The organism is Gordonia sp. CPCC 206044 (assembly GCF_048537895.1).
Classification (GTDB): Bacteria; Actinomycetota; Actinomycetes; order Mycobacteriales; family Mycobacteriaceae; genus Gordonia.
Map to the genome: position 1 here is coordinate 1 of NZ_JBCLVL010000016.1, position 57,671 is coordinate 57,671.

Here is a 57,671-nt window from a genome sequence, read left to right on the forward strand (position 1 = left end):
CGCGTATCGAGATCTGGTGCCGGAGCGTTGGTCTCGATACGGTGCCTCGGCTGGCGCCTCGGCTCCTACTCGACCGGCAAGTGGGGCGCCTCGGCGCCTACTCGACCGGCGGTGGAGTCAGCCCCGTATGCGCTGATCGAGTAGCGTCCGAGCGCTAGCGTGGCCGCGTATCGAGATCTGTTGCCGGAACGCAGGTCTCGATACGGTTCCTCGGCTGGCGCCTCGGCTCCTACTCGACCGGCAAGTGGGGCGCCTCGGCTCCTACTCGACCGGCGGTGGGGTGAGCCGTGTGTCTGTTGATATGTTCACCTCGCGGCCACGTTCCGCAGAGGCGCGGCAGAAGGTCACCGGACGCTCGGACCACTCAACTAAGGTAGGTCGCTCCGACCCACCAGCCGACGCCTGCGAGCGTGGCCGCGATCAGCAAGACCAGGAGAATCCAGGCAAGCGCACGTCCGGCGGACTGCTGCGGCCCGATCGGGTCGTCGGCGGCGACGGCGGTGTTGCGCGGGGGGAGAGCCGGTGCGCCCACGTCGACCGGTGTCGGGGTGGCCGGACCGGGCCGGGACTGCACGCGGGTCTGGTGGTGGGTGGGCGGTCCGTCGGGTCGCGGGACCGGACCGCCGCGCAGTCGGGCCATCGTGTCCCGTTCGGCCGACCGGCGCGGTGCCGGAACGGTGAACGGTGGTAGGTCGAGATCGTCGGCGGCGGCCAGCAAGGCCCCGCGCATGTCGAATCCGTCGCGATAACGGTCGGCCGGGTTGCGCTCGGTCGCGCGCAGGACGATCTCGTCGAACTCCTCGGGTACGCCGTCGACCACGTCGCCGGGTGCCGGCACATCGTAACTGAGGCGCTGATACGCCAGCGCCAACGGTGTGTCGCCGTGGAAAGGTGTTCGGCCGGTGAGGAGTTCGAACATCATCACGCCCATCGAGTAGACGTCGCTGCGCGCGTCGGCGTCGCCGGCGTCGACCTGTTCGGGAGACAGGTAGGCCGCCGTACCGAGGATCACACTGGCCGACGTCACCCCGGCCTCGGCGACGGCGCGGACGAGCCCGAAATCGGCGACCTTCACTTCGCCGTCGTCGGAGATGAGCACGTTCTCGGGCTTCACGTCCCGATGCACGAGCCCCGCCGCGTGTGCGGTCCCGAGCCCACCGAGCACCGGGTCGGCGACCGCGGTGACCGCATGCGGTGGCATCGGACCGCGCTCCCGCAGCAACTCGCGCAGACTGCCACCCTGGACGAGTTCCATCACCAAGAACGCCACGCCGTCGTCGATGCCCTGGTCGTATACCGCGACGAGTCCGGGGTGCTTGAGCCCGGCGACGGCACGTGCCTCGAACTCGAAGCGGCGCAGAAACAGCGGATCACCGCTGTAACGGGCGTCCATGACCTTGATGGCCACCGCCCGCCCGAGTCGCAGGTCCAGGCCGAGATAGACCGCGGACATGCCGCCGCGCGCGATCGGTGCATCGATCCGATAGCGGTCCTCCAGGGTGGAACCCAGCAGGGTGTCGGCGGGCGGTCTCACGACGCCGAATCTACCGGCAGCGACCGCGAGGTCGGGGGATCGACTCGGGTGCTGGTCGTCGCCGCGCCGTCCTGGGGACAACCGGAGTGCGTCGCCCGCCCGAGCCGGTATTCTCGGCGACGTGGGTTCCTTACCGCTGTCGCATGTCGCTCTGCCAGCCGACCTCGAGACCTTGACCACCGACGAGGCCGCCGATCGCCTGGGGGTGTCGTCGAGCCGTGTCCGCACCCTGATCCGCGACAACCAGTTGTTGGCGGTGTCCCGTGACGGACAACCGGCCATCCCGGCCCTTTTCTTCGACGATCTGGGGATCGCCAAACACCTCATCGGGCTCGTCGCCGTCCTGCTCGACGGTGGTTACACCCGTGACGAGGCGCTCACGTGGTTGTTCACCATGCAGGACGACCTCGGGATGTATCCGGCCGCGGCATTGCACACCCATTCGGCGCGGGAGGTCATCCGTCGAGCGCAGGCCCAGGCCTTCTGACACACACGGCCTGCGCCGCCAGGACGACCCGTCGTCGGGGCCCGACCACCGCGCGGTGGTCCATCACCTGATAGCCGTCGTCCTCGATCTCGGTGAGGATGCCCGCGTACATCGCCGCCGCCGAGAGGATCGCGGGACGAGACCGGTTGGGCAGCATCATGATCGACGGCCATGCGCGGCGGTACTGATCCCGGTTGACCGCGATCATGTGGGCCAGCGCGCGGCGCAGCCGATCGCTCGCGCGACGGTCACGACGGCAGCGGACCAGATGGTCCTCGTCGACGCCGAATGCGGCGAGTTCGTCGGTGGGGAGGTAGATCCGGTCACGGTCGAGATCCTCGGCCACATCGCGCAAGAAGTTGGTGAGCTGGAATGCCTCGCCCAGTAGCTGTGCTCCCGCCGCGAGGTCGTCGCGGCCGTCGGGCACGCCGAGGAGCGGCAACAATTGCACCCCGATCACCGCGGCCGAACCATGGGTGTACTCGGAGAGTTCGGCCCAATTGCGGTACCGGTTGCGAAACAGCGGGCCACCGGGGACATCCATCCGCATCGAGCGGAGGAACGCCCCGAACGTCTCGGTGGGGATGTCGAATCGATCGACCGTGTCGTGCAGCGCGGCCAGCACCGCGGTGAGGTCGTCCCCGGTATCCGGGCGTGGGAGGCGCGGGACGACATCGTCGTCGAGTTCCTGCCACAGTGCGGCCTCGATCCGATCGATCTGTCGTGCCGCGCCGCCTGCGTCATCGTCGTCGGGCAGATCGACGAGATCGTCGACGAGGCGGGCGAAGCCGTACAGGGCGAACACCGCCCGCCGTCGGGGGCGGGGCAGCAGGCAGGTCGCCGCGAAGTACGTCCGGCCGTGGGTGGCGGTCAGATCTCGGGCCACGCGGTAGCCGCGTGCCACTCGATCCTCAGCCATCCGGCACACCCCGGAACCAGTCGACGACGCGGCGAGATCGCAGCGGATCCCGATACAGCAGCGACACGGCGGCGAGCGCCGACAGAGCGGCCGCCAGCAGGGTCTCGGGCAGCTTGTAGAACAAGATCGAGTCGTCGGGCTGGAAGACGATCAACATGAACGTGGAGACCCCCACCACCGCGGCACACACGCGCGGGCCGAGCGTGAACGCTCCCGCGAGGCACAGCACCCACGTGTAGTACCACGGCAGCGTGGAGGGCTCGAGCACGAGAACCGCGAGCATCGCCCACACCATGCCTGCCATCGCTCGTCGTTCGTCGCGGCGATGCGTCCACCACAGGGCGACCAGCACGATCGCGAGCACCACCGAGCCGACCGCACGTGTCACGGTCAGTACCGGCTGCAGATTGAGCGCGGTGAACGGTGCGGCCACCAGCGTCACCAGATGCCCGGCCAGCGTCGGGAGGGTGAACCAGTTGATGATGCGGTCGGCCCAGCCGAGCCCGGTCAGCCAGCCCAGGCCCAATCCCAGTGCCGCGGTGCAGACGGCGAAGACGGCGACGGTGATCCCGACGACGGCGGCGAACACACCCACGACGTCACGAGGGCGAACTGGGCGTCGATCGCGGATGTGCGACAACCAGATCCACACCACGAACGGGATCGCGATGCCCGCGGTGACCTTGATCGAGACGGCCAGGCCGAGTGTCAGCAGCCCGGCGGTGTGGCGACCGCTGACGACCAGCGTGACCCCACTGACCAGCACGCCCATCATCAGCAGTTCGACGTGGCTGCCCGCGACCAGATGGATGAGCACCATCGGGTTGGCCACCGCGAGCCACAGCCCGGCCTGTCCGGACGCCGAAAAATGCTTGGCCAGCCGGGGAATGGCCCAGAGCGCCAACAACAATCCCGGCAGCAGCACCAGCCGGACCGCATACACCCCCGCGATGGGGTTCTCGCCGGTGACGGCGACCACCGCGCGTGTCAGACCGACAAACAGAGGGCCGTACGGGGCCGTTGTCGACGCCCACACCTGCGCCATGCTGTCCACCAGCGGACCGGGGTGATGGGCCGGGCCGTCGGCGTAGGGGTCGAACCCGGCCGCGAACACCGCGCCCTGCCCGAGATAGGCGTACACATCGCGGCTGTACACCGGAACGGCGAGTGCCAACGGCGCCGCCCAGGCGAGGATGCCGTAGCGCAGGAGGCGCACCGACGGTTCCGCGTCAGGGTCGTGCGTTCGCGGTGCACCGACCCCGATGACCCGTCCGAGGCGCACCCACGCGATCACCATGATCGCGACACCCAGCCAGAACACGGTGCCGAACAACGTTTTTCCGTGCCCATAGGTGATCGCCGACAACCCGAGATCCTGGGCGACGGTGTTGTTGCGGGCGATGTCGCCGACACCGAAGCTCCCGACGCACACCAGCGCGGCGCCGATGGTGCCGAGGACGATCTCGGCCATCCCGGGCCGGGTCGTGCTCATCGCCCGATCCTACGGTGGACACGACCCGACGCCAGGGCCTCGGCGACACGTGCCGCGGCGAGTCGTCCCGACACCAGCACCGGCGGGATGCCGACACCGGGGATCGTCGCCGAGCCCGCGACGAAGAGGTTCGACAGTCCCGGCCAACGGTTGGGCGTCCGTAACGGTCCGGTCTGACCGATGGTGTGGGCCGCGCCGAACGGGGTGCCGTCGGGCAGACCCCCTGCCGCCCAGGTGCCCGGATGATCCACCCGCAGTACCCGCAACCCGTCGATGCCGTGATAGCCGCGACCCGCGAGGGTGTGCAGGCATTCGGCCATGTACCCGTCGGTCAGGGCTGTCCAGGGCAGATCTGCCACAGCAAGATTGGGACACGGTGCCAGGATCGAGATCACCTCGCGCGAACCCGGTGTCGGGTCGGTGAACTCGGGCCGGGTGATCAGGAACGACGGATCGCGCATTGGCCGGCCGGGGAAGCGGGTGAGATCGTCGAAGGTCTCCGCCCAGGCCGCGCCGAAGTCGACGGTGTGGTGGTGGCCGGGCCAGGTCTGCGACACCGCACGGTCGATGACCCCGTGGATGACGAAGGCACTCGGTGAATGTCGGACCCGTCGACCGCCTCGGCGAGAGCCCAGCAGACCGGAGACGGTGGCGATCGGCGTGGCGGCGATCACCGCGTCGGCGGGCAGCACCTCACCGTCGGCGAGTGTGACCCCGGTGACGGTGTGACCGTCCCGGTGGATCGCGGCCGCCCGCGTGGACAGTGCGACGGTGGCGCCCGCCGCGCCCAGTGCATCGATCATCACCGTGCCGATCCGGCCCATCCCGCCGAGCGGATACGAGACGCCAAGACCGATGTCCATGTGGGCGATGACGCCGTAGATCGCCGCCGCGCGGTGCGGTGGTACACCGGCGTAGAGCGACTGGAAGGTGAAAACCCGTTGTAGGCGCTCGTCTTTCACATGGCGGGCCACCGCGGGCGTGAGCCGTCGGGTTGCGCCCATCGCGATCAGCTCCGCGGTCGCGCGCAGGGTGCGGCGATTGAGCAGATCGGTGGGCCGGGCGAAGTTGTGGTCGATGAACCGGTCGAACTCGGCGGCGTGGAGCCGGGCGAGCCAGTCGGTGAGATCGCGGACACCGCGTCCGGCCTCGGCGCCGAAGCCGGCGGTCACAGCGGACACGAGCTGTTCGGTTCCGCGCGCCACCGTGAGGTCGGTGCCGTCGGCGAAACGTGCGACGTACGACGGATCGACATCGACGAGCCGCAGTCGCTGCCGGGTCTCGACGGGCGGCACGCCGAGTGCGGTCAGTGCGTCGTCGATCAGTTCGGGCATGGTGAGAACCGTTGCGCCGGTGTCGAACCGGTATGCCTCACCGGTGTCCGGGTCGGTCAGCGTCTCGGTGCGGACCAGACCGCCGGGAGCGCCTGCGGCGTCGATCACGGTCACGTCGTGTCCGGCGCCGGTCAGTGTCGCCGCCGCCGACAGTCCGGACAGTCCCGCGCCGATGACCACCACCCGTGCGGGACGCGACGTCCTGGTGGTGTTCACGTCGTGCGGTGCGCGATGCGCCGGGCGAAGGCGGTCAGTTCGTCGCGCACCGGTTCGGTGAGATCCGCGCGGCGCAGGGTCGTCAGTGCCGAATCGAGGAGTGCGGAGATCTGCTGTTCGATTTCCCCGACGGCGCCGACCTGGGTCAGGATCTCTCGGGCCGTGCGCAATTCGTCGTCGCTCAGGGGACGTCCGATGCTCTCGCGGAGTCGCTGTGCCGAAGCGTCGTCGTGCTCGGCGGCGCGGGCCAGACCTTCGGCCACCAGCGCGGTCCGTTTGCCCGCGACGAGGTCGTCACCGGACGGCTTGCCGGTGCGTTCGGGATCGCCGAAGACGCCGAGCAGATCGTCGCGGAGTTGGAATGCGATACCCAGGTCGTGGCCGACCGAGCGCAGGTCGTCCACGAGCCCCGCGGGTGCACCCGCCAGCGTGGCACCCAGCTCCAGGGGACGAGCCACCGTGTAGGCGGCCGTCTTGAATTGCATGACGCGGTAGGCGGATTCGATCGACTCGTCGCCGGATGCCTCGTTGACGATGTCGAGGTACTGGCCGCCGAGGACCTCGGTGCGCATCGACGCCCACACACCGCCCACCGGTGCCGGCAACGGGCGTGGCGGTGGCGTGTGTGCGGAGTCGGATCCCGGCCGATGACCGTGCACCATGTCGTCTGCCCAGGCCAACGCGAGGTCGCCGACCAGGATCGCCGCCGCCGTCCCGTGATGCCCGGGGTCGCCTGCCCAACCGTCGTCGCGGTGGCGGTGCTCGAAGATCCGGTGCACCGTGGCCCGTCCACGCCGGGTGTCGGAACGATCGATGATGTCGTCGTGGACGAGGGCGCACGCCTGCACCAGCTCCAGCGACGCGGCCACCCGCAACGCGTCTGCCGCATCGGGCGCGTCGGTGTCGTCGGTGGCCACCGTCCGATCGGCCGACGACGACCCGGCCAGCCATCCCGCGTAGGCGAACGACGGACGCACGCGCTTGCCGCCCTGCAGCACGAACTCACGCAGCACCTCGGCGGCGGCCCCCACCCGCGCGTCGATGCGGGCGGCCGCGGGGACGGCGTCGTCGAAGAACGCTGCGAGAGCGGACTCGACGGCGGCGGGAACCGCGTCCAGGGTGGCGGGGATGGGCAGCGCGGAGGTCATCCTGCCAGGCTAACGAGGGCCGCGACGGCGCCGACGGCTGCGGTGGGTGTGATCCGTACACTGTCAAGGTGACCTCATCTCCAACCCCGGCTCCGTCGATCGTCGACCGACTGTCCGCGCCGCATCGCGGCCCGGTGCCGTTCTCGGTCGAGTTCTTCCCGCCCAAGGACGCCGAGGCCGAGGCCAGACTCTGGCGAGCGGTCCGGACCTTCGAGCGTCTGGGACCCGCCTTCGTCTCGATGACCTACGGTGCGGGCGGTACCACCCGTGACCGCACCGTCCGCATCACCGGTGAACTGGCCGCGCAGACGACGCTGTTGCCAGTGGCGCACCTGACCGCCGTCAACCACAGCATCGACGAACTGCGTGCGCTCGTCGGTGCCTACGCCGACCAGGGGATCACCAACCTCCTCGCGCTGCGCGGTGATCCGCCCGGAAATCCGCTCGGCGAGTGGGTCAAGCATCCCGACGGCGTCGAGTACGCGGAGGAACTGGTCCGGCTGATCGGTGAGCTCGGCGACTTCCACACCGGGGTCGCGTCGTTCCCGGAGGGGCACCATCGTGCACCCGACCTGGACCACGACACCCGCGCACTGGTCAACAAGTTGCGCGCCGGTGCGGAGTACTCAATCACCCAGATGTTCTTCGACGTCGAGCATTTCCTGCGGTTGCGTGATCGCCTGGTCGCCGCCGATCCCGAGCAGGGCGCCAAGCCGCTCATCCCGGGCATCATGCCGGTCACGTCGCTCGCCTCGGTGCGACGGCAGGCCGAACTGTCCGGGTCGGTGATCCCCGACGACGTGCAGGCCCGGTTCGCGGCCGCGGCCGGTGACGGCCCGGAAGAGGATCGTGCCGCCGTCCGCGCGGTGGGTATCGACTTCGCCACCGAGTCGGCCGAACGGCTGATCGCCGAGGGCGTGCCGTGTCTGCACTTCTGCAGTCTCAACTTCGCCAAGGCGACCACCGAGGTGCTCGAACGCCTCGGCCTGGACGTGGGATCGGTGGTGCCGGCGACGGCGTCTTCCTGAGTCCGTCGCCGCGGCACTCAGTGGGGCGTGCCTGCCCCGGTCGTCGGATTGCCCGATGTCGGGGCGTCGTCGCGACCGGCGGTGGTGTCCCGGCTGGGCCGTGGGCGACCCGGCCGGGGACCGCGATCACGCGCCGCCCAGGCCAGTAGACCCACGGCCAGCACGGTGACGACGCACACGAGCGCGAGGAACCACGACCAACTGCTCACCGCGGCGGTGGCGGGATCCGGGTAGGTCGCGTCGGCGGTGAAGTCGGCGGGCTTGCGTGGTTCGGGCGTCCACCGGACGGTGTTCTCGCCGATCTGTTCGCCCGAGGTTGCGGTGACCGGGCCGTCGAAGGTGACGGTGAACTGGACGTAGTCGCGTTCGGTGAGGCCGCTCAGGTCGGCCGAGCCGCGGAAGCGCACGACGCCGCCGCTGCGGGCCGACGCGAGGTCCATGCTCATCGCGGACTCGCCGAAGGACTCGGCCACGATGGTGCCGAGCTGATTGAACTGCCCAGCGGTCAGATCCGAGAACACCGCGCGCGTACCCACCCGGGCCGCTGCCGCACCACCGCTTGTTGCGGTGCTCGGTGCCCCGTTGCCCGGGGTGCTCGACGCGGCGCCGCTGCGATCCGGTTGTCCGGGTGTGGCACTCGCGCTCGGGGAGGCGGACTCGGCGGCCGGGTCGTAGTGGTACTCGCTCAGACTGATCCGCGAGGCCATCGACTCGGGGACGTCGGGTTTGGGCACGCCGCTCGGGTTGTCCGGCGAGGTCGCCACGATGACCGATCCGGAATAGCGGTCACCGACGGTCGTCGAGCGCTCCAGGCATCCCGAGAGCAGCGGAACGGCGCCCACGATGGAGACCAGCATCAACATCGCGGACCACCGGTGCCGTGAACGAGGCGCACGGGCCGAGCGCGGGAATCGGGTCGAGCGGGATGACGGACGCACGTTGGACATCGTGCCAGACACCGCACGGTGACCGGGGCCGACGCACCAGGATCGCGACGGACGGGTCGCCGTTCAGCCGCGGAGCGCGAGGTGCGCGGCGATGCGTCCGCTCGCACCCGTCACACCGCCGCCCGGATGGGTGGACGCGCCGGCCAGCAGGAGCCCGTCGGCACCGGGGACCCGATGTCCGGACAGATCGGGGTGTGGCCGCCAGAAGAACATCTGATCGATGCTCATCTCCACGTGCATGATGTTTCCGCCCAGCAGGCCGAGTTCGGTGGCCAGGTCGTCGGGCGTCTGCACGTGGCTGTGCTCGATGTGATCGCTGAAGCCGGGGGCGTGCCGGTCGAGTTCGGCGCGGATCGCCGCTGCCGCATCCGCTCCGGCGTGCGCCCAGGTCCGGCCACCGGAGAGACGGTACGGATGCCACTGCGCCCACACGTTGACCAGGTGGCGGTCGGTCGGCGCCAGGGTAGGGTCGATCGCCGAATAGCTCATGGCGACACACGCCGGCCGGTCCGGCAGCTCGCCGACCGCGGCCGCCGCACGGGCCCGGCGCAGCTGCGCGCGGTCGGTCACGAGCAGCCCCAGCGCCGAATGCACGCCGTGGGCGGGCAGATCCGACGGCAGGTCACGGTAGGCGGGCAGGGCGTCGGTGCCCAGACGTACGGCCATGCCGATGCCATCGCCGATCACGATGTGTGAACGCCAGCGGTCGAGCGTGGTCCGGTCGTGCCCACCGGCCTCGAGCAGCCCCAGGGTCGTGACGACATGGCATGCCGCGATGACGGTGGTGGCGCAGTGCCCTTCGTCGCCGCTGCGCACGCGCCAGTGGTCGCCGCAGCGGGTGATCGCGGTGGCCGGGCGATCAACCAGCACCTCGCCGCCGTCGCTCGCGATCCGACTCAGCAACGCCGCGGTGAGGGCGCCGCTGCCGCCGACCGCGCGACCGGGCGGGATGTCGTGCTGGAGGGCGGCGAAGCCGACCATGGGCGCGGTCCCGGGCGCATCCATGGCAGGTCCGGACTGTGCTCCGAACCAGGCCAGCGCTGCCTTGAGCGGTTCGGCCTCGAACCAGCGGTCGAGCAGGGCGTCGCCCGAGGACATCAGGTCCTGGGTGAGCGACAACATCGAGCCCGTGCGCCTGCCGATCGGGCCGGTCCGGGCGGTCTCGGCGGTGTGTGTGAGCCCGGTGAACGCGGTGGCGAAGCGCCCGGGTGTGGCGGGTGCGTAGAAGGCACGCATCACCGCCTGCGCCCGCGGTCGCCACACGCCGACGAATCGCCGATAGGCCTCGGCGTCCGCACTGCCGACGGCCCGTTCGATCGACGCACAGGTGGCATCGAGGTCGGTGCGGAAGACAATGGGTGCGGTGTCGTCGGTGGCCGGGCTGAACGCCCACGGGTCGCAGTCGAGGTAGCGCAGTCCGTGGTCGGCGAGTGCGAGTTCATCGGGGATCGGGGAGTGGCGGATCATCAGATGTGCCGACGACCCTCGGTCCACCCGGTAACCGGGAAAGCGTTCGACGGTCGAGACGGCGCCACCTGGTATCGCGTCACGCTCGAGGACTCGGACCGATCGCCCGGCGCGGGCCAGGTACGCGGCTGCGACCAGTCCGTTGTGACCGGCTCCGACGACGACGGCGTCGAGCATCTACGCCGGCCCGGGGCGATCGGGGAGCGGCAGCGGACGGCCGAGGAAGGCGAACGGGCGTGGATCGCCGGTGAACGTGAAGTGGCGCAACACGTCGGAGAATCCCAGCCGTCGGTAGAGCGCCCAGGCCCGGTTGTCCTCGGCGGGGATCTCCGGAGTGGACAGCAGCACCTTGCTCTCGGGACGCTCGGCGAGCAGTCTCCCGAGCAGCCATTGCCCGATGCCTCGTCCCTGCACCGACGGGTGCACGTGCAGTTCGGTGAGCTCGAAGTAGTCGCTGGTGATCTCGTCGACGACGCGGCGGGGGGTACCGGCCTGACGCAGTCCGGTTCGCAGCTGCTGGTTCCACCACTGGTCGCGGTCGCCGCGGTAGCCGTAGGCGATGCCGACGAGCAGTTCGTCGTCGCCGATCGCGACCGGCCGCGACAGGCGTCGACTCGCGACGTGCGGGGCCCGCGCCTGTGTCGCAGAGACCGCCGCGATGGCGCCGACGGCCCGCCATCCGGGCCTGCCGATGTGCTCGCGCCACAATGCGGCGCGGTGCACCTCGGTGCCGCGCGGGTAGTTCATCGCGGTCACGTAGACGTCGAGTGCGGGTTCGAGCCACACCCGGGCATCCTGTCCGGTCAGCTCGACGAGGCGGATCGTCAACGAACGCTGTCCTCTCGTCGTCGCGGATGGGCCTGCGCCCGGTCCGGCCTGTCCGGTTCTGTTCGGCCCGGTTCGGTTCTGCCCGGTTGATGTCACCCGTTCGGCTCCGCGTCGGATTTCGTCTTGAAGGTGTCCGACGCGCTAGCTATATTGAATATGTCGAACGGGTGTTCGATGAATCGGCCTCCGCAAGCTGTTCGTCCCCACCCCGACGACATCGACGCCGGCCCGACGGTAGACGAGGGAAGCGTTTGCTGTCGGGCCGGTGTTGTACTAATCGGCTGTCAGATACAAGGCCAGGTAGATCGGGGAGGTGGGAGATGGTCAGGACGCACTCGACGTCGCGGACTGCTCCGGAGGTCGATCCGGTGGTGGTGCGCCGTAGTCGTGACCTGCTCGACCGCGCACACATCCTGTTCGACAACGCCGACGGTGTCGATGATCCCGCCGAGCGGTTCCGTCAGTACTACCTGACCGCATTGCGCGGTGCGGGCGCCGCGTTGGAGATCCACGAGCCCTCCAATCGGCCCGTTCGTCGGAGGCATTCGCGGAGCGCCTGGAATCGCCTGCCCGTGGTGGTCCCCGAGCTGGCCCCGCATGCGGAGTATTTCGCGGCACGGTCGCGCATTCGCCTCGACATCGAGTCCGGACTCGTACGAACGATGGACGGGCGGACCGTGGCGCAGATGCGGCGCCGCGTCATCGAACTCCTCGATGCCGTCGAAGACGTCCTGATCGCGTACGAGCAAGGGCGCCTCGCACACCAGAACGTGCGACCCGACCGGACCGCATGAAAGGCCATTCTGGACGCAACCTCGGGTAATGGTGGTCGCCGGATGAATCACCTCGTATCATGAGATTTGAGCCGTCAACAGCGGCGCAACGGCGTCGACAGTGCGCAACGATCAGCAGGGGTCGTGTGGGGTCGGGTCGGTGGAGTTGTGAGTTAGGAGGGTCGGTGCCTCTTTCGGAGCACGAGCAGCGCATGCTCGAACAGATCGAGAACGCTCTGTATGCCGAAGACCCGAAGTTCGCGTCGAGTGTGAAGCGTCGCCGCCTCGGGAGGTCGAGTGGCCGGCGTCGTCTGCAGGCGATCGCGATCTTCGTCGTGGGTCTGGTCCTCCTCGTCGGTGGACTCATCGTCGACGTCCGTGTGGGCGGGTTCCCGATCATCAGTCTGATCGGTTTCCTGGTCATGTTCGGGGCGGGTCTTCTCGCCCTGTGGGGCGGTGGCACCGGGTCGTCATCCGGACCGTCCGACCGTGGACACGGTCGTGGTGGCAAGGAGTCCCGCGCAGGTGCCCCCAAGCGCAGGTTCTCCGAGCGCATGGAGGAACGTTTCAACCGTCGCTTCGAGCAGGAGTGAACGGGCCGGGCCACGCGCCCGGATCGCAGGCTTGACCAAGGCCGCACACCGATATGGTGTGCGGCCTTTTTCGTGCGCGCATCCGCCGATTCCGGCCTCGACGCGCCGCCGGGGGCGCCTGCCCCACCTTCCACCACCGCCGTCCCCACAACGCCCCACCCGGATCCCCCACAGCGCCCCACCCCGGCCATTTGCGGCAGCTCACCAGGCACTTTGATCACTTGAGAGCTCAGAGGCAACACTTGAGATGCCTGTGCGACGCGCCGGACGAAGAAATCTCCCCCTGTCATTTGTTGTCGTGACCTGCGGATTTCAGTTCGTGTGGAGCGCCGGTGGGGTGTTGGGGGTGGAAAGTGGTGGAAAGTGGGGTACTGTGGCAGCACTGGGTGAGACGGACCGGACGTCGAACCCAGTAGGGCAGGAGGTGTCGACATGTCCGTGCGATTTGTCGGTACCTACACGCCCAAGCTGGACGACAAAGGGCGGCTCACGTTGCCCGCCAAGTTTCGTGACGCGTTGGCAGGAGGGGTGATGGTCACACGAGGCCAGGACCGCAGCCTGTCGGTGTATCGGGCCGAGGAGTTCGATGCGATCGCCGAGCGGACGATGGCGGCATCGCGGAACGATCCCGAGGCGCGGGCCTTTCAGCGCGTGCTCTTCGCGAGCACCGATGAACAGCGGCCCGACGGACAGGGTCGCATCACCCTGTCGGCCGACCACCGGAACTACGCGGGCCTGTCCAAGGAGTGCGTGGTGATCGGCGGTTTCGACCACCTCGAGATCTGGGACGCAGCGGCCTGGAGCGAGTACTCGTCCGAGCACGAGGAGGGCTTCTCCACCGCGGGCTCGGCGGCACTGGACTCGTTGCTCTAGCGATCGATGTCCCGACGGAGAGATCAACAGGGGTTCGGGTGGGTCGAGGCCTCGGCCCGGTGTGACCCTGGCGTACTTCCCCAACGCCAGGTGCACGCTCGGGCCGGGACCCCGCCTCATCCGAGAACGGTCCCAGGAGAAGGTCGGTGAACGCAGATCACGAGGAGTCCGACGCGGCCCCGTCCGCCGGTAGGCGGTCGGGAGAGTTCGGTCACGTGCCCGTGATGGCGGCCCGGATGACCGAACTCCTCGGTCCGGCTCTGGCAGCCGGGACACACACGGCCGCACCGGTTCTCGTCGATGCGACGCTCGGGGCCGGAGGTCACTCCGAACTGTTCCTCAACACGTTTCCGCAGGTGCGGGTCATCGGTATCGACCGCGACCGCACCGCACTCGACATCGCAGGGCAACGCCTCGCATCGTTCGGCGATCGGATCATCCTCCGGCAGGCGCGATTCGACGAGATCGGCGACGTCCTCGACGATCTCGGCGTCATCACCATCGATGCCGCGCTTTTCGACCTCGGGGTGTCGTCGATGCAAATCGACCGACCCGATCGTGGTTTCGCGTATGCCGTCGACGCTCCGCTGGACATGCGGATGAACGCCGACGAACCTCTCACCGCGGCAGATGTTCTCAACACCTACTCGCACGGTGAGCTGGCTCGCATCCTGTCCGAGTACGGCGAGGAGAGATTCGCGGGCAAGATCGCGTCGGCGGTGTTGCGCGAACGTGCGCGGGAACCGTTCACCACCAGCGCACGACTGGTGGAGTTGCTGTACGCCACCATCCCGGCCGCGACCCGGCGCACCGGTGGGCATCCGGCGAAGCGGACTTTCCAGGCGCTGCGGATCGAGGTCAATCACGAACTCGACGCGCTGCGTCGTGCCATTCCGGCAGCGTTGGCCGCGTTGCGCGTCGGCGGGCGTGTGGCGGTGATGAGCTACCAGTCGCTGGAGGACCGGATCATCAAGCGGGAGTTCGCCACTCGCGTGACCGACACCACACCCGCCGGCCTGCCGGTCGAACTGCCCGACGCGGCACCCGATTTCCGTCTGGTGACGCGGGGTGCCGAACGTCCGGACGACCGGGAACTCTCCGACAATCCGCGCTCCGCCCCCGTGCGGGTGCGGGTGATCGAACGCGTCGACGAGAAGGATCGCTCATGACCCTGTTGCAGGACATCGACATCGACGAAGCTGCCGCCGGGACTCCGACGGCGCCCCAACGTACGCGTTCACGCGCCGCGCAGCGGGCGATCGATCGGCGACGCAAGCGACTCGAGCGCGACGAGCGCGTGTCCGGCCGGATGGCGCAGCGCGAGACGGTCCGCGCCACGCGCAGCGCATCTGCCGCGGCCCGATCGGATTCGCTGCGCGACCGGATCACCCGGATCCCGTTCGTGGTCCCCGTCATCGCGCTGTTGGTCATCGGTTTGGGACTCAGCCTGCTGCTGTCCACAAAGGCTGCGGCCGATTCGTACCGCCTGGGCATCGCGCGTCAGGAGAACCAGACGCTGCTCGACCGGCGTGACTCGCTGAAGCAGACCTACGAATCGGGTAACTCGGCGCCCGAATTGTCCGACAAGGCCGCCAAACTCGGCATGATCCCGGCCAAGAACCCGGCACGCATGGTGGTCGGCGACAACGGGCGTCCGCGGGTGGTCGGCGATCCGGAGCCCGCCGAGGGCAAGGCGCTGCGCACCATCAACCCGCCCACCGGACCGGATCCGGTGGACGAGATCGATCCGAAGAAGGTCGACGACTCGGAGGGGCTCCCGGGCACTGCCGCGGAATCGACACCGGCGCAACCATCTTCGGCGCCGGGTGCGGCCACCGCACCTGCCACACCTGCCACACCTGCCGCACCCACTGCTCCGGCGGCCCCGACCGCCGGCGCCGCGGCTCCCACGGCTCCCACGGCCACGGCACCGGCTCCCGCTCCCGGGCCGGCCCCGGTGCCCAACGTGTTGCCCGCGAACCCGAACGCGCCGGGCTCAAATTCACCGGAATCCCGGTGACAGGCGGGACAATTGGCAACCATGACACGTGCCGTCTTCCAGCGCCTCGACGTGACCGGACCAGGACGCGGACAGGGCGGACGAGGAGGTCGCGGGGGATCCGGGTCGTCGGCAGGTGCGGGTGGACCGCGCGGGCCGCAGGGATTTCTCGGCCGTAGCCGCGTCGCCGGGGCGATCGTGGTGCTCGCCGTGCTGGCCGTGGCGATCCGGATGATCATCGTGCACACCGTCGAGGCGCCGTCGCTGTCCGCCGAGGCGGCGCAACAGCGCGAGTACACCCAGGTGCTCACCGCCCAACGCGGTGCGATCCTCGACCGCAACGGCCGTCCGCTGGCCTACACCGACGAGGCGCGCTCGTTGACGTTCCTGCCCAAGGCGGTTCGCAAGGAGATCGAGGAAGCTCATCGCAAGGACCCGGCAATGCCCGACGTCGACGCGCGATTCGAGGAGATCGCCAAGGGCGTGTCGTCGGCGCTCGGCGGGTCGATCAGCGCGCAGGATCTGCTGGGCAAACTCCGCACCGACGACACGTTCGTCTATCTGGCCCGGTCGGTGAGTCCCGAGGTCGCAGGCAAGATCACCGAGGAGTTCCCGGAGGTCGGCGCCGATCCGCAGGCGATCCGCCTGTATCCCGGAGGGTCGTTGGCCGCCAACGTCATCGGCGACGTCAACTACGACGGCAACGGTCTCATCGGGCTGGAGGCCTCGCTGGATTCGACGCTGGCCGGCACCGACGGTTCCAAGACTTACGATCGCGGGTCGGACGGTGCGATGATCCCGGGCAGCACGCGCAATGTTCACCCGGCGATCAACGGGGGATCGGTTCGCCTGACCCTCGATTCAGACGCACAGTGGTTCGTGCAGAGCCAGGTCGCGGCGGCGAAGGCCGCCTCCGGTGCCCGCGCCGCGTCGGCGGTGGTGCTCGACGCACACACCGGCGAGGTGCTCGCGATGGCCAACGACAACACGTTCAACGCCTCGGAGTCGTTGGGAGATCAACCCCACGCCGATCTCGGCAACCCGGCGGTCACCTCCCCGTTCGAACCCGGATCGGTGAACAAGATCATCACGGCCGCAGCGGCCCTGGAGTACGGGGTCACCTCGCCCACCGAGGTACATCAGGTGCCGGGCAGCATCCACATGTCCGGGGTGACGGTGAACGACGCGTGGTCGCACGGTGTCGAGCCCTACACGACCACCGGGATCTTCGGGAAGTCGTCCAACGTGGGCACCCTGATGCTGGCCCGCAAGGTCGGCGAGAAGCGATTCGCGGACATGGTCGCCAAGTTCGGACTCGGGCAGCGCACCGGTGTGGGCCTGCCCGCGGAGAGCGCCGGTGAGGTACCTGCACTGAGCCAGTGGTCGGGCGGCTCCTTCGCGAACCTGCCCATCGGACAGGGGCTTTCGATGACCCTGCTGCAGATGACCGGCATGTACCAGGCCATCGCCAACGACGGGGTGCGGGTGCCGCCGCGCATCATGTCCTCCGAACAGCGTGACGGTCACGAACCGGACGTCGCGGCACGACCCGACGGGGTGCGGGTGGTCAGCCCGCAGACCGCGAAGTCGGTGCGGGACATGTTCCGTGCGGTGACTCAGGACGATCCCGAGGGCTATCAGATGGGTACCGGTTCCAAGGGCGCGATCGCGGGCTATCAGACGTCGGGTAAGACCGGCACCGCCCAGCAGGTCGACCCGAGCTGCGGGTGCTACTCGAACTCGAACTACAACATCACGTTCGCCGGGATCGCACCGGCCGACAATCCGCGGTACGTGATCGGGATCATGCTCGACCGCCCGAAACGCAGCTCCGACGGGACCGGCGGGCAGTCGGCGGCACCGCTGTTCTCCACCATCGGCTCCTGGCTGCTGCAGCGCGACCGCGTGCCGCTCTCGGCGCGCCCGACGCCGCGGTTGATCCTCGAGGCGCGCTGAGGCGGACCCGGACGCGCCCGGGGGACCGGGCAGAGGTGTGACTGACGGTATCGTGAGTGCGTTCCGGCGCGCCTTGGTCACCGGGTGACCGACGAGACCAGCGCCGATCGATGGAGACCAGCAAGGAAGGCGGGAGACATATGGCGTCGAACCGCCGTGGCCGGGCCAAGGCCCTGACCGGTTCATTACGTCCCGACGACGTGGCACCCACACCGGTGTCGGTGTTGTCGACGGCGACCGGGGCTCGGGTCGACCTGGTCGGCACCGTGGCCGCCACCACCGAGGTGACCGGTGTGACGTTGCGGGCGCAGGACGTGGTTCCCGGCGATCTGTTCGCCGCCCTGCCCGGTCGGAGTACCCACGGGGCCCGATTCGCCGATCAGGCCATCGCAGCAGGCGCGACCGCGGTCCTCACCGACCCAGCCGGACGGGCCGAACTCGCACGCACCCTCGACGCCGACGTTGCGGTGGCCGTGCTGATACATCCGAATCCGCGGGCCGTGCTCGGCCCGGTGAGTGCGCGTATCTACGGCTACCCGTCGCAACGGCTCAAGCTCATCGGCATCACCGGGACCTCCGGCAAGACGACGACCGCCTACATGGTGGAGGCCGCGTTGCTCGCCTCCGGCCATTCGGTCGGGCTGATCGGCACGGTGCAGACGCGGATCGACGGTGTGGCGCAACCGAGCACCTTGACCACCCCCGAGGCGCCCACGCTGCAGGCGATGCTGGCCACCATGCTCGAACGGGGCGTCGACACGGTGGTCATGGAGGTGTCCAGTCACGCGCTCGCGCTCGGACGCGTCGACGGGGCCCACTTCGCCATCGGGGCGTTCACCAACCTCTCGCAGGACCACCTCGACTTCCACCCGACCATGCGTGACTACTTCGAGGCCAAGGCACGCCTGTTCGTGCCGGGCTCCTCGGCGCGGGCGGTCCGCCCGGTCATCTGCGTCGATGACGAGTGGGGTCGTCGGATGGTGCAGATCGCGCGATCCGACCGCCAGACGACACCCGTGACGGTGTCCACCGGAGACGTTCCCGCCCAATGGCATGCCGGACCGTCGAGCGTCGACGACAACGGCGTCCAGCACGCGACGATCACCGCTCCCGGCGGCGGGCAGCACGATCTGGCCGTCCCGTTGCCGGGGCGCTACAACGTCGCCAACGCGCTCACCGCGATCGCCGTGTCCTCCGGCGCCGGCGTCGGCACCGCGGCCGCGGTCGCCGCGATGGCAGGCGTGTCGGTGCCCGGGCGGCTCGAGCGGGTCGACGGTGGCCAGCAGTTCCTCGTCCTCGTCGACTATGCGCACAAACCCGGCGCGCTGGAGGCCGTCCTCGCGACCCTGCGTGAACAGACGCGTGGTCGGATCGCCGTCGTCGTCGGCGCCGGTGGTGACCGGGACACCGGTAAACGGCCGCTGATGGGCGACATCGCGGCCCGCGGCGCCGAGCTCACCGTGATCACCGACGACAACCCGCGCACCGAGGACCCGGCGACCATCCGTGCCGAGGTGCTCGCCGGCGCGCTGGCCGCCGAATCCGAGGCCGACGTCCGCGAGATCGGCGACCGGGCCGAAGCGATCCGGACCGCGATCGCCTGGGCCCGTCCCGGTGACACCGTCCTGATCGCCGGCAAGGGACATGAGACCGGTCAGGAGATCGACGGGGTCAAGCATCCGTTCGACGATCGGGTGGTGGCCGCCGAGGCCATCGAGGAACTGGCCGCGGGTGCGGTCAGGTGGAGAGGACACGCCGTGAGCAGTGCACCGACGTTGATCGTCGCACCTGTCCCGGCGGGCATCGCCGACACGCGCGCGCTCCTGCGCGATCTGGCCGAGGCGGGGGCCGTGGCCCGGTCCGCGACGACCGATGGTGTGGCCAGGACCTGGGCGATCATCGGTGAGCTGGCCGCCGACGACGGGCTCTCGGAGAACGAGCGGGCGGTCGAGCACGACCGGATCGGCAGGCAGGCGGTCCGCCTGGCGGTGGACAAGACCTTGTGTGTGGGCGACTCGCGGGTGGTGCGTGCGCTGCACCAGGGGGCCGTGATGGAAGGGTCCTGGGGTGACGAGGCCAGGGTGGTCGGCAGTGCCGACGAGGCGCGAGCGCTGCTGGGGTCCGACCCCGACTGGCGCCCGGCGGCGGGAGACGTGGTGTTGATCGCCGCCGCCGACGCCGTGGTGGCCGCGCTGGCCGAGATCTGGGCACCCGGCGACGCGACGAGAACAGACGAGTGAGGGCGACGAGCGTGATCGAGCAGACGGCGTGATCGAACAAGCGGAGAGCAGAGCGGGGATGACACGGTGACCCAGATCCTGATCGCGGGTGGAATCGCACTCGCGGTGTCGATCCTGCTCACCCCGATCCTGATCCGACTGTTCACCCGGCAGGGTTTCGGGCAGGAGATCCGGGTCGAGGGGCCGCAGAGCCATCAGACCAAACGCGGAACCCCGTCCATGGGCGGCGTGGCGATTCTCGTCGCATTGTGGGCTGGCTACTTCGGCGCCCATATCGTCGGTGCATTCACCGACGGCACCGGCCCCACCGCCTCGGGTCTGCTGGTGCTCGGCCTGGCGACCGCACTCGCGGCCGTCGGGTTCCTCGACGACATCATCAAGATCCGCAAGCACCGCAACCTGGGCCTCAACAAGACGGCCAAGTCCATCGGGCAGTTCGCCGCCGCGGTCCTCTTCGGTGTGCTGGTGCTGCAGTTCCGCAACGATGCCGGATACACGCCGGCGAGCACACACCTGTCCTATGTCCGGGACATCGACGCGATCTCGATGTGGTCGGCGGTCTTCGTGATCTTCGTCTGGCTCGTCGTCGCCGCCTGGTCGAACGCGGTCAACTTCACCGACGGCCTCGACGGCCTCGCCGCGGGCTCGATGGCCATGGTGCTCGGGTCCTACGTGTTGGTGACCTTCTGGCAGTACCGCAACGCCTGCACCGGCGGGCCCAAGGCCACCGGCGACATCACCCCCGGCTGCTATGTGGTGCGCGATCCGCTGGATCTGGCACTCATCGCCGTGGCAGGTGGCGGAGCGTGCCTCGGCTTCCTGTGGTGGAATGCCGCGCCGGCCAAGATCTTCATGGGCGACACCGGATCGCTGGCGCTCGGCGGCATGCTCGCAGGCCTGTCCATCACCACCCGCACCGAACTGCTCGCCGTCGTCATCGGCGCGTTGTTCGTCGCCGAGATCGTCTCGGTCGTCATCCAGATCGCCTTCTTCCGGACCACCGGCCGACGTGTCTTCCGGATGGCTCCCTTCCATCACCACTTCGAACTCGGGGGATGGGCGGAGACCACCGTGATCATCAGGTTCTGGCTGCTCACCGCCATCGCCTGCGCGCTGGGTCTGTCCCTGTTCTACAGCGAATTCCTCACCGTCAGTGGCTGAGTCGTCGACCGGACCGAGGCGTGCGGTGGATGTCACCGATCTCGCCGACGCCGGTGTGCTCGTGGCCGGTGCAGGGACGGCCGGCCGGTCGGCCGCGCGGTATCTGCTGTCGGTGGGGGCACGGGTGACGGTCGCCGACACCCGGTTCGGCGACGAGACGGTCGACGACGAACTGGTGGACCAGGGAGCCCGGGCGCTGGCCATGTCCACCGTCCTCGACGATGACGCGTGGGCCGACTCCTACGATCTCGTCGTCACCTCGCCGGGCTTCGCTCCCACACACCCGCTCGTCGTGCACGCCGCAGAGGCCGGGCTACCGGTGTGGGGTGAGGTGGAACTCGCCTGGCGACTCGATCGGGCCGGAGTGCTGGGTGCGCCGCGCACCTGGCTGGTGGTGACCGGGACCAACGGCAAGACGACCACCACCTCGATGCTGACCGAGATCGTGGAACGGTCCGGTCGGTCCACGGCGGCCTGCGGCAACATCGGTCTCCCGGTGCTCGACGCGATGCGCCAGACCCCGCGGGTCGACGTGCTGTGTGCGGAATTGTCGTCGTTCCAGTTGCATTGGGCGCCGTCGGTGCAGCCCGATGCCGGGGTGGTGCTCAACATCGCCGAGGATCACCTGGACTGGCACGGCTCGTTCGCGGCGTACGCGGACGCCAAGGCGATCGCGTTGCACGGCGACATCTGCGTCGTCGGCCTCGACGATCCGGTGGCCGCCGGGCTGGCCGTGAACGGACGACGAATCGGTTTCACCCTGGGGCGTCCGGAGCGCGGCGACCTCGGTGTCGTCGACGGGGTCCTCGTCGATCGGGCCTTCACCGACGTCGAACGGCCCATCGTCGACGCGGACGTCATCCACCCGCCCGGCCCGTCGGGGGTCGCCGACGCGCTCGCGGCGTCGGCGCTGGCGTTGTCGATCGGGGTCGACCCGATCGTCGCCGGCGACGCCCTGCGCGGCTTTCGGCCCGCCGCGCACCGCGGCGAGGTGGTCGTCCGTGTCGGCGATGTCGATTACATAGACGACTCCAAGGCCACCAATCCGCATGCGGCGGACGCGGCCGTGCGCGGGCATCGTCGGGTGGTGCTGATCGCAGGCGGGCTCCTGAAGGGTGCCGAGGTCGACGACCTGATCCGCGACAACCGCGCACGCCTGGCCGGGGTGGTGGCCATCGGTCGAGATCGCGATGTGATCGTCGATGCGATTCTGCGACACGCCCCAGAAGTCCCAACCGTCACAGTATTCACAGGGGACGATGGGCGGGTGACAGTTCAGCCCGCGACCACGACGCCCGACCTCCCGGCAGATCTGCTGACGCCGACACTTCCGGTGCTCGACCACCCGGTCGTCGGCGCCGGCGGCGGCGTCGACCCCACCGCAGAGTCCGTCATGCGGCGTGCGGTCACGGCCGCGGCGCATCTCGCCGGTGGCGCAGCGGACCGACCCGACGCGGTTCTCCTCGCGCCCGCCGCCGCATCACTCGACATGTTCGCCGGTTACGGACGACGAGGTGACGCCTTCGCCGCCGCGGCGCGAACACTGCCCGGCGCGGCCGAGCCGAGCGGATCACACTGATGGCCGCCCGGAGCGAGGCCCCCAAGAAGACAACGGGGACCGACACGAACGCGACCGGGAGGAAAAAGGACAGCACCGCGGACACCGCGGGCGGTTCCTGGCCTGCCGCGGTCGTCGAGGCCGTTCGCAACCTGCTGGCCCGACCGCTCGCGTCCTATCACCTGATCCTCACGATCACCCTGCTGCTCACCGTCTTCGGGCTGGTCATGGTGTTGTCCGCCTCGTCGGTGGAGGGATATTCCAAGGACGGGTCCGCCTACGGGCTGTTCGCCACCCAGATGATCTTCGCCCTGCTGGGTCTGGTGGTCTTCTACGCGATGCTCCGGTTGCCGGTGCGGTTCCTGCGTCGGATGGCCGCACCGCTCATGGTGATCACCACGATCCTGCTCGCGCTGGTGCTCGTCCCGGGGATCGGCACGCTCAGTCAGGGCGCCCGCCGATGGTTCGTCATCGGCGGATTGTCGGTGCAGCCGTCGGAGCTGGTGAAGGTGGCACTGTGCCTGTGGGGCGCACATCTGCTGGCGTCGAGACGTCGCGACAACGCCTCACTCAAGGAACTGCTCATCCCGCTGGTCCCGGTGGCCCTGCTCATCTGCCTGCTGATCATCCTGGAACCCAACCTGTCCACGACGATCACGATCGCGATCATCGTCGGTGCCCTGCTGTGGTTCGCCGGCCTGCCCATCAAGGTGTTCCTCACCTTCGCGGGTGTCGGCGTGGCGATCGCGGTGCTGCTGGCGCTGGTCGAGGGCTACCGTTCGCAGCGCGTGCTGAGCTTCCTCGGCAGCATCGACGACCCGCAGGGCGCCGGGTATCAGGCACGGCAGGCGACGTACGCGTTGGCCAACGGCGGCGTCTTCGGCGTGGGACTCGGCCAGAGCCGGGCCAAGTGGAACTACCTGCCCAACGCGCACAACGACTTCATCTTCGCCATCATCGGTGAGGAACTCGGGCTGATCGGCGGCCTGCTGGTGGTGGTGTTGTTCGCGGTGCTGGCATTCATCGGTTTCCGGATCGCATCGCGATCGGTGGACCCGTTCCTGCGCCTGATGACCGCGACGATCACCGTGCTGATCACCGCGCAGGCCTTCATCAACATCGGCTACGTCGTCGGGCTGCTGCCCGTCACCGGCATCCAGCTGCCGCTGCTGTCGGCCGGCGGTACATCCACACTGACGATCCTGGCGATGTTGGGACTACTCGCCAGCGCCGCACGTCACGAGCCGGAGGCGGTCGCGGCGCTGCGCACCTCCGGTCCGTCCCGAGGCGTCCGGTGGTTGCGCTTGCCTGCGCCGGTGCCGTATCGGCCGTCGCGGGCCGACCAACTGCGAGACCGTCTCGACGGCCGCCGCGGCGGCCGGGCACCGCAGGCGCCGCGGCGCCCGCAACCGGCCAAGGTGCCGCGGTGGGCGGTGTTGCGCCATCGGTCGCCTGCGGCTGAGCCGCCGTCCGCGCCGCCGACGGGCCGTCGCGCCGCGACCGCCCGGCAGGCACCTCGCACGTCCGCGATCCGGGTCGACTACCGTACGGGGTATTCCGGGACGGCCGGTCGCCGGGGCGACCGGGGTGCGACAGGGGCGTACGGCTGGGGTGCAACTCGCTCGACGGGGCGTGACCCCGTGCGCGACGGCGCGCCCGGGCGGCGGACGCCCACCCGGCCGCGGCGCTGACCGACGGCCGGTCCGGCAATCCGCGGACAGACGTTGGTCGATGCGAGATGGAGTGGCACACAAGTGAGTTCAGAGCGAGGCCGATCGCGGTCGGATCGGCCGCTGTCGGTGGTGGTCGCCGGTGGCGGCACCGCCGGACACATCGAGCCGGCACTCGCGGTCGCCGATGCGGTGACGCGGCTCGATCCGGACGCGCGGGTCACCGCACTCGGCACCACCCGCGGCCTGGAGACCGACCTGGTACCCGAGCGCGGTTATCCGCTGGAGCTGATCCCGCCGGTCCCGCTGCCTCGTAAACCCGGCCTGGAGCTGGCCAAGACCCCGGCGCGACTGCTGCATGCGGTCTCCGCGACACGTTCGGTGCTGTCGTCGGTGGGTGCCGACGTCGTCATCGGATTCGGCGGCTACGTCTCGCTGCCCGCGTACGTCGCCGCGCAGACCCATCTACGCGGACGTCGACGTCTGCCGATCGTCATCCACGAGGCCAACGCGAGTGCGGGCATCGCGAACAAGGTCGGCGCCCGTGTCGCCGATCGGGTGATGGCCGCGGTCGCCGGCTCGGGACTCGACGCCGAGGTCGTCGGCATCCCGGTGCGCGGGGTGATCGCCGAACTCGATCGGGACGCGCTGCGCGCCAAGGCCCGCCACTATTTCGGCCTCGACGAGGAGGCCCCGACGCTGCTGGTGTTCGGCGGATCGCAGGGCGCGCGCCGGCTCAACGACGCGGTCGCGGGTGCCGCGGGTGCCCTGGGTGCGGCCGGCATCGGGGTGCTGCACGCGTACGGCCCCAAGAACTCCATCGATCCCCGGTCGCCCGAAGGAGCGCCGCCCTACCGCGGGGTCGGGTACCTCAAGCGGATGGATCTGGCATACGCGGCAGCCGACCTGGTCATCTGCCGGTCGGGCGCGATGACGGTGGCCGAGGTTTCCGCGACCGGTCTGCCCGCGGTGTACGTCCCGCTCCCGCACGGCAACGGGGAGCAGCGCCTCAACGCCCTGCCCGTGGTGGAGGCGGGCGGGGGCCTCCTGGTCGACGATGCCGACCTCACCGTCGACTGGGTGAGCCGCGAGGTGCCCGCACTGCTCGGCGACCCCGACCGGCTCGCGGCGATGTCGGCGGCGGCAACCGGCACCGGCCACCGTGATGCCGCGGCGACCGTCGCCCGTGCGGCTCTCGACCTCGCCGCCGAGTTCCGGGCGGGTGCGCATCGCGGTCGCCTGCGGGGCGCGTTTCGTTCACCGGGATCGGACGCGCGGCGGTGACAATGGTCTTCGTGATCGATCGTCCTCGCCGGCCCCGGATGGCGCGTCGGTCGACGGATGGACGGATGAGGCGATGAACGGCGAACCGCAGACCACGCCCATCGGTGAACTTCCCGACCAGCTCCAACGTGTGCACATGGTCGGCATCGGGGGTGCAGGCATGAGTGGCCTGGCCCGGATCCTGCTCGCCCGCGGTGGTCAGGTGTCGGGCTCCGACGCCAAGAGCAGCCGAGGCATCCTCGCGCTGCGTACCCGCGGTGCACAGATCCAGGTGGGTCATGACCCGTCGGCCCTCGATCTGCTGCCTGGCGGTCCAACGGTGGTGGTCACCACGCATGCGGCGATACCCAAGACCAATCCGGAGCTGGTGGAGGCCCGTGAGCGGGGCATCCCGGTGCTGCTGCGCCCGCACGTACTCGCCGACCTGATGTCCGGCTACCGCACGCTGCTCGTCGCCGGCACGCACGGTAAGACGTCGACCACGTCGATCGCCGTCGTCGCCCTGCAGCACTGTGGTCTGGACCCGTCGTTCGCGGTCGGCGGGGAGCTGAACGAATCGGGCACCAACGCCCATCACGGCACCGGCGACATCTTTGTCGCCGAGGCCGACGAGAGTGACGGCTCGCTGCTCGAATACTCACCGGATGTCGTGGTGGTCACGAACATCGAGGTCGATCATCTGGACTTCTTCGGGACCCGCGAGGCCTACGTGCAGGTGTTCGACTCGTTTGCCGAGCGGATCCGACCGGGCGGTCGACTGGTGGTCTGCCTCGACGACGAGGGTTCCGCGCAGTTCGCCGGTCGCAATGTGGAACGCCTTGCCGCGCAAGGTGTCACCGTGGTCGGATACGGGGAGGGTCGACATCGTGATCTGGCCCCCTCGGTGCCGCTGGCGGCGACGTTGCTGTCCTGGGAGGCCCGTGGTGCCGGGGGAGTGGCACGGGTTCGGTTCGACGCCCCGGTCGCCGACTCCGCGTTCGAGCACACACTGCGCCTGACGGTGCCCGGCCGGCACATGGCGCTCAACGCGTTGGGTGCCGCGCTGTCCTGCATGTGCGCCGGAGCGACGCCCGCGGGCGTGCTGGACGGTGTCGAGGCGTTCGGCGGTGTGCACCGCAGATTCGAATTCCGCGGGCGGGCAGCCGATGTCGAGGTCTACGACGACTACGCCCACCATCCGACGGAGGTGCGCGCGGTGCTGACCGCGGCGCGGCAAGCGGTGCTCAGTGCCTCGGTCGAGGGTGCGGACGGTGCCGAGGGAGCCGAGAAGCCGGTGCCGGGCCGCGTGATCGCGGTGTTCCAGCCGCACCTGTTCTCCCGGACCCGAGAGTTCGCCGCCGAGTTCGCTGCCGCACTCGATCTCGCCGATCAGGTCGTCGTCGCCGACGTCTACGGGGCCCGGGAACAGCCGATCCCCGGCATCAGCGGTGCGAGCATCGCCGATCGTGTGACCCGGCCGGTGATCTTCGTGCCCGATCTGTCCACGTTGGCGGCCACCGTCGCATCGATCGCCCGTGCGGGTGATCTCGTGCTCACCCTCGGGGCGGGCGACATCACCATGCAGGGTCCGGAGATCCTTGCCGCCCTGAAGGCGAAGGCGCCGTGAGGGGGACCCGCACACGGGCTCCACGCTCGCGGCGGCACCGGCTGCTGCTGGGCACGATCGCGGCGATCGTCGTGGTGGTCGGTCTGGGCTCGATCGCCTACTTCACCCCGTTGATGTCGGTGCGGTCCACAGACGTCCGGGACAATCACGCCATCGCGCGCGACGAGATCCTCAGCGCCGCGCGTGTCCCAGACGGCACGCCGTTGCTGCAGGTGGACACGCAGGCGGTGGCACGGCGGGTGGCCGCGATCCCGTCGGTGGAATCGGTGCGGGTACAGCGCAGCTATCCGTCGGCACTGACCATCACCGTCGTCGAGCGAACGCCGGTGGCGCGGATCGGAGACGGCGACAAGGTCCACGTGCTGGACCGCTCCGGTGTGGGATACCTGACCTACGACACCGCGACGGGCATCCCGCCGGAGGTGAACCGGCTCCCCGAGTTCGACACCCCCAACCCGGGACCCACCGACCCGACCACCACGGCGACCCTCAAGGCGGTCGCCGAACTGCCCGAGACGATCTCGTCGAAACTCGTCAAGGTCACCGCGTCGTCGCCGGTCGACATCCAGTTCACCCTCAAGGGGAACAAGAAGGTCATCTGGGGCGACAGCGAGCAGGGTGCCGAAAAGGCCCGCACGTTGGACGCTCTGCTCACCCGCAAGGCGTCGACGTACAACGTGTCGAGTCCGGAATTCCCCGCCTACAAGTGATTTCCCGCGGGCCGTCCGCGGACCGTGACGCTGCCTCGACGGCCGTGATCGACCTCGGATCCGAAAAAATCCACGGTGCAACTTCGCGACACGCCGCCCGCTTGCTGGCCAGCGATGCCCTCGATGCCTAGCGTCATCTCCAACATCCATCTACTTGACATAACTCTAAATCTATGGTTCAGGTTTAGGGTTTCGGATCGAACGAGGAAGGCGGGACATGACGCCACCGCACAACTACCTGGCCGTGATCAAGGTCGTCGGCATCGGCGGCGGCGGTGTCAATGCCGTCAACCGAATGATCGAACAGGGACTCAAAGGTGTTGAGTTCATTGCCATCAACACCGACGCGCAGGCGCTGCTGATGAGTGACGCCGACGTCAAACTCGACGTCGGCCGTGACTCGACACGCGGTCTGGGCGCAGGTGCCGACCCGGAGGTCGGCCGCCGGGCGGCCGAGGACGCTCGCGACGAGATCGAGGAATTGCTCAAGGGCGCGGACATGGTGTTCGTGACCGCGGGCGAGGGCGGTGGCACCGGCACCGGTGGTGCACCCGTGGTCGCCTCCATCGCTCGCAAGCTCGGTGCCCTCACCGTCGGTGTCGTGACCCGCCCCTTCTCCTTCGAGGGCAAGCGGCGTGGCAACCAGGCCGAACAGGGCATCGTCGCCCTGCGTGAATCCTGCGACACCCTGATCGTGATCCCCAACGATCGTCTGCTGCAGCTCGGCGATGCCCAGGTGAGCCTGATGGACGCCTTCCGCAGCGCAGATGAGGTGTTGCTCAACGGTGTTCAGGGCATCACCGATCTGATCACCACACCCGGTCTGATCAACGTCGACTTCGCCGACGTCAAGGGTGTGATGAGCGACGCGGGCAGCGCGCTGATGGGAATCGGCTCGGCGCGGGGCGACGAGCGGGCGAAGAAGGCGGCCGAGATGGCCATCAATTCGCCGCTGCTCGAGGCGTCCATGGAAGGCGCTCGGGGCGTGCTGATCTCGATCGCCGGCGGCAGCGACCTCGGTCTGTTCGAGATCCACAACGCGGCCACCCAGGTGCAGGAAGCGGCCCACGAGGACGCCAACATCATCTTCGGCACGGTGATCGACGACAATCTCGGCGACGAGGTCCGGGTGACGGTGATCGCCGCCGGATTCGACGGCGGTGCACCGCGCAAGCGCGTGGAGATCCCCAAGGCCGCAGGCAAGTCGAACGTCGGGGCCGGCCAGGCCGGTGCCGTGTCGACCAACGCGGGCGCCGACGATCCGCTGTTCGGCAAGATGCCTGCCGGTGCCGGGGCCGGTGACCCGTTTGCCGAGCAGCAGACCCAGCAGCAGCCGGAGCCGCCGCGTCGCAACAACGTCACCCTCGACGACGACGACGTCGATGTGCCGTCGTTCATGAAGCGCTGATCGACCATGCGGGTACGCCGCGTGGTCACCGGCCGGTCGGGTGGGGTGTCCCGTGCGCCATATGCGTCGTTCAACCTCGGTGACCACGTCGGCGACGACCCGAAAGCAGTGGCCGACAACCGGACCCGGCTCGCCGAACAGATCGGGCTGCCGCCCTCACGGCTGGTGTGGATGGAACAGATCCACAGCCGCAACGTGGTCGTGGTGGACGGTCCGGTCGATGCGGCGGTGCCCGCGACCGACGCCCTGGTGACCACCACTGCCGATCTCGCGCTGGCCGTGCTGACCGCCGATTGCGTGCCGGTCCTGCTCTCCGACGACGAGGCGGGTGTGATCGCCGGGGTGCACGCCGGTCGGGTGGGTGCACGGATCGGGATCATCCCGGCGACGTTGCGGGCGATGGTGGAACTCGGCGCCCGGCCGGAGCGCATCGGCGCCCTGCTCGGTCCGGCGGCGAGCGGCCGTAACTACGAAGTGCCGCCGCACATGCAGCGCGACGTCGAAGAGCATCTGCCCGGCAGTGCGTGTGTGACCGCCAAGGGGACAACGGGTCTGGACCTGCGCGCCGGTATCCGGCGCCAGTTGCTCGAGGCCGGGGTCGCTGCGGTGGCGGCCGACCCGAGGTGCACGATCGACGACCCGGATCTGTTCAGCCATCGGCGCGGCGCGCCGACCGGCCGTCTGGCATCGGTGATCTGGATCGATTCCTCGGCAGGGGAGGAGGCCGACGTCACCGATGACCGATGAGGCCGACGAGCGGACCAGGGAACTCGCGAGACATCATGCCGCGGTTCGGGATCGGCTCGAGGCTGCGATCGCCGCAGCCGGTCGGTCACCCGGCTCGGTGGAGTTGTTGGTGGTCACCAAGTTCTTCCCGGCCGACGATGTGCGTCGGCTGATCCATCTGGGAGTGCGGGAGTTCGGCGAATCGCGTGAGCCGGAGGCGAGTCGCAAGCTCGCGGAGCTCGGTGATCGGCCCGCAGGCACCGTTTTCGACATGATCGGCACGGTGCAGTCGAAGAAGGCGGGAACCGTTGCGGGATGGGCACGTACCGTGCATTCGGTGGACCGCGACAAGCTCGTCGATGCGCTGTCGCGGGGCGCGACGGCAGCGCTGGATGCAGGTGCGCGGACCGACCCGCTCGGTGTGCTGCTGCAGGTGAGTCTCGACGGCGATCCGCATCGCGGCGGCGTCCTCGTCGAGGATCTGCCCGAACTCGCGAACCGGGTCGTCGCCGAACCCGGACTCACGTTGCGCGGATTGATGGTGATCGCACCCCTGGACGGGACCGCGGACCGATGGATGGCACGCACGGCGGAGATCCGGGAGGGTTTCCTGCGCGATCATCCCGAGGCCGACGAGTTGTCCGCGGGGATGTCCGGCGATCTGGAGGCCGCCGTTGCGCATGGATCGACATGCGTGCGTGTCGGTACCGCAATCATGGGTCCACGGCCGTTAATCTCTCACTAATCACATTGGTCACATGAGAACCAACGAGCACACGGATAAACAACCGCACCACTTCGCACTGCTCCCCGGCAGCGTTGGACGACAGAGAGGCCAGCTATGACCACGATGCAGAAGTTCAAAGCATATTTCGGCATGGTCCCTCCTGGTGATTACGAGGACGACTACCTGGAGGAGCCGGGTGGCCCGGTGCGCGGTGGTCGTCCGTACCGTGACGACTACTACGACCAGGCCCCCTATCGTGAGCCTGCCTTCCGTGAGGGACCGCGCGACGCCGACTACGCGTACGTGGACGACCGGCGATTTGCGCCGGAGTTCGAACCTCAGGCCTACGAGGTGCCCGCCGAGTACGCATATGCGGGGGTGCGTCACGCGGGCGAGCCGGTCGAGCGGATGCGTACTGCCCATCGTCTCGAGCCGCTGCAGCGGACGGGGTTGCGCGGCGCCGGGGTGGTTCGCACCGCGGCGACACCGGATCAGAGGGAGCTCGAGCAGGTGTTCGCAGACGGCCCGTTGCACAAGATCACCACCTTGCGCCCGTCCGACTACGGAGAGGCCCGCACGATCGGTGAGCGGTTCCGTGACGGCAATCCGGTCATCATGGACCTCGTCGACATGACCAACGACGACGCCAAGCGGCTCGTCGACTTCGCCGCCGGGCTTGCCTTCGCCCTGCGCGGTTCCTTCGACAAGGTGGCCACCAAGGTGTTCCTCCTCTCGCCGGCCGACGTCGACGTGTCGCCGGAGGACCGTCGCAAGATCGCGGAGACGGGCTTCTACAACCACAGCTGAGGACGCTCACCAACCGGCCCGGTTCGTGTCGATCGACGACACGAACCGGGCCGCTTGCGTACCTGCCTGCCGCACATGTCCGAGTCTTCAGGCAACCTTGAGGCGTGACGATTCTGTTTCAGGTTCTCTACTACCTGTTGTTCATCTACTGGCTGCTCCTGCTCGCGCGACTCGTCGTCGAGTTGGTCCGCACCTTCGCGCGGGATTGGCGGCCCACCGGGTTCGCCGTCGTGATCATCGAGATCGTGTTCACCGCGACCGATCCACCCATTCGCGCGCTGCGACGAATACTGCCGCCGATCCCGCTGGGACCCGTGCGACTGGATCTCTCGTTGATGATCGTGATGATCGTCGTGTTGGTCGCGATGCAGATCGTCAGTTCTCTCGGCCGCAGTTCCGCGGCGGCGCTGGCCGGGTTGGCCTGACCAGCGGTGATCGCCGGGACCCGATGGGGCGGCGGCACATCCGATGGATGGGTCCGTGACCGCCGCCCTTGGGTGGTCTACATTTGGATGTCATCATTGAGTGACTGTTTGGTTGCAGGAGAGCATCGATCCTCTGCAACAAGCGGTTCGCGAGTGACAGGATTTGACGCCAGTTACCCAGTGGACTGGTATGAATAAACAGTGACAGCCTGCAGCAAAGATTGTGCAGTCTGAGCGTTCTTCCAACTGAAGACTGCTTGTACGACCAGGGCATCGCCGAGCGCAGCAAGCGGAACCCCTTCGGGGATCCGGGCGTTACGTGAGCGGAGCCCGATCCACCATCTCGAACAACACATGAGGGGAACCGACATGCGGCTGACTCCAGCTGATGTGCACAACGTCGCGTTCAGCAAACCGCCTATCGGTAAACGCGGTTACAACGAGGATGAGGTCGATCAGTTCCTCGACTTTGTCGAGGCAGAACTCGCCCGTCTGATCGAGGAGAACGGCGATCTGAAGCAGCGGGTCGAAGAGCTCGAGGGAGAACTCGCCGAGGCGGGGTCGTCGGCGCCGAGCACGACCGGCGAAGCAGCCGAAGAACGCACCCAGGTGTTCGCCGCCGCGGCGGCACCCGAGCAGGCGCCGCCGGCGCAGGCAGCGCCTCCGGCCGCGCCGTTGTCCGACGACGACGCCAACGTCCGGGCGGCACGCGTCCTGGCGCTCGCGCAGGACACCGCGGACCGTCTGACATCGACGTCGCGCCAGGAGGCCGACACCTTGGTCAGCGATGCGCGCTCGCGCGCGGACGCGATGGTGTCGGAGGCCCAGACCAAGGCCGACGCATTGCTCACCGACGCCCGGCAGCGTTCCGAGGCGATCCTGGCCGACGCGCAGACCCGTTCGGAGGCGCAGGTGCGTCAGGCGCAGGAGCGTGCCGATGCCCTGCAGAGCGACGCCGAGCGCAAGCACAGCGAGATCATGGGCACCATCAACCAGCAGCGAACCGTGCTGGAAGGTCGGATCGAGCAGCTCAAGGTGTACGAGCGCGAATACCGCACCCGTCTGAAGACGTATCTGGAGTCGCAGCTCGAAGAGTTGCAGCAGCGCGGCAGTGCCGCACCCGTCGAAGGTGGCCGGGCCGACTCGTTCTCCTCGGACCCCGGTAACGGCGGCTTCACCAGTTACTCACCGAGCTAGTTCGGCGACGACAAGGAATAGTCGTGCTGACGCTGGCCCTGGCGGCGACGCTCATAGGGTTCGTGTTCCTGGTCCTCGGCCTGATCACCGGAACCGTGTGGTTGGCGGTGGCCTGCATCGTGGTGTGCCTCGTGGGACTCGGATTCCTCATCGCGGACATCGTCGGTTCGGGTCGCCGTGGCGACGAACCGTCGGTGACGGACTTCGTCGACCGTGACCCGGGCGATCACCCGGACACCGACGACCACCCGGACACCGACGAGCCGCGAACCCTCATCGAACCCCATGCGGCGACACCCGACGTCGGTCCGGGACGAGGTCCGGCACCACGGCCGGCCGGTCCGCCGACGATGACTCCTCCTCCTTCCGCGGTACCCCCTGCCCAGGGGCGACCGCCGCAAGGACCTCCGCCGCAAGGACCTCCGCCGCAGCGGCGTCCCCAGGGCCCCGGACCTCAGGGGCGTCCCGCGCAGGGACCGCCACCACGGGAGGGCAATCTCGACGATTACCTGCGTTCGGTCGGTGGCGCCCACGAGCGCCGTCCTGATGAACAGCAGGCACCGTGGTTCGGTGGTGAGCCGGGATCGGGTGAATCATCGCCATCGTCTGGACCGGGGCCGAGGTCGGGTCGGTCACAGTCGGGTCGGTCACAGTCGGGTCGGTCACAGTCGGGTCCGTCACGGACCTCGCATCACCGCGCCGCCGACGACGACGAGCCCGACGACCGGGCGTCTCGCACCGAGAAGTTCGATCCGCTGGATCCGAACTGGCGTCCCCCGATGGACTAGCCGCCCGACGAACGAAGTGGAATCCGTGCCCGGCACGCGGCTACACTCGAAGGCGCATCGATCCGGCCATCACCGGGGAGCATCCGGAAGAACGGAGTCCGTGCCCACGCGGGGCGGCTCTCAGTAGAACCGGGCGGGAGCGGCCCGTCACAGCCGCAGGTTCCGACGAGGTCTCGAACCGTGAGCGGCGCCGACCGATCGTGTATCGGCACGGCGCAAACGGGGTGGTACCGCGTGGATCGGATGGTCTCAGTCGACCCCGGTGTGCGTCCCCGTGCCAGCGCAGTTGCCCGTGAGGTCAGCTGTCCACAGCCAGGCACGAGGAGACCGACCGATGACCGATCCGGTACGCAACGACGACGCAGCCGAGCGCGGTGGCGCCAGTGACGCCCGCGTGTATCCGATCATCGACATGACCGAGGGCGGCGGACGTGGTGCGCCGTCGTTTCCCGACGTCGAGCAGCGCGTCCTGTCCTATTGGGATGCCGACGACACCTTCGCCGCGTCGATCGCGCACCGTGCCGACGCCGAGGAGTTCGTCTTCTACGACGGCCCGCCGTTTGCCAACGGGCTGCCGCACTACGGTCACCTGCTCACCGGGTATGTCAAGGATGTGGTACCCCGGTACCAGACCATGCGCGGCAAGAAGGTGGAACGCCGCTTCGGTTGGGACACCCATGGTCTGCCCGCCGAACTCGAGGCCGAACGCCAATTGGGTATCACCGACAAATCCGAGATCGAGACGATGGGCGTGGAGAAGTTCAACGACTTCTGCCGCGACTCGGTTCTCCGCTACACGGGTGAGTGGCGTGACTACGTGACCCGCCAGGCCCGCTGGGTGGACTTCGACAACGACTACAAGACGCTCGACATCGACTTCATGGAGTCGGTCATGTGGGCGTTCAAACGCCTGCACGACAAGGGACTCGTCTACCAGGGCTACCGTGTGCTGCCCTACAGCTGGTACGAGCAGACCCCGCTGTCCAATCAGGAGTCCAAGCTCGACGACGCCTACCGCATGCGGCAGGACCCGGCGGTGACCGTCACCATGCCGCTGGTGGTCCCCGACGGTCCGCTGCGCGAACTCGACGGTGTCAACGCGCTGATCTGGACCACCACGCCGTGGACACTGCCGTCCAACCTCGCCATCGCGGTCCACCCCGACGTCGAGTACGTGCACGTCAAGGCTGAAGACGGTCAGGAATATCTGCTCGCGAAGGCTCTGGTCGGAAGTTATGCCAAGGAGTTAGGGGAGACCGAGACGCTCGGCACATACACCGGTCGTCAGCTCGAGAACCTCTCCTACACACCGCCGTTCGACTTCTTCGCGGGTCATCCGAACGCGCACCGCATCCTGCTCGGTGATTACGTCACCACCGAGGACGGAACCGGAATCGTCCACCTCGCACCGGCATTCGGTGAGGAGGACATGGATCTCGCGACCGCCAACGGCATCGAGGTCGTGCAGCCGCTGGATCCGGGCGGTCGGTTCACCGCGCAGGTGCCGCCCTACGAGGGGCTGATGGTCTTCGATGCGAATCCGGTGATCATCAAGGATCTCAAACAGTCCGGCCGCATCGTGCGCCACGACACCATCGAGCACTCCTATCCACACTCGTGGCGGTCCGGTAAACCGTTGATCTACATGGCGGTTCCGTCATGGTTCGTCGCAGTCGCGCCGATCAAGGAGCGCATGCTCGAACTCAACAAGCAGATCACCTGGGCGCCCGAGCACATCCGTGACGGTCAGTTCGGCAAATGGCTGGAGGGTGCGCGCGATTGGAACATCAGCCGTAACCGTTACTGGGGTGCGCCGATCCCGGTGTGGGTCTCCGACGATCCGGACCATCCGCGCACCGACGTGTACGGCTCGCTCGACGAGCTCGAACGCGACTTCGGTGTGCGGCCGGACAACCTGCATCGGCCCTACATCGACGATCTGACCCGCCCGAACCCGGACGATCCGACGGGACGGTCCACCATGCGCCGTGTGCCGGAGGTGCTCGACTGCTGGTTCGAATCGGGTTCGATGCCCTACGCCCAGGTGCACTACCCGTTCGAGAACTCCGACTGGTTCGACGGCAGCGCCGACGGGCGTGTGCTGCCACACAACCCGGGCGACTTCATCGTCGAGTACAACGGTCAGACGCGTGGTTGGTTCTACAACCTGCACGTGCTCGCGACCGCCTTGTTCGATAGGCCCGCGTTCAAGAGCGTCATCGCCCACGGCATCGTGCTCGGTGACGACGGACAGAAGATGTCCAAGTCCAAGCGCAACTACCCCGACGTCAACGAGGTGTTCGACCGCGACGGCTCGGATGCGATGCGGTGGTTCCTGATGGCGTCACCGGTGCTGCGGGGCGGCAACCTCGTGGTCACCGAGCGCGGGATCCGGGAGGGCGTGCGGCAGGCACTGCTGCCGCTGTGGAACGCCTACAGCTTCCTTCAGCTCTACGCGGAGCGCCCCGCGACCTGGCGCACGGATTCCGAGCACGTGCTGGATCGCTACATCCTGGCGAAATTGGCGTCGACCCGCGATCTGATGACCGATGCCCTCGACGTCTACGACATCGCCGGTGCCTGCGAGGCCTATCGCGAGTTCGTCGAGTCGTTGACGAATTGGTATGTGCGACGGTCTCGTTCGCGGTTCTGGGCGGGTCAGGACGTCGATGCCGACGCATTTGACACGCTGTACACGGTGCTCGAGGTGGCGAGTCGACTGGCGGCGCCGCTGCTGCCGTTGGCGACCGAGGCCATCTGGCGCGGTCTGACCGGCGATCGGTCGGTGCACCTCACCGACTGGCCGCGGCCCGACGAACTGCCGGCCGACGTCGAGCTGGTCGCCGCGATGGACTCGGTGCAGCAGGTCTGCTCGGTCGCCTCGAGCGTGCGCAAGGCCAACAGGTTGCGGGTGCGCCTGCCGTTGCCGGGACTGACCGTCGCCGCACCGAACGCCGAGCGCCTGGCGCCCTACACGGATCTGATCGCCGACGAGATGAACGTCAAGTCGGTGACGTTGGCGACCGACACGGACGCGTACGGCCGCAACGAGATAGCGGTCAACGCGCGTGCTGCCGGCCCGCGCCTGGGCAAGGAGGTGCAGCGCGTCATCAAGGCCGTCAAGTCGGGCAACTGGTCGGTGTCCACCGGCGACGACGGCGCCGAGGTCGTGGTGGCCGACGGCATCGAGCTGCGTGACGGGGAGTACACCCGCCGCCTGGTGGCCGAGGAGCCCGACTCGACGGCGGAACTGCCGGGCGGTGGCGGTCTCGTGGTGCTCGACACCACGGTCACCGAGGAACTCGAGGCCGAGGGATGGGCCAAGGACCGGGTCCGCGAGTTGCAGGACGCACGACGCACTCTCGATCTGGACGTATCCGATCGCATCGAGGTCCGGTTGGTGGTCCCCGCCGAGCGTCTCGAGTGGGCCCGTCGGCATGCCGAGATGATCGCCGGTGAGGTGTTGGCGGTCCGTTTCGACGTCGTCGCCGACGAGACGCCGGGTGCGATCGACCTGGGAGACGGCGTCACCGCGGACATCGTCAAGGCAGGCGCCTGACGATCGGAGAGGTGTTGGTGGCCGAACAGCGATCTCCATCACTGTCTGTCACATTCCGGGCCGCCCCGGTGTCTTGAGGTCGTCCCCCTCGAAAGGAGCACCTCATGAACACCACACAACGCCCGCAGATCGTCGTCCTCGGTGGCGGGTACGCGGGCACGATGGCCGCCAACCGTCTGTCGGGCGCTGTTCGCGACGGCCTGGCCGACGTGCTGCTGGTCAACCCCCGGCCACGGTTCGTCCACCGGATTCGGTTGCACCAGTGGGTGAGTGGCACGGGAACGGCCCAGGAGGAATTCGCCACCGTGTTGGCCGAGGGCATCGAACTCGTCGTGGACACCGCCACCCGCATCGACGTGGCGGCCGGACAGGTCGAGCTCGGCTCGGGCGCGACGCTCGCCTACGACCACCTCGTCTACGCGGTCGGCTCCACGGGAACCCCGCCAACGGCCATCCCCGGTGCCGCCGAGCACGGATTCGTCCTCGGCGAGTGGGAGCAGGCGCAGCGTCTGCGCGACCACCTCGCCTCGACGGACCGTCGCGGCAGCGTCACCGTGATCGGTGGCGGTCTGACCGGGATGGAGATGGCGGCCGAGTTGGCGGAGACCGGATCCACGGTGCGACTGGTCTGCCGCGGCACCGTCGCACCGTCGTTCGGTGCGCGGGCCCGCCGCGTCGCGCGGCGCCGCCTGCAGAGGCTGGGCGTGGAGATCATCGAAGACCACCGTGTGACGGAGGTGGGATCGGATACCGTCACGGTCGTGGCCGATGGTCGAGCGCGAGTGCTGCCCAGTGCGACGACGGTCGTCGCCGCAGGCTTCGGAGTGCCCGCGCTGGCCGCGGCGAGCGGTCTGAGCACCGATCCGCTCGGCCGCCTGCTCACCGACGAAACGCTCAGCAGCGTCGACGATCCGCGCATCATCGGCGCCGGTGACGCGGTCGCACCCTCGGGGGCGCCGTTCCGGATGAGCTGTCAGGCCGCCAACCAACTCGGGCCGCACGCCGCCGACACCGTGCTCGCGAAGCTGGCCGGCGACGAGCCGTCGCCGGTGCGGGTGTCGTTCGTCGGGCAGTGCACCTCGTTGGGCCGCCACGGTGCGACGGTGCAGTTGACCCGTCGAGACGACACGCCGACCCGCGCGGTGATCTCCGGCCGTACCGGTGCCGCCATCAAGGAACTGGTGTGCCGCAGCGTGATCTGGGGATTGCGCATGGAGGCCCGCAAGCCCGGCGCGACACCGTCGTTCGGGCAGCCCCGGGACATGGGCACCACACAACCGGTGGGGGTACTGCGGTGACCGATACGGCCGACGAGCACGCCCGGGTCTTCACCGAACTACGGCCGCTGCTGTTCACCGTGGCCTACGAGATCCTCGGATCGGCCACCGATGCCGACGACGTGTTGCAGGACAGCTATCTGCGATGGGCCGACGTCGACCTCGATTCGGTGGCCGAAGCCCGTCCGTATCTGGCCAAGGTGGTCACGCGGCAGGCGCTCAACGCGCTGCGGGCGTCCACGCGGCGGCGTGAGGATTACGTCGGCCCGTGGTTGCCCGAACCGATCCTGCTCGACGAGCACGACGCGTCGGCGGACGTCGTGCTCGCCGAGTCGGTGTCCACGGCGATGCTCGTCGTCCTCGAGAGCCTCGGTCCCGACGAGCGCGCCGTGTTCGTGCTGCGTGAGGTGTTCGGATTCGGCCACGACGAGATCGCCGAGATCGTCGGGAAATCGCCTGCGGCGGTGCGTCAGACCGCGCACCGCGCACGCTCGCACGTCCAGTCGCGGCGACATCGATTCGAGCCTGTCGACAGCGCGCGTACCGCCGAGGTCACCGAGGCGTTCCTGACCGCAGCCGAATCCGGGGAGATCGAACGCCTGATGGAATTGCTGTCGCCCGACGTGGTGTTCACCGCCGACAGCGACGGCAAGGCCAGCGCGGTCCGTCGACCGATCCGCGGTGCCCTCGCGGTTGCCCGTCTGATGGCGGGGTTCGCGCGACTCGGGTCCCGCGGTGACGATCTGCGGATGGAGCCGGCGATCTTCAACAGCATGCCCGGCATGGCGATCCACTTCGACGGACAATTGCAGGGGGTGTTCGTCCTGCAGGTCGTCGACGGGGTCATCGAGAACATCTTCGCCATGCGCAATCCCGAGAAACTGACCGGGATCGCGACGGCGCGGTCCATCTCGCGATGACCCGCCGGGGCGACGATCCGGTGGCCGGGTGAGTGTGGGTCAGTTCCGGAGGGCGCTCAGGGCTCGCGCGATCTGCGCCTCGAACAGCTGCCTCGGATCGGCGAAGGTGTCGGCGCCGTACTGACCGAAAACCTCGAGGCTGATCGCACCGATCGTCGTAGCCCAGATCGTGGTCGCGACGACGAGTGCGGCATCGGAGATCGGGGAGCCGAATTCGCTTCGGATGACGTCGAATTCGAGTGTCAGTGCGCCGGTCACCACGATGTCGTGGGCATCGAGCAGTCCGCGGGCCTCGGCAGCGGCGACCTCGCCGATGAGCGTCGCGACGACACGGGTCCCCGGTGCGACGGTGGCCTCGGCCGGTGCCGCATAGCCGGGCACCGGACTGCCGTAGAGCAATGCCCACCGGGACGGGTCGTCGACCGCCCACGCCCGCAACGCCCGGACCGCCGCCGTCAGACGTTCGCGCGGTCGGTCGGGATCGCTCGCGTCGAGTGCGCTGTCGACGGCGTCGGCGACGTCGGTGTAGGCCTCCACGAGAAGCATCGTGAGGAGATCGTCGCGACTGGGCACATAGCGATACACGGCCGAGGACACCACGCCGAGATCTCGGGCGATCGCGCGCAGCGACAGACCGGCGGCTCCCTGGGTGCGTAGGTGCTCGCGACCGAGTCGACGGATCTCCGACTCCATCGCGGCGCGGTTCTGGGCACGTTTGCTCACGGTGGCCATGCGCACATCGTGCCATAAAACGAGAGCACTGCTCTTGCTTTTGTCGCGGCAGTGGTGCACACTCGATTTCAGAGAGCGGTGCTCTCGAATTGAACCTCAGGAAAGGTGCATCCCATGACCGCCACGCACTACCGCGCCCCGCAGGGCGCCGACCACACCTTCAACAGCGTCGTCCGGTGGCTTGCCGCCCGCGGCGTCAATCTCGCCGGCGCACAGGTGCTCACGGTGACCGGTCGCACCAGTGGACGACCGCAGAGCGTTCCGGTCAATCCGCTGCACCTCGACGGTCGCCACTATCTGGTCGCGCCACGCGGTGTCACCCAGTGGGTGCGCAACGTCCGCGTCGACGACTCCGCCGAACTGCGTCGCGGACGGCGTAGGCGCGAGGTTCGCCTGGTCGAGACCGAGTCGGACGCGCGGGCCCCGATCATCCGGGCCTACCTCGACAAGTGGGGCTGGGAGGTCGGCCGGTTCCTGCCCGAGGGCATGGGCACCGACGCCGATGATGCGACCATCCGCGCGCACGCCGCCGATCTGCCGGTCTTCGAGATCCTGCCGCGGTAGCGCCCGTTCGGTCCGCACGAGCGCGACCTACGATGCTGAGGTGTCGTCCGAACGCGGTTCCCGATGGGTGATGCACCTGGACATGGATGCCTTCTTCGCCTCGGTCGAACAGCTCACCCGGCCGACGTTGCGGGATCGGCCGGTCCTGGTCGGCGGGGCAGGCGGCCGCGGCGTGGTCGCCGGGGCGAGCTATGCCGCGCGGGCATTCGGGGCGCGCTCGGCGATGCCGATGCATCAGGCGCGACGACTCGTCGGCGCGGGTGCGGTGGTGTTGCCCCCGCGTGGCGTCGTCTACCGCACCGTCAGCGCTCGGGTCTTCGGGCTGGTGCGCGACGCGGTTCCGGTGATCGAGATGTTGTCCTTCGACGAGGCGTTCGGGGAGCCTGCCGAACTCGTCGGCGCCGACGTGGACGAGGTCACCGAGTTCGCCGAACGGTTGCGGGCGCGGATTCGCGATGTCGTCGGGATCGCGGGCTCGGTCGGATTCGGCAGCGGCAAACAGATCGCCAAGATCGGCTCGGGACTCGCGAAACCCGATGGTGTGATGGTGATCCCGCCGAGTCGTGAACTCGCGTTCCTGCACGAGCTGCCGGTCCGCAAGTTGTGGGGGATCGGGCCGGTCTCGGGCGACAAACTGCAACGCCTCGGCATCGAGACCATCGGGCAGTTCGCGGCGATGTCCGACCTCGAGGTCGCCTCGGTGCTCGGTGGCACGCTCGGTCCGGCGCTGCATCGGCTCGCACAGGGCATCGACGATCGCCCGGTGACCGAACGCGCGTCGGCCAAGCAGATCAGCGCCGAGTCGACGTTTCCGCGCGATCTCGTCGAGATGGCCGAACTGCGTCCGGCCATCGACGCCGCCGCGGAGGGGGCGCACCGCCGACTGCAGTCCGACGGCCGCGGTGCACGCACGGTGGTCCTCAAGCTGAAGCGCTCGGACATGTCCGTCCTCACCCGATCCACGACCTTGCCCGCCGCCACCACCGAACTCGAGATCCTCTGTGCCGCAGCGCAACGACTCGCACTGGACCCGCGGAGTATCGGTCCGATCCGCCTCGTAGGTGTCGGGTTCTCGGGACTGACCGCCGTGCAACAGTTCTCGTTGTTCGGCGACCTGACCGGGTCGTCGCCGGTGGTGAGTCAGGATGAGAGCGCCGACGACGTCGAGGCCGCGTTCGTCGCGGCAGGGGAGTCCGGTGACCTCGACGATGCCACGGCCGTCGATGGCACGACCGGCGACGCGCTCGACGATCCGGGACTGTCGGTCCTCTGGTCCACCGGCACCGACGTGACCCACCCGGAGTTCGGGCACGGCTGGGTGCAGGGCAGCGGCCACGGCGTGGTCACCGTGCGCTTCGAGACGCGGGCCACCGGGCCCGGACGGGCGGTGACCTTCGCCGCCGACGATGACGATCTGCGGCGAGCCGATCCGCTGGACAGCCTGGCCTGGCCGGATCTGTCTGTCTGAGGTCAGCGCTCGCGCGTCGGTGTCATGTCGTCGGTGTCGTGTCGCAGAAGAACGCACGCACGTCGTGGACGGATGCTCCCGTGGACAGCAGCGCCGACACCGCGATCCGGGCCTGGGGCGCGCGCAGCCAGCGGGAGACGATCGCACCTGCCCTCTCGAGGTCGACCGCACCGCCGCCTCCGCCGTAGGCGGGCACGACCTCCCCGTGGGGCACCCGACTGGTCACGACCACCACGACGCCCGCGCGCACCGCGGCGATCACCTCCGCGGTGATGTCCGGATGGGCATTGCCAGAACCGGTGGCGGCCAATACGATTCCCGCGGACTGCTGTGCCACGGCGGCGGCGATGAGGCCCGGTGAGACGCCCGGGTACAACGCGAGGGCATCGACCCGGGCGGGGCGACCGCGCGGCACCGGCCGGTCGAGCGTGTGTCGCGGCAGATCGCCGTGCACGGTGTCGAATGCGTCGAGGTCGGTGGTCGACGACTTGAAGATTCCGCGCGCCGAGCGGACCTCGCCGGCCATCGCGACCAAGACCCCACGGCCCCGACTGTTCGGTTCGGTCACCAGCCGTAGCGCGGCGGCGAGGTTGGCCGGACCGTCCGAGAGCGCCGAATCGGCCGGATGTTGGGCCCCGGTGAAGACGACCGGTCGGTCGTCGGCGACGAACAGGTCGGTGAGGTAGGAGGTCTCCTCCATGGTGTCGGTCCCGTGCGTGACCACCACCCCGATCGTCGCCGGGTCGGTCAGTGCGTCCACCACGGCCGCCGCGATCGCGAACTGGTCGGCCACGCTCATCGCCGAACTGTCCACCGACATCAGATCGACGCCGATGATCCTCGGTTCGGTGCTCAAGGATCCGGTGTTGAGGGATCCGGTGCCGATCAGGTCGGCAGCGGTCAGGCGCGGCACCGTGCCGTCGGCGGTGGAGTGCGCCGCGATCGTGCCGCCCGTGCTGATGAGGACGATGTGTGGATCGGTCGCGGGTCGTTGATGCATGGAGTCCAGGGTTTCGGGAACCCGACATACGAGTCAACCGTTGCCCCTGCGGCTCGCCGAACGGGCCCCGCCATGTTGTTGGGGCATCGTCGTTGATTTGGCATAGTGGGGTGAGCTTTGCGGCCCCGTGGGGGGAGCAACAGGCCAGAATGCAGCCGGACCGGCGGTGCACGACTCACCGGCGGCCGGACCACAGACAGTGAGGGAGATCGGGTGAAGTTTCCGAAGATCGTGACCGCCGCGTTGATCGCAGGAGCGGTGGCGTCGGTGGCAGCGTGTGGCAGCGACGACAGCGACGTGCCCGAGGTGCCGACCATGACGTCGACGACGGCGGCCGCGGCCGGCTCCGGCGACGTGACCGACGCCAACACGAAGCCGTCGGTGGCAACGCTCAACCAGATGCTCACCAAGGCGCTGGACCCGAACGTGCCGAATTCGGAGAAGACGCAGCTCGTGGAGGGCTCGGAGGCCGATCCGGCCGTCTTCGACAAGCTCGTCGCGGCCAAGAAGGACAATCCGGACGTCACCTACGAGATCTTCCCGCCGGTGATCTCGTCGGGACCGAACAAGGCGACGGTGAAGGTCCAGGTCAAGCTGCCCGACAACCCGGCGACCAAGCTCGACGCGAGCATCGTCTACGTCGACGGCCGCTGGAAGCTCGCCAAGGACACCGTGTGCCCACTGGTCACCGCGAACAACGTGACGACCCCGATGTGCTCGTCGTCGTCGACCGCCCCGACCAGCTGATCACGCCGACCAGCTGATCACGCCGACCAGCTGACGGCGAGGTCCACAACGGACCGGGCCGGTGATGTGAGGAATCCTCACATCACCGGCCCGTGTCGTCTGTGCAGGTGGTGACTGTTCGGTTGCGGGTGACGCAAAAAGGATCAGCGCCAGCCGACCGACAGCCCGGTCTGCTGCAGCAGCGGGCGGCCCGGATCGGCGCCGACCAGTTCGCGCGCTCCGGACAGTTCAATGCGGCCGCCGACCGGCAGTCCGCGGGACAGATCGACGGTCAGCTGACCGGAACCGCCGCTGCTGAACCGGGAGATCGACAGTGTCTGGTCCGAGCCGGGGATGACGAAGACGGAGTTCACCGGGGTCTCCTCGACGGTCACGTCCAGGGTCAGCACGTCGTCGTGCCAGGAGCGCACGGTGGCGTCGATGTGTTGGGTGACGGTGACGGCCGAGTTGATGGTGCGTTCCACCTGCCACCGCGCACCGGTGCCGATCGGCTCGGTGGGCAGCGGCACCGACAGTTGCAGGGCCTGTAGCAGTGATTGTTCGACGGCGAGACGGGCCTGCGGGCCCGCGTCGTCAGCCGGGGCCAGGCGCAGCGAGATCGGCGTCGATCCGGGACCGAGTGCGATCCCGGCGTGTGAGCCGGCGACCGGGCCCAGCTGTCCGCCGAGCTCGGCGTCCGGTGAGGTCACGGTGCCCAGCGTGAGTTCGAGGTCGGTGTTGTCGGTGCAGTGGAATCGGGCCTGCAGCGGCATCTCGACTGTCTGCGCGTCGGTGTCTCCCGATGACTTGACCGACGAGGTCGTGACCAGGGTGAGCGCCTGCGGCGAGGTTCGGTTCGGGGCTCCGGACGCCACCCGCCTCGGGCCGGTCCCGGCGTCGAGGAGACTGACCTTTGCAGGCGGGATGGGCAGCAGGCGTACGTCGTCGCGGCCCGCCGTGGAGTCGTCGGTGCAGCCGGCCGAGGCGCTCGAAGTCGCGGCCTTGTCCGTGGTCTCGTCGTCGGAGGCACACCCGGTCAGCCCGAGGGCGACGGCTGCGAGGACGGCGAGACAGGCGCGGGATCGGTACACGGCAGCCAGCGTAGGGGAGCCCTCGTGGATGATGGTGAGGTGGATGATGGAGTCATGAGCCAACCGACACCCGGGCCGGTCGACGACGGTGAGCCCTCGGGCATCGGGAACGGCGGGGAGTCGGGAGACGCGCGCACCGGCCGACGGGGCACGGTCGTGTGGTCGCTGTTGGGCGTCGCTGCATGCGTCATCGCACTCGATCTGCTGACCAAGACCCTTGCCGTCGCGCACCTCGATCCCATGAAGCCGGTCGAGATCATCGGTGACGCGGTGACCCTGCGCCTCGTCCGCAACAGCGGTGCGGCCTTCTCGATGGCCGCGGGCTACACCTGGGTGCTGACGATCGTGGCCCTGGTCGTGGTCGTCGGCATCGTCCGATACAGCAACCGGCTGCGGTCGGCGTGGTGGATCCTCGGACTCGGGCTCGTACTCGGCGGTGCGATGGGCAATCTCGCGGATCGCATCTTCCGCTCACCCGGCCCGCTGCGCGGTCACGTTGTCGACTTCGTCTCCGTGGGGTGGTGGCCGGTCTTCAACGTCGCCGACTCCGCGGTCGTGTGCGGGGCCGTGCTGCTGGTCGTCCTGTCGCTGCTCGGCTTCGAGTACGACGGCAGTCGTACCGGCTGGGCGGCCCGGCGCGAGACGGCGGGGGACACCGATGCGTGAATCGCGGTCCATGCCGGTGCCCGACGGACTCGACGGCATGCGCCTCGACGCCGGTGTGGCACGCATCCTGGGGCTGTCGCGGACGGTCGCGGCCACGCTCGCCGAGGACGGCGACGTCACCATCGACGGTGTCGCCGTCGGCAAGTCCCACAAACTGACGGCGGGTAGTTGGCTCGACGTGACCCTGCCCGAGCCCGAACAGCCGCTGCGGATCGAGCCGACGCCGGTCGAGGGCATGGACATCATCTACCACGACTCGGACATCATCGTCGTGGACAAACCCGTCGGCGTCGCCGCTCACCCGTCACAGGGATGGACCGGCCCCACCGTCGTCGGTGCACTGGACGCCGCAGGCTATCGGATCTCGACGTCGGGTGCCGCCGAACGTCAGGGGATCGTCTCGCGGCTGGACGTCGGCACCTCCGGGGTGATGGTGGTGGCGGTGTCCGAGCGCGCCTACTCCCTGTTGAAGCGGGCATTCCGGGATCGCGAGGTGGACAAGGGCTACCACGCGTTGGTGCAAGGACATCTCGATCCGCCGGAGGGCACCATCGACGCCCCCATCGGCAGACATCCGGGCAGCGACTGGAAGTTCGCGGTGACCGCCAAGGGCAAACCGTCGGTGACCCACTACGACACGCTGGAGATGTTCGCCTCGGCGTCGTTGCTCGGCATCCACCTCGAGACCGGTCGCACGCACCAGATCCGTGTGCACTTCTCCGCACTCCATCACCCGTGCTGCGGTGATCTGACCTACGGTGCCGATCCGGTGCTGGCCCGCAAGCTCGGCCTGGAACGCCAATGGCTGCATGCCCGCTCGCTGGCGTTCGCGCATCCCGCCGACGGGCGGCGGGTCGAGTTCACCAGCCCGTATCCGGCCGATCTCCAACAGGCCCTCGACCGGCTGCGCGAGGTGTGAGTCACCGGCCGACCGGGCGGTGCCCAGCCGACACGCCGGACCCGACACACCGAGCCGTCGACCCCATCTGTCACAGCCGGGCGCGGCGGCCGAAGACTGTCAGAGCGGCGGCATAAAGTAGGTACGCGCTGTCGGCGAGGTCCATGGATCTGCAGCCGGCTCGCGGGGAGTTCGTCCGTTTGCACACAGCCGAGGTGAGAGGCGTCCGTGGCCGATTCGTTTGTCCACCTGCACAACCACACCGAGTACTCGATGCTCGACGGTGCCGCAAAGGTGTCGCCGCTCTTCGCCGAGGCCAAACGCCTCGGGATGACCGCGATCGGGATGACCGACCACGGAAACATGTTCGGTGCCAGCGAGTTCTACAACACCGCGATCAACAACGACATCAAGCCGATCATCGGTATCGAGGCCTACATCGCCCCCGAATCCCGGTTCAACACCAAGCGCGTGCTGTGGGGCAACCGCGACCAGAAGAGTGACGACGTCTCCGGTAGCGGCGCCTACACGCACATGACGATGGTGGCCGAGAACGCCACCGGCCTGCGTAATCTCTTCAAGCTGTCGTCGCTGGCCTCGATCGAGGGGCAGCTCGGCAAATGGTCCCGAATGGACGCCGAGATCATCGCCGCACATGCGGAGGGGATCATCGCGACCACGGGGTGCCCGTCCGGCGAGGTGCAGACCCGGCTCCGACTCGGCCACGATCGTGAGGCGCTCGAAGCAGCCGCCAAGTGGCAGGAGATCTTCGGCAAGGACAACTTCTATCTCGAGCTCATGGAGCACGGGCTGGAGATCGAGCGCCGGGTGCGCGACGGACTGCTCGAGATCGGCCGCAAGCTCGGTATCAAGCCGGTCGTCACCAACGACTGCCACTACGTCACCAAGGCCCATGCCTCCAGCCACGAGGCGCTGCTGTGCGTGCAGACGGGCAAGACGCTGACCGACCCCACACGCTTCAAATTCGACGGCGACGGCTACTACCTCAAGTCGGCCGACGAGATGCGGGAGCTGTGGGATTCGGTCGTCCCCGGTGCGTGCGACTCCACGTTGGAGATAGGCGAGCGCGTGCAGAGCTACGCCGACGTCTTCAGCCACCGCGATCGGATGCCGATCTTCCCGGTGCCCGAGGGCGAGTCGCAGCAGACGTGGCTGCGCAAAGAGGTCGCCAAGGGACTCGAGGGACGCTTCCCCGACGAACCGGTCCCCGAGGACTACCTCAACCGGGCGAACTACGAGCTCGACGTCATCATCCAGATGGGTTTCCCGGCGTACTTCCTCGTCGTCGGTGACCTCATCGCCCATGCCCTCGAGGTCGGTATCCGGGTCGGCCCGGGCCGCGGGTCGGCGGCCGGTTCGCTGGTCGCCTGGGCATTGGGTATCACCAACATCGACCCGATCCCGCACGGTCTGCTGTTCGAGCGGTTCCTCAACCCCGAACGTGTGTCGATGCCCGACATCGACATCGACTTCGACGACCGTCGCCGCGGTGAGATGGTCCGGTATGCCACCGAACGGTGGGGCAGCGACAAGGTCGCCCAGGTCATCACCTTCGGCACCATCAAGACCAAGGCGGCCATCAAGGACTCCGCCCGCGTGCAGTTCGGTCAGCCGGGGTTCGCCATCGCCGACCGCATCACCAAGGCGCTGCCGCCGCCCATCATGGCCAAGGACATCCCGGTCTGGGGCATCACCGATCCCGACCACGAGCGGTACGCCGAGGCCTCCGAGGTCCGCACCCTGATCGAGACCGATCCCGACGTCAAGAAGATCTACGACACCGCGATCGGCCTCGAGGGCCTGATCCGAAACGCGGGCGTGCACGCGTGCGCGGTGATCATGTCGTCGGAGCCCCTGACCGACGCGATCCCGGTGTGGAAGCGGGCCCAGGACGGGGCCATCATCACCGGCTTCGACTATCCGTCGTGTGAGGCCATCGGCCTGTTGAAGATGGACTTCCTCGGGCTGCGCAACCTCACCGTCATCGGCGACGCCATCGAGAACATCAAGACCAACCGAGGCATCGACCTCGACCTCGACGCGGCTCCGCTCGATGATCCGAAAACCTACGAGTTGCTCGCGAGGGGCGACACGCTCGGCGTGTTCCAGCTCGACGGCGGCGCGATGCGTGAACTGCTGAAACGCATGCAGCCCACCGGATTCGAGGACATCGTCGCGGTCCTCGCGCTGTACCGGCCGGGCCCGATGGGCATGAACGCCCACAACGACTACGCGGATCGCAAGAACGGGCGCCAGCCGGTCAAACCGATCCATCCCGAACTCGAGGAACCTCTCAAGGAGATCCTCGCCGACACCTACGGTCTGATCGTCTACCAAGAGCAGATCATGCAGATCGCGCAGAAGGTGGCCGGTTACTCGCTCGGACGAGCCGACATCCTGCGCCGCGCGATGGGCAAGAAGAAGGCAGAAGTCCTCGCCGCCGAGTTCGAGGGCTTCGAGGAGGGCATGAAGTCCAACGGCTTCTCCTCGGCCGCGATCAAGGCGCTGTGGGACACGATCCTCCCGTTCGCCGGGTACGCATTCAACAAATCGCATGCCGCGGGGTACGGCCTGGTCTCCTTCTGGACCGCCTATCTCAAGGCGAACTACAAGGCCGAATACATGGCCGGACTGCTCACCTCGGTCGGCGACGACAAGGACAAGGCGGCGATCTACCTCTCCGACTGTCGCAAGCTCGGGATCACCGTGCTGCCGCCGGATGTCAACGAGTCGCAACGCAACTTCGCCGCCGTCGGTGGCGACATCCGTTTCGGTCTCGCCGCGGTGCGCAACGTCGGTACCGGTGTGGTGTCGTCGATCCTCGCGGCCCGCGAGGAGAAGGGGAAGTTCACCAGCTTCTCGGACTATCTCGGCAAGATCGACGTCACGGCCTGCAACAAGAAGGTCACCGAGTCGCTGATCAAGGCGGGCGCCTTCGACTCGCTGTCGCATCCGCGCAAGGGACTGTTCCTCATCCACGGCGACTCCGTCGAATCCGTCATCGGCACCAAGAAGGCCGAAGCGATCGGTCAGTTCGATCTCTTCGGCGACGCCGGCGGTGCCGACGACTCGATGGCCGAGGTGTTCGCGGTCAAGGTGCCCGACGAGGAGTGGGACTCCAAACACAAGTTGGCCTTGGAACGAGAGATGTTGGGGCTCTACGTCTCCGACCATCCGCTCGCCGGTGTCGCGCACGCGATCGCCGCGCAGACCGACACCTCGATCACCCAGCTGCTGGAGGGGACGGTCCCCGACGGAGCGCAGATCACCATCGGCGGCATCATCTCCGCGGTCAACCGGCGGGTCAACAAGAAGGGTGAACCCTATGCGGTGGTCACCCTCGAGGACATGGTCGGCGGTGTGGAGGTCTACTTCTTCCCGCGCTCCTACCAGGTGTACGGACTCGACATCGTCGCCGACAACATCGTGCTCGTGAAGGCCCGGGTGAACGCGCGCGACGATTCCACGATGATCAGCGCCAACGATCTCGCGGTACCCGACCTCGCGGCCGTGGGTACGGCCAAACCGGTGGCGCTCACGCTCACCGCCCGCTCGTGCACACCCGACCGCGTGCAGGCGCTCAAGCAGGTACTCAGTCGTCACCCGGGTACCGCGGACGTACACGTCACCCTGGTCAGCGACCAACGGTCGACGTTGCTGCGGCTGACCGAGGCACTGCGGGTGACGCCGAGCTCGGCGCTCATGGGCGACCTCAAGGCGCTCCTCGGCCCGAGCTGCATGGGTGGCTGACCGGCCGACTCCGGCCGGCGGATCGGGAGGCTCGTGCGCGATCGGGTAGATCTGCGGCCCGATCGCGCCGACCTCGACCGACTCTGTTGGCCACGGACATCGGCGACGATGCAATGAGACATGCACACCCACGATCGGGATGCGTCACCGCGGTCTGCTGAGCCGGCCGCCCGCCCCGCGGTGCAGGCGACGGCAGCCCCGGGTTTCGCTGTCCTGCAGCGGACCGCGGGCAATCGTGGTGTGACGCTGTTGGTGTCCCGTCAGGTCGATCCCGGCAAGGTCGCCGCGATCAAGAAGGAAACCGAGGCGTTCAGCACCAAACACCTGGGCATGACCGGTGATCTGGAGGCACTGTGGAACGGGCTGGGCAGGGATCTGCCCGCCGCGGTCAACGACCCGGCTTCGCGCGACCTGTGGCGCACGTCGACGATCACGTTGGGCATGGACGTCGACGCGGCGTCGTCGAACCTGCGCGCCACCTTCGGTGCCGACATCAAGGCGGCGACACGTGACCTCGCCACATCGAAGAAGACCGCGCTGGAAGGTCTGCGAACGCAACTCGACACGGTGTCCGCACAGGTCCAGACGCCCAAGGATCAGTCGCCGCGGCTCGTGGAGGACGAGCAGAAGGCGATGAGCCGGATCGCGGGGCAACGCCGACTGCAGGTGCGCGACCTCATCGACTCGGCGACGATGGTCGATTTCCTGCGCAACTGGGACGAACTGCTGCGCACCGTGCCGGTGGGTCATCGCAGTGCCGGTGGTTTCGCGCCGCTGGGCACACCGGGCCGTCCGCCGGGCCCGGGCTCGTCGGGCACTCCCTCCGGTACGGCGGATCCGTTCGGACTCGGCGGTGGCACCGGTGGTCCCGCTCCGGGGTCCGCCCCCACGGGTCCGTCGGTCGCCATCCTGTTTCGGCCCGAGGACACCCGGGAGAGTCTGCTGCGCTCGGGTGAGGTCTACCTCGACGAGACCAAGATCGCGGTGCTGGCGTCCATCCACGAGAAATGTGCGCGCAACGCCCGCGAGTTTCGTGACTGCGCCGACGCGATGATTCGTGAGGACGCCAATCTCGCTGCGCTCGACCAGGCTCCGGACAAGTCCTTGTTGCGTGCCGTCAGTGGCCTGCGTGGTGCCGACGACACCGAGGCGACCAGCGTGATGAAACGGACCACCGCGGCCAACATCGCATATCTGGACGATCTGCTCGGGAGGCTGCCCACCCTCAACTGGCTGGCCCTGTCGGTCACGCAGCAGATGCTGCTGGGCGGCCACCGTCCCGCTGCGTCCGGGCTCGACTGGTCCGGCCTGGTGGAGCGCTCCTTCATCGAGGGGTACTTCCGTCGGCGCGCGGCCGCCGAGAAGGCAGAGGCTGAGCGAAAGATGTACGCCGACATGGCAATCGGCGCCCTGACATTTCTGGCGCTGCTCAGCCCGGCGGCGCCACTCGCCGCCGGGGTGCTCGCTGCCGCCGACGTCTATGCCGCGGCGACGGCGATCGGCGGTGTCGCCGATGCCGACCGGGCCGCCAAGCGCGCCGACGATCTCGACGTGGCCGCGAAGGCGGGGATGGGCGACGACGCAGAGGCCAAGCGCGCGAAGAAGGAGGCCGACGACAAGAAGGCCGGTGTCGCCATCGACCTGCTGATGAGCCTTCTGCCGTTCCTCCCGAAGGCCGCCAAGGCATCCTCGGCGGGCCTGAAGAGCGCCGGGCGATTCGTGGCCGTCTCCGATGAGACCAGGGCGATGGCCAAGGCGCTCTGGCACGACACCCGTGGATCGATTCGTCTCGATGTCCTGCTCACCGGCGGCATCACGGCTGCGGTGAAAGATCCCGTCCGCAAGGCGCAGATCGTCGACCACATGGCCGCGCGGATCCCCGGCAACACGCGCACGACCCGACATGTCTGGGTCGCTCCCGCTCTGCCCGGCCGACCCGGCGCCGAGCGGTGGGTGTCGGCGGGCAGTGAGTACGGCCTGTCCGGTTACGTGCGTTATCACCTCGTGGGTCCGGGTGTCGGACACGACATGTTCCCGATCCCGCTGGCTCCGTCGTCGGCGAATTCCTGGGTGAACAACAGCATCGAGGGCTTCATGCGACGTCGTCGGGCTGCAGGTGCGCACTGCGAGTACGTGGTTCGCTACACGTATTTCAACGGCAACGAACTCCGTCCCTGGCTCACCCGTCTGCTCGACACCGCAGACCCTGCGGTCCTCGCAAAACTCGAGCGCGAGAACCTCGTCGTCGAACCGTTCCTGAAGTCCGCCGAATACACGATCGGTGTCACCGCGGGTCTCGGTACCACCGCCGAGCGGAGCAAGGACTACTCCGCCGTGATCTCGGTGGGTATCCCGCCGGCAGGCGGGCGCGTCGTCACCCGGCCGACGGAGATCATCGACTGACGTCACGTGGCATGCAGGACGCCCGCATCTGTGGATGACCGGGTACGAACCACGAATTTCGGGGCGCCGAACATTTTAGTTCAGAATCCGTTACACTCGAGGTCAGTCGAGAGAACGGAGGCCACCGTGACCGCAGCGAACATGACGGCGCTGATCGAGGTCGCCCCGACTCGTACTCGCACCGCTCGTACTCGCACCGCGCCCCCGACCGTCGACATCGCCGGCGTCGCCTGGCCGCGCCACAAGGTGTATGCGTTGATCGCGGCACTGATCGTCGGGCTGCTCGTCGCGGCCGTCACCGGATTCGGTCCGGCCGTCGCCTGGTGGTCGGGACTCACCCTGCTCGCCGTGTGGTGGGGTGAACGACTCCGGCAGATGCGCCGCCGGACTCAGCGACCGGGATAGGCAGCCGTCGCGCCGCGATCGAACCCGCCGGGGATCTCGTAGATCCGTCCGTCGAACCCTGCGCGGAACAGCCGACCGGTGGAAAAGCCGCGATCACCTCGTCCGTAGGAGACCACGCTCGACAGCGGTAGACCGGAGGCCAGCACGCAATACCGGCCCGGCGAGGTCAACCGGACGATCTGGCCCGCCGCGTTGAACGGCACGATCGGACGGTCGCGAGAATCCAGGGTGAGGCCATCCGGAGTCGCGGTGAGGTCGCCGCCCAGATACAACAGACTCTGCTGCACCCGCGGGTTGCGAGTCGAGATGCGGCTCACGCCCGGATTGGTGAAGGTCCGGGACACGTAGAGCCATCCGTCGCCGCGTCCGAGGACCGCGCCGTTCGCACTGGGCAGGTTTGCCCAGGCCGGCTGGACGGCGCCGTTGGGTAGGACCCTGCCCACCTGAGTGCCGAAATCGTTGGTGGCGTAGACGGTTCCGTTGCCTGCGACATCCATGCCGTTGGCCGCCGACAGCCCGCGCACCCAGGGGCGGGCGGCCAGATTGGTCACGTTGACCCGCATGATTCCCGCATGATGGAGCGCATCGCCGACCACGACGCGTGCGTCGGCGCCGTATCCCACGAGCAACGTGCCGTCGCGGGTCCAGGCGAGCGCACCTGCGCCGCCCTCAGGGACCCGCGCGATAGGCACGGCCCGTGCGCCGGGGGCGTCGAGACGGTAGACGCGGCCGGTGTAGAGATCGGTGGTGTAGAGGCGGCCGCGGGCATCGACGGTGAGGCCTTCGAGCGCCGCGCCCGGCACCACACCGACGAGTCGTCCGGGTTGGCCTGCACCGCCGCAGACCGGTGCGGCGACAGCGGTGCCCGGCGTCAGGGCGGTGAGCAGTCCTGCCGCCAGGGCAGTGGTGGCGATTGCCGCGCCGAGTCTGCGGATGCCGCGTGGTCGCCGGGATCGTCGATTGGCATTCATGGGTCGGAACATCGTGGGCTCCCATCACCGCCGGTGGCGCCCGCCGTGGCCGCGTCGTTTGCTTCAACGCTCGTCGGTGGACGACGACTGGTTCGCTGACCTGTGAGGAAGTCTAGGCCGATCCGGTGCTCTCCGGAGCCGATCAGAGTGGGTAGTCGGTCGGGGTGGTTGGTCGGGCCGCACGATGACGGAGCGTCCGCAGGTGAGACCATGGGACTCGTGAGTACCCAGCAGGCATCGGTTGATCAGCACGGCCCCGCGTTGAGTGTCGACGCGATCGAGGCGTCGGTCCCACGAATTGCCGGCGCCATTGCTCGCACCCCGCTCGAGGAGGCGCCGCGGATCTCCGCCGCGGTCGGTGCCCGGGTGTATCTCAAGCGCGAGGACCAGCAGACCGTCCGCTCCTACAAGATCCGTGGCGCGTTCAACGTGATGGCTCAGCTGTCCGCCGACGAACTGGGCCGCGGGGTCGTGGCGGCCAGTGCCGGCAATCATGCCCAGGGCGTCGCGTACGCCTGCCGCACCATGCAGACGTACGGCCGGATCTATGTGCCGACCACCACGCCCAAGCAGAAGCGCGACCGAATTCGTTGGCACGGTGGGGATTTCGTCGAACTCATCGCGGTAGGCGACACCTACGACGCCGCGGCGGCCGCGGCCCAGGCGGATGTGATGCGGACCGGGGCCACATGGATCCACGCTTTCGACGATCCGCGCACGGCAGCCGGGCAGGGCACCATCGGCCACGAGATCGTCGAGCAGCTCGGCCGGGTTCCGGACGTGATGGTCGCGCCGGTGGGCGGCGGCGGTTGTCTCGCCGGGATCGCGACCTACCTGCGTGGTCGCAGTGACGACGTCGCGATCGTCGGTGTCGAACCGACGGGCGCGGTGTCGCTGACCGCCGCGCTCGCGGCCGGCGGGCCGATCACCCTCGACACCATCGACCCGTTCGTCGACGGTGCGTCGGTCAAACGGATCGGGTCCATCGGCCATCGGGTGATGGCCGATCTCGGCGCAGGCATCACCGACCACGAGGTGCTCTCCACGTTGGTGCCCGACCCGGTGGTCCCGGTGTCCCCGTTCGGCGTGAAGTACGTGCCCAAGCCGGGCACCGCTCACATCACACACGTCGACGAGGGTGCGATCTGTTCGACGATGTTGGAGCTCTACCAGAACGAGGGGATCATCGCCGAGCCTGCCGGGGCGCTGGCGGTCACGGGTCTCTCGGTGCTCGACCTGCCCGAGGATGCGACCGTCGTGTGTCTGGTGTCCGGCGGCAACAACGACGTGTCGCGCTACGGCGAGATCATCGAGCGGTCTCTCGTGCACCGCGGGCTCAAACACTATTTCCTGGTGGACTTCCCGCAGGAGCCGGGCGCCCTGCGCCGGTTCCTCGACGAGGTCCTCGGCCCCGACGACGACATCACCCTGTTCGAGTACGTCAAGCGCAACAATCGGGAGACCGGTGCGGCCCTCGTCGGCGTGGAGCTCGGCAGTCCTGATGGTCTTACCGATCTCATGGACCGGATGGCCCATTCACGCCTGCAGTGTGAGCGACTCGAACCGGGCACCCCGGCCTACGACTACCTGACCTGAGGTCGGTCTGCGGTTCGCCCGATGACCACGTTGTGGCCCGGCGATCGGATGCCGGTGCCGTCGGGCACCACCGGCTCCCAGGCCAGCGTGGGCGTCACCGGGACCGGGACCACGGTCTCGTCAGCCGACATCACGCAGATCACCGACCAGGCACCGCGGCGCATCACGAACCAGCCGGCATCCTCGTCGTAATCGTATGTGCCGGAGGAGAACTCGTCTCGCCCGAAGTCGGGTTCGCTCTTACGCAAGGCGATCAGGTCGCGGTAGAACGCCAGCATCCGGCGATGTACCGGCTCGTCGGGTTCCGACCAGTCCAGCTTCGACGACGCATAGGTGGCCGGGTCCTGGGGATCGGGCACTTCGTCGGTGTCCCAGCCGTGCTCGGCGAACTCGCCACGTCGCCCGGTGCGGACCGCTTCGCCGAGGTCCGGTTCGGGATGCGAGGTGAAGAACGCGAACGGGGTCGACGCCGCCCATTCCTCGCCCATGAACAGCATCGGGGTGAACGGTGACAACATCACCAGGGCGGCCTTGATCGCCAGCTGCCCGCCGTCGAGGTAGGAGGCCGGACGGTCGCCGCGTGCCCGGTTGCCCACTTGATCGTGATCGCAGGTGTAAGCCAGCAGTGCGGTCGCGGGCACCTGCTCGGTCCGAATCGGCCGTCCGTGACATCTGCCCCGGAACGACGAGTAGGTGCCGTCGTGGAAGTAGCCGCCGCGCAACGTCTTCGCCAATGCCTGCAGGCTGCCGAAATCGGCGTAATAGCCTTGCCGTTCGCCCGACACCGCGGTGTGGATGGCGTGGTGGATGTCGTCGTCCCACTGCGCGGTGAGGCCGTGACCGCCGAGCTGGCGGGGCGTGATGAGCCGCGGGTCGTTGAGGTCGCTCTCGGCGATCAGCGACAACGGACGGCCGAGCCGGGTCGCCAACCGGTCGGTTGCGGCGGCGAGCTCCTCGAGGATGTGAACCGCCCGGTGATCGACCAACGCATGCACCGCATCCAGTCGGAGTCCGTCGACGTGGAACTCGTCCATCCAGCGCAGGGCGTTGGCGACGATGAACTCGCGTACCACGTCGGATCCCGCGCCGGACAGGTTCACCGACGAGCCCCAGCTGGTGACGCCGTCGGACAGGTAGGGACCGAATCGCGGCAGGTGGTTCCCGGACGGGCCGAGGTGGTTGTACACGACGTCGAGTACCACCCCGAGTCCACGGGCGTGGCAGGCGTCGACGAAGCGGGCCAACGCCGCCGGGCCGCCGTAGGGCTCGTGTACCGCATACCAGCCGACTCCGTCGTAGCCCCAGCCGTGGACGCCGTTGAACGCGTTGACCGGCATCACCTCGACGATCTCGACGCCGAGTCGGACCAGGTGGTCGAGCTTGCCGATCGCGGCATCGAACGTGCCCTCGGGCGTGAAGGTGCCGATGTGCAGTTCGTAGAGCACGGCGCCGCGGACATCGATGCCCGACCAGTCGTCATCTGTCCAGATGGATTCGTCGACCGTGAACAACGCCGACGGTCCGTGCACGCCCTCGGGCAGACGTGTCGATCGTGGGTCGGGCAGTGGCTCGCCGCCATCGACGACGAAGCGGTAGCGCAGGTCGTCGACCGGGCCGACGGGATCGGATGTGGTGGGCGGCACCGCCCACCAACCGGATTCTTCGCTCATCCGGTGCATCGGGAGGTCGTCCTCGGTCCGATCGGGGGTCGCCACCAGCAGCG

At 68.5% G+C, this 57,671-nt stretch carries 46 protein-coding genes and 1 pseudogene (1 of these 47 running past the window's edge); 34 read left to right on the forward strand and 13 right to left on the reverse strand.

Annotated features, from left to right (window positions below):
• Window positions 1-364: 364 nt before the first annotated feature.
• Window positions 365-1,534, reverse strand: a complete 1,170-nt coding sequence (locus tag AAFP35_RS21425; RefSeq protein ID WP_419223678.1) for a protein kinase domain-containing protein — start codon at window positions 1,532-1,534, stop codon at window positions 365-367.
• Between the two features lie 121 nt (window positions 1,535-1,655).
• Here AAFP35_RS21425 and AAFP35_RS21430 point away from each other — a divergent pair, with 121 nt between their 5' ends.
• Complete coding sequence (locus AAFP35_RS21430) at window positions 1,656-2,021, forward strand: Rv2175c family DNA-binding protein (RefSeq protein WP_419223679.1); 366 nt, start codon at window positions 1,656-1,658, stop codon at window positions 2,019-2,021.
• Here the strand turns inward: AAFP35_RS21430 and AAFP35_RS21435 are convergent.
• The 4 genes from AAFP35_RS21435 to AAFP35_RS21450 are packed head-to-tail and all read right to left on the reverse strand — an operon-like array spanning window position 1,990 to window position 7,130.
• Window positions 1,990-2,940 carry a phytoene/squalene synthase family protein gene (locus AAFP35_RS21435; protein ID WP_419223680.1) on the reverse strand — a complete coding sequence of 317 codons (951 nt, stop codon included), beginning with the start codon at window positions 2,938-2,940 and terminating at the stop codon, window positions 1,990-1,992. The genes AAFP35_RS21430 and AAFP35_RS21435 overlap by 32 nt on opposite strands.
• Window positions 2,933-4,432, reverse strand: a complete 1,500-nt coding sequence (locus AAFP35_RS21440; RefSeq protein WP_419223681.1) for an alpha-(1->6)-mannopyranosyltransferase A — start codon at window positions 4,430-4,432, stop codon at window positions 2,933-2,935. Before AAFP35_RS21440 ends, AAFP35_RS21435 begins: the two co-directional genes overlap by 8 nt.
• Window positions 4,429-5,982 carry a phytoene desaturase family protein gene (locus AAFP35_RS21445; protein WP_419223682.1) on the reverse strand — a complete coding sequence of 518 codons (1,554 nt, stop codon included), beginning with the start codon at window positions 5,980-5,982 and terminating at the stop codon, window positions 4,429-4,431. Before AAFP35_RS21445 ends, AAFP35_RS21440 begins: the two co-directional genes overlap by 4 nt.
• Window positions 5,979-7,130 (reverse strand): polyprenyl synthetase family protein, encoded by a 1,152-nt coding sequence (locus AAFP35_RS21450; protein WP_419223683.1) that lies wholly within the window; start codon window positions 7,128-7,130, stop codon window positions 5,979-5,981. Before AAFP35_RS21450 ends, AAFP35_RS21445 begins: the two co-directional genes overlap by 4 nt.
• A gap of 68 nt (window positions 7,131-7,198) precedes the next feature.
• Here AAFP35_RS21450 and AAFP35_RS21455 point away from each other — a divergent pair, with 68 nt between their 5' ends.
• Window positions 7,199-8,158 (forward strand): methylenetetrahydrofolate reductase, encoded by a 960-nt coding sequence (locus tag AAFP35_RS21455; protein WP_419223684.1) that lies wholly within the window; start codon window positions 7,199-7,201, stop codon window positions 8,156-8,158.
• 17 nt (window positions 8,159-8,175) lie between these two features.
• Here the strand turns inward: AAFP35_RS21455 and AAFP35_RS21460 are convergent, their stop codons facing one another.
• The 3 genes from AAFP35_RS21460 to AAFP35_RS21470 form a co-directional block, all read right to left on the reverse strand.
• The gene (locus AAFP35_RS21460; RefSeq protein WP_419223685.1) at window positions 8,176-9,021 is read right to left on the reverse strand and encodes an LppM family (lipo)protein; all 846 of its coding nucleotides are present in this window, start codon (window positions 9,019-9,021) and stop codon (window positions 8,176-8,178) included.
• Between the two features lie 147 nt (window positions 9,022-9,168).
• The gene (locus AAFP35_RS21465) at window positions 9,169-10,749 is read right to left on the reverse strand and encodes a phytoene desaturase family protein (protein ID WP_419223686.1); all 1,581 of its coding nucleotides are present in this window, start codon (window positions 10,747-10,749) and stop codon (window positions 9,169-9,171) included.
• Complete coding sequence (locus tag AAFP35_RS21470; protein ID WP_419223687.1) at window positions 10,750-11,400, reverse strand: GNAT family N-acetyltransferase; 651 nt, start codon at window positions 11,398-11,400, stop codon at window positions 10,750-10,752.
• A 320-nt stretch (window positions 11,401-11,720) separates the two neighbouring features.
• Here AAFP35_RS21470 and AAFP35_RS21475 point away from each other — a divergent pair, with 320 nt between their 5' ends.
• The 23 genes and pseudogenes from AAFP35_RS21475 (at window position 11,721) to sigJ (ending at window position 39,657) form a co-directional block, all read left to right on the forward strand.
• The gene (locus AAFP35_RS21475; protein ID WP_419223688.1) at window positions 11,721-12,194 is read left to right on the forward strand and encodes an SAV_6107 family HEPN domain-containing protein; all 474 of its coding nucleotides are present in this window, start codon (window positions 11,721-11,723) and stop codon (window positions 12,192-12,194) included.
• A 164-nt stretch (window positions 12,195-12,358) separates the two neighbouring features.
• Entirely contained in the window at window positions 12,359-12,766 is a 408-nt protein-coding gene (locus tag AAFP35_RS21480; RefSeq protein ID WP_419223689.1) for a DUF3040 domain-containing protein, read from the forward strand.
• Between the two features lie 432 nt (window positions 12,767-13,198).
• Entirely contained in the window at window positions 13,199-13,639 is a 441-nt protein-coding gene (mraZ, locus tag AAFP35_RS21485) for a division/cell wall cluster transcriptional repressor MraZ (protein WP_419223690.1), read from the forward strand.
• 224 nt (window positions 13,640-13,863) lie between these two features.
• Window positions 13,864-14,808, forward strand: a complete 945-nt coding sequence (rsmH, locus tag AAFP35_RS21490; protein ID WP_419223788.1) for a 16S rRNA (cytosine(1402)-N(4))-methyltransferase RsmH — start codon at window positions 13,864-13,866, stop codon at window positions 14,806-14,808.
• Window positions 14,805-15,659 carry a hypothetical protein gene (locus AAFP35_RS21495; protein WP_419223691.1) on the forward strand — a complete coding sequence of 285 codons (855 nt, stop codon included), beginning with the start codon at window positions 14,805-14,807 and terminating at the stop codon, window positions 15,657-15,659. The genes rsmH and AAFP35_RS21495 overlap by 4 nt, the downstream gene beginning before the upstream one ends.
• 21 nt (window positions 15,660-15,680) lie before the next feature.
• On the forward strand, window positions 15,681-17,594 hold the full coding sequence (locus tag AAFP35_RS21500; RefSeq protein WP_419223692.1) for a peptidoglycan D,D-transpeptidase FtsI family protein: 1,914 nt from the start codon (window positions 15,681-15,683) through the stop codon (window positions 17,592-17,594).
• Window positions 17,595-17,734: 140 nt separating this feature from the next.
• A pseudogene (locus AAFP35_RS21505) lies at window positions 17,735-19,324 on the forward strand (UDP-N-acetylmuramoyl-L-alanyl-D-glutamate--2,6-diaminopimelate ligase); the annotation flags it as partial.
• A gap of 576 nt (window positions 19,325-19,900) precedes the next feature.
• Entirely contained in the window at window positions 19,901-20,995 is a 1,095-nt protein-coding gene (gene mraY / locus AAFP35_RS21510) for a phospho-N-acetylmuramoyl-pentapeptide-transferase (RefSeq protein WP_419223693.1), read from the forward strand.
• 25 nt (window positions 20,996-21,020) lie between these two features.
• A complete protein-coding gene (gene murD / locus AAFP35_RS21515; protein WP_419223694.1) occupies window positions 21,021-22,574 on the forward strand; it encodes a UDP-N-acetylmuramoyl-L-alanine--D-glutamate ligase in 1,554 nt (517 codons plus the stop codon).
• Complete coding sequence (gene ftsW / locus AAFP35_RS21520) at window positions 22,574-24,244, forward strand: putative lipid II flippase FtsW (protein WP_419223695.1); 1,671 nt, start codon at window positions 22,574-22,576, stop codon at window positions 24,242-24,244. The genes murD and ftsW overlap by 1 nt, the downstream gene beginning before the upstream one ends.
• Window positions 24,245-24,307: 63 nt before the next feature.
• Entirely contained in the window at window positions 24,308-25,507 is a 1,200-nt protein-coding gene (gene murG / locus AAFP35_RS21525) for an undecaprenyldiphospho-muramoylpentapeptide beta-N-acetylglucosaminyltransferase (RefSeq protein WP_419223696.1), read from the forward strand.
• 73 nt (window positions 25,508-25,580) lie between these two features.
• Window positions 25,581-27,113 (forward strand): UDP-N-acetylmuramate--L-alanine ligase, encoded by a 1,533-nt coding sequence (gene murC / locus AAFP35_RS21530; RefSeq protein ID WP_419223697.1) that lies wholly within the window; start codon window positions 25,581-25,583, stop codon window positions 27,111-27,113.
• On the forward strand, window positions 27,110-27,823 hold the full coding sequence (locus tag AAFP35_RS21535) for a cell division protein FtsQ/DivIB (RefSeq protein WP_419223698.1): 714 nt from the start codon (window positions 27,110-27,112) through the stop codon (window positions 27,821-27,823). The genes murC and AAFP35_RS21535 overlap by 4 nt, the downstream gene beginning before the upstream one ends.
• Window positions 27,824-28,040: 217 nt before the next feature.
• Window positions 28,041-29,231 carry a cell division protein FtsZ gene (gene ftsZ, locus AAFP35_RS21540; protein WP_419223699.1) on the forward strand — a complete coding sequence of 397 codons (1,191 nt, stop codon included), beginning with the start codon at window positions 28,041-28,043 and terminating at the stop codon, window positions 29,229-29,231.
• A 6-nt stretch (window positions 29,232-29,237) separates the two neighbouring features.
• Window positions 29,238-29,978, forward strand: coding sequence for a peptidoglycan editing factor PgeF (gene pgeF, locus AAFP35_RS21545; RefSeq protein WP_419223700.1), 741 nt, complete (start codon window positions 29,238-29,240; stop codon window positions 29,976-29,978).
• Entirely contained in the window at window positions 29,968-30,702 is a 735-nt protein-coding gene (locus tag AAFP35_RS21550; protein WP_419223701.1) for a YggS family pyridoxal phosphate-dependent enzyme, read from the forward strand. The genes pgeF and AAFP35_RS21550 overlap by 11 nt, the downstream gene beginning before the upstream one ends.
• A 96-nt stretch (window positions 30,703-30,798) precedes the next feature.
• A complete protein-coding gene (locus AAFP35_RS21555) occupies window positions 30,799-31,491 on the forward strand; it encodes a cell division protein SepF (RefSeq protein ID WP_419223702.1) in 693 nt (230 codons plus the stop codon).
• A gap of 104 nt (window positions 31,492-31,595) precedes the next feature.
• The gene (locus AAFP35_RS21560; RefSeq protein ID WP_419223703.1) at window positions 31,596-31,916 is read left to right on the forward strand and encodes a YggT family protein; all 321 of its coding nucleotides are present in this window, start codon (window positions 31,596-31,598) and stop codon (window positions 31,914-31,916) included.
• Window positions 31,917-32,285: 369 nt separating this feature from the next.
• Window positions 32,286-33,113 (forward strand): DivIVA domain-containing protein, encoded by an 828-nt coding sequence (locus tag AAFP35_RS21565; protein WP_419223704.1) that lies wholly within the window; start codon window positions 32,286-32,288, stop codon window positions 33,111-33,113.
• Between the two features lie 23 nt (window positions 33,114-33,136).
• Window positions 33,137-33,901, forward strand: coding sequence for a hypothetical protein (locus tag AAFP35_RS21570; RefSeq protein ID WP_419223705.1), 765 nt, complete (start codon window positions 33,137-33,139; stop codon window positions 33,899-33,901).
• A 334-nt stretch (window positions 33,902-34,235) separates the two neighbouring features.
• Window positions 34,236-37,460 (forward strand): isoleucine--tRNA ligase, encoded by a 3,225-nt coding sequence (gene ileS / locus AAFP35_RS21575; protein WP_419223706.1) that lies wholly within the window; start codon window positions 34,236-34,238, stop codon window positions 37,458-37,460.
• Between the two features lie 104 nt (window positions 37,461-37,564).
• Window positions 37,565-38,758 carry an NAD(P)/FAD-dependent oxidoreductase gene (locus tag AAFP35_RS21580; RefSeq protein ID WP_419223707.1) on the forward strand — a complete coding sequence of 398 codons (1,194 nt, stop codon included), beginning with the start codon at window positions 37,565-37,567 and terminating at the stop codon, window positions 38,756-38,758.
• Window positions 38,755-39,657, forward strand: coding sequence for an RNA polymerase sigma factor SigJ (gene sigJ / locus AAFP35_RS21585; protein WP_419223708.1), 903 nt, complete (start codon window positions 38,755-38,757; stop codon window positions 39,655-39,657). Before AAFP35_RS21580 ends, sigJ begins: the two co-directional genes overlap by 4 nt.
• Before the next feature lie 39 nt (window positions 39,658-39,696).
• On the opposite strand, the gene AAFP35_RS21590 is transcribed toward sigJ, so the two are convergent.
• A complete protein-coding gene (locus tag AAFP35_RS21590) occupies window positions 39,697-40,389 on the reverse strand; it encodes a TetR/AcrR family transcriptional regulator (protein WP_419223709.1) in 693 nt (230 codons plus the stop codon).
• Between the two features lie 114 nt (window positions 40,390-40,503).
• On the opposite strand from AAFP35_RS21590, the gene AAFP35_RS21595 reads away from it, so the two are divergent.
• On the forward strand, window positions 40,504-40,953 hold the full coding sequence (locus AAFP35_RS21595; RefSeq protein ID WP_419223710.1) for a nitroreductase/quinone reductase family protein: 450 nt from the start codon (window positions 40,504-40,506) through the stop codon (window positions 40,951-40,953).
• Between the two features lie 70 nt (window positions 40,954-41,023).
• A complete protein-coding gene (locus AAFP35_RS21600; protein ID WP_419223789.1) occupies window positions 41,024-42,421 on the forward strand; it encodes a DNA polymerase IV in 1,398 nt (465 codons plus the stop codon).
• Between the two features lie 22 nt (window positions 42,422-42,443).
• Here the strand turns inward: AAFP35_RS21600 and AAFP35_RS21605 are convergent, their stop codons facing one another.
• Window positions 42,444-43,421, reverse strand: a complete 978-nt coding sequence (locus AAFP35_RS21605; RefSeq protein WP_419223711.1) for an asparaginase — start codon at window positions 43,419-43,421, stop codon at window positions 42,444-42,446.
• A 213-nt stretch (window positions 43,422-43,634) separates the two neighbouring features.
• On the opposite strand from AAFP35_RS21605, the gene AAFP35_RS21610 reads away from it, so the two are divergent.
• Entirely contained in the window at window positions 43,635-44,168 is a 534-nt protein-coding gene (locus tag AAFP35_RS21610) for a hypothetical protein (protein ID WP_419223712.1), read from the forward strand.
• 143 nt (window positions 44,169-44,311) lie between these two features.
• Here AAFP35_RS21610 and AAFP35_RS21615 read toward each other — a convergent pair whose 3' ends face one another.
• Complete coding sequence (locus AAFP35_RS21615; protein WP_419223713.1) at window positions 44,312-45,238, reverse strand: hypothetical protein; 927 nt, start codon at window positions 45,236-45,238, stop codon at window positions 44,312-44,314.
• Window positions 45,239-45,292: 54 nt separating this feature from the next.
• On the opposite strand from AAFP35_RS21615, the gene lspA reads away from it, so the two are divergent.
• From lspA to AAFP35_RS21640, 5 genes are all read left to right on the forward strand, one after another.
• Window positions 45,293-45,904 carry a signal peptidase II gene (lspA, locus tag AAFP35_RS21620; RefSeq protein ID WP_419223714.1) on the forward strand — a complete coding sequence of 204 codons (612 nt, stop codon included), beginning with the start codon at window positions 45,293-45,295 and terminating at the stop codon, window positions 45,902-45,904.
• Window positions 45,897-46,823 (forward strand): RluA family pseudouridine synthase, encoded by a 927-nt coding sequence (locus AAFP35_RS21625; protein WP_419223715.1) that lies wholly within the window; start codon window positions 45,897-45,899, stop codon window positions 46,821-46,823. Before lspA ends, AAFP35_RS21625 begins: the two co-directional genes overlap by 8 nt.
• 207 nt (window positions 46,824-47,030) lie before the next feature.
• The gene (gene dnaE / locus AAFP35_RS21630) at window positions 47,031-50,573 is read left to right on the forward strand and encodes a DNA polymerase III subunit alpha (RefSeq protein WP_419223716.1); all 3,543 of its coding nucleotides are present in this window, start codon (window positions 47,031-47,033) and stop codon (window positions 50,571-50,573) included.
• A gap of 120 nt (window positions 50,574-50,693) precedes the next feature.
• Window positions 50,694-52,976 carry a hypothetical protein gene (locus AAFP35_RS21635; protein ID WP_419223717.1) on the forward strand — a complete coding sequence of 761 codons (2,283 nt, stop codon included), beginning with the start codon at window positions 50,694-50,696 and terminating at the stop codon, window positions 52,974-52,976.
• A gap of 126 nt (window positions 52,977-53,102) precedes the next feature.
• Window positions 53,103-53,381 (forward strand): hypothetical protein, encoded by a 279-nt coding sequence (locus AAFP35_RS21640; protein ID WP_419223718.1) that lies wholly within the window; start codon window positions 53,103-53,105, stop codon window positions 53,379-53,381.
• Here AAFP35_RS21640 and AAFP35_RS21645 read toward each other — a convergent pair.
• Window positions 53,366-54,364 carry an SMP-30/gluconolactonase/LRE family protein gene (locus AAFP35_RS21645; protein ID WP_419223719.1) on the reverse strand — a complete coding sequence of 333 codons (999 nt, stop codon included), beginning with the start codon at window positions 54,362-54,364 and terminating at the stop codon, window positions 53,366-53,368. The genes AAFP35_RS21640 and AAFP35_RS21645 overlap by 16 nt on opposite strands.
• A 198-nt stretch (window positions 54,365-54,562) precedes the next feature.
• Here AAFP35_RS21645 and ilvA point away from each other — a divergent pair, with 198 nt between their 5' ends.
• Window positions 54,563-55,948, forward strand: a complete 1,386-nt coding sequence (gene ilvA, locus AAFP35_RS21650; protein ID WP_419223720.1) for a threonine ammonia-lyase IlvA — start codon at window positions 54,563-54,565, stop codon at window positions 55,946-55,948.
• Here the strand turns inward: ilvA and treZ are convergent.
• Window positions 55,936-57,671, reverse strand: the 3' portion of a protein-coding gene (treZ, locus tag AAFP35_RS21655) for a malto-oligosyltrehalose trehalohydrolase (protein ID WP_419223790.1). 79 nt of this gene lie beyond the right edge of the window; only the last 1,736 of its 1,815 coding nucleotides appear in the window; the start codon falls outside the window, past its right edge — the gene reads right to left on this strand; it ends in the stop codon at window positions 55,936-55,938. The genes ilvA and treZ overlap by 13 nt on opposite strands.

What these genes read in the sequence shown, in the direction of transcription:
- AAFP35_RS21435 (WP_419223680.1), bottom strand. Translation starts at nt 2,940, where the DNA reads ATGGCTGAGGATCGAGTGGCACGCGGCTACCGCGTGGCCCGAGATCTG.
- AAFP35_RS21440 (WP_419223681.1), bottom strand. Translation starts at nt 4,432, where the DNA reads ATGAGCACGACCCGGCCCGGGATGGCCGAGATCGTCCTCGGCACCATC.
- AAFP35_RS21450 (WP_419223683.1), bottom strand. Translation starts at nt 7,130, where the DNA reads ATGACCTCCGCGCTGCCCATCCCCGCCACCCTGGACGCGGTTCCCGCC.
- AAFP35_RS21460 (WP_419223685.1), bottom strand. Translation starts at nt 9,021, where the DNA reads ATGTTGATGCTGGTCTCCATCGTGGGCGCCGTTCCGCTGCTCTCGGGA.
- AAFP35_RS21465 (WP_419223686.1), bottom strand. Translation starts at nt 10,749, where the DNA reads ATGCTCGACGCCGTCGTCGTCGGAGCCGGTCACAACGGACTGGTCGCA.
- AAFP35_RS21475 (WP_419223688.1), top strand. Translation starts at nt 11,721, where the DNA reads ATGGTCAGGACGCACTCGACGTCGCGGACTGCTCCGGAGGTCGATCCG.
- mraZ (WP_419223690.1), top strand. Translation starts at nt 13,199, where the DNA reads ATGTCCGTGCGATTTGTCGGTACCTACACGCCCAAGCTGGACGACAAA.
- rsmH (WP_419223788.1), top strand. Translation starts at nt 13,864, where the DNA reads ATGGCGGCCCGGATGACCGAACTCCTCGGTCCGGCTCTGGCAGCCGGG.
- AAFP35_RS21495 (WP_419223691.1), top strand. Translation starts at nt 14,805, where the DNA reads ATGACCCTGTTGCAGGACATCGACATCGACGAAGCTGCCGCCGGGACT.
- AAFP35_RS21500 (WP_419223692.1), top strand. Translation starts at nt 15,681, where the DNA reads ATGACACGTGCCGTCTTCCAGCGCCTCGACGTGACCGGACCAGGACGC.
- ftsW (WP_419223695.1), top strand. Translation starts at nt 22,574, where the DNA reads ATGGCCGCCCGGAGCGAGGCCCCCAAGAAGACAACGGGGACCGACACG.
- murC (WP_419223697.1), top strand. Translation starts at nt 25,581, where the DNA reads ATGAACGGCGAACCGCAGACCACGCCCATCGGTGAACTTCCCGACCAG.
- ftsZ (WP_419223699.1), top strand. Translation starts at nt 28,041, where the DNA reads ATGACGCCACCGCACAACTACCTGGCCGTGATCAAGGTCGTCGGCATC.
- pgeF (WP_419223700.1), top strand. Translation starts at nt 29,238, where the DNA reads ATGCGGGTACGCCGCGTGGTCACCGGCCGGTCGGGTGGGGTGTCCCGT.
- AAFP35_RS21550 (WP_419223701.1), top strand. Translation starts at nt 29,968, where the DNA reads ATGACCGATGAGGCCGACGAGCGGACCAGGGAACTCGCGAGACATCAT.
- AAFP35_RS21555 (WP_419223702.1), top strand. Translation starts at nt 30,799, where the DNA reads ATGACCACGATGCAGAAGTTCAAAGCATATTTCGGCATGGTCCCTCCT.
- AAFP35_RS21565 (WP_419223704.1), top strand. Translation starts at nt 32,286, where the DNA reads ATGCGGCTGACTCCAGCTGATGTGCACAACGTCGCGTTCAGCAAACCG.
- ileS (WP_419223706.1), top strand. Translation starts at nt 34,236, where the DNA reads ATGACCGATCCGGTACGCAACGACGACGCAGCCGAGCGCGGTGGCGCC.
- AAFP35_RS21580 (WP_419223707.1), top strand. Translation starts at nt 37,565, where the DNA reads ATGAACACCACACAACGCCCGCAGATCGTCGTCCTCGGTGGCGGGTAC.
- AAFP35_RS21590 (WP_419223709.1), bottom strand. Translation starts at nt 40,389, where the DNA reads ATGGCCACCGTGAGCAAACGTGCCCAGAACCGCGCCGCGATGGAGTCG.
- AAFP35_RS21595 (WP_419223710.1), top strand. Translation starts at nt 40,504, where the DNA reads ATGACCGCCACGCACTACCGCGCCCCGCAGGGCGCCGACCACACCTTC.
- AAFP35_RS21600 (WP_419223789.1), top strand. Translation starts at nt 41,024, where the DNA reads ATGCACCTGGACATGGATGCCTTCTTCGCCTCGGTCGAACAGCTCACC.
- AAFP35_RS21605 (WP_419223711.1), bottom strand. Translation starts at nt 43,421, where the DNA reads ATGCATCAACGACCCGCGACCGATCCACACATCGTCCTCATCAGCACG.
- lspA (WP_419223714.1), top strand. Translation starts at nt 45,293, where the DNA reads ATGAGCCAACCGACACCCGGGCCGGTCGACGACGGTGAGCCCTCGGGC.
- AAFP35_RS21625 (WP_419223715.1), top strand. Translation starts at nt 45,897, where the DNA reads ATGCGTGAATCGCGGTCCATGCCGGTGCCCGACGGACTCGACGGCATG.
- AAFP35_RS21635 (WP_419223717.1), top strand. Translation starts at nt 50,694, where the DNA reads ATGCACACCCACGATCGGGATGCGTCACCGCGGTCTGCTGAGCCGGCC.
- AAFP35_RS21645 (WP_419223719.1), bottom strand. Translation starts at nt 54,364, where the DNA reads ATGTTCCGACCCATGAATGCCAATCGACGATCCCGGCGACCACGCGGC.
- ilvA (WP_419223720.1), top strand. Translation starts at nt 54,563, where the DNA reads ATGGGACTCGTGAGTACCCAGCAGGCATCGGTTGATCAGCACGGCCCC.